Raw genomic sequence first — 56,371 nt, forward strand, 5'->3', positions numbered from 1 at the left:
TCGGCTGGCTTGATCGGCCGGGCAAAGCGAAGGTCGCTCTTGCCCATCTTTTTCGCGACATACATCGCACGGTCGGCGTGCAGCAGCAACTGTTCTGCATTGTCGGCATCGTCGGGATAGAGGCTAATGCCGATGCTCGCCGTCACGCCGACGGTATCGCCGTGGATCACGATCGGCCTGCCGACCACATCGAGCAGCGCTCGCGCGACCGGCTCGACCTGCTGCACGTTGCGCATGTCTTCCAGAATCACGACGAACTCGTCGCCGCCCAGACGCGCGACCGTATCGCTTTCGCGCACACCGTGCGCAAGCCGCTCGGAGACGGCTTTCAGCACGTCGTCGCCGACAGAGTGGCCGAGCGTGTCGTTGATTGCCTTGAAGCCGTCGAGATCGACGAACATCACGGCGATATGTGTACCCGTGCGCCTCGCGCGCGAGATCGCATGTTTGAGGCGCTCGTCGAGCAGCACGCGATTGGGAAGACCGGTCAGCACGTCGTGCGTAGCGAGATTGCGCAGATGTTCTTCATGCCGATGGCGCTGCGTGATGTCGCTGAGAATCGCGACGTAATGCGTATAGCGGCCATTGCGTCCCTGCACGCCGGCAATGGACAGCGACTCCAGATAGATGTCGCCGCTCTTCTTGCGGTTCCATACTTCGCCATGCCAGTGGCCCGCATCTTTCAGGCTTTGCCAGAACGCGCGATAGAACTCCGCCGACTGGCGGCCTGAACTCAGCAGCCTCGGATTGCGTCCCTGCACATCCTCCTGCGTGTAACCCGTGACGCGCGTAAAAGCAGGATTGACCCGTTCGATGTTGCCGGCCGAGTCGGTGATCATCACGCCATCCAGCGTCAGATCGAACACGCGATTGGCCAGCCACGAGTGGTAGCGCGATTCGCTCAACGCACCGTTACGCTGATGCAGGACCCAGATCGATACGCCGACCGCGCCCATCACACAGAGCGCGATGCACGCGAATGTCGCCAGAAACATGAGGCGAAAAGTGGATTCGCTGCTATGAGTCAGTTCGGTTGCCTGCCTCGTGTTGGTATCGATGCATTGGCTAAGCAACGAATCGAAACGGTTCAGATAGTCGATGTTGTCGTCGACCCATCGTGCGGCTGCTGCGTAGTCGCCATGTTCGAGAAGCGTGATCGCCCTGGTGAGAATCGCGTAGAACTTCGGCAGGTTGTTTGCCAGTTCGTCTGCGAGGCGCGCTTCATCGGTGCCGCTTACGCCGGTCGGGTAATACTCGCTCCATGCCTTGTCGATTCGCACGGTGTCTGCCTTGACGACTTTCAGCGAGGCGGCCGTCCTTGCGGGATCGCGGAAATGAGTGGCCTTCCAGAATTCACGGCGTGCATCGAGTGCTGCAGCGCGCAGTTCGTTCAGCCGCGCGATGGGCAGCATGTTTCCCCAGTACAGCGCATTCATATATCCGTCGAGCCTTGAAAGACCCGCCATGCCACAGCTTGCGAGCACAGTCAGCACAGCAACGCTGGCGAACAGGACGCCAGCGATCCGGAAGCGGTAGAGACGCGTAATGGTTTTCATGCAAATCGAAAAGCTAAGCAGCGCGAGCAGCATCGCGCGAACGTGAGATTGACGATAAAACAGGCTGCCTACAATGATTTTTGTCAGCGGCGTTTCGGGACTGCGCGAGCATCGAATCGGAATGGACGTGCTGGCGCGAGCGGGCAGTCCATCAGCAGCCGCGAGAATCCGCTGCCTATAATCACTCGACGATTCCTGCGCGACATGCGCAACAGGACTACGGAGGCAAACGATGAAACAGAGCAGCGCATTGGTGATCGGCGTAGGTGCCGAACAGGGTCTGGGTGCGGCGTTGTGCAGGAAGATCGCCGCGAATGGGTATCACGTTTATGTCGCGGGACGCACGCAGGCAAAGCTCGACCGTGTGACGAACGATATCGTCAGCCGAGGTGGATCAGCTGAGTCGTTCGTGATGGACGGTGCGTCGGAAGCGGACATCATGCGTCTTTACGACAAGGCGATGGCGCCGCCTGACGCGATCGACGTGCCGTCTCTTGTCGTCTACAACGTCGGCAACAACCTCCAGGTGCCGTTTCGCGACCTGACGGAAGCGCAGATGCTGGACTTTCTGCGCTCGGGGCCCGTCGGTGGCTTCCTGGTCGGACGTGAAGCCGCACGGCGTCTCGCACCGCTAGGACGCGGCACGGTGATCTTCACGGGTGCGTCGGCGAGTCTGCGTGGCAAGCCCGGCTTCGCGCATTTCTCCGCAGCGAAAGCAGGCCTTCGGATGGTCGCGCAAAGCATGGCGCGGGAATTCGGCCCGCTTGGGCTGCATGTGGCGCACGTGGTGATCGATGGTGGCATCGACGGTGAGCGCGTGCACAGCCGGCGTCCGCAAGCCGCCGCCGAGCGCGGCGAAAACGGTCTGCTGAATATCGACGCGATCGCTGAAGCGTACTGGCAGCTTCATATGCAGCATCCATCGGCATGGACGCACGAACTCGATCTGCGACCATTCAAGGAATCGTTCTGAACCAACTCCGAAGAAGCGTCCCGCGCGTTATCGGCCCGCTCCCATGCGGCTCTCGTCGACGAACGTTTCGGTGGCATCGTCGATCTTGCGGCCCTTGCGCCCTGTCGGGCCATGCACGTACAGCACCTTGACGTTGCTCTGTTCTGGCCGCTGCGCGGGCGGCGGCGTCATCTCGTAGCGTACTTCGCGCGCGTGATCGCTGAGTTGCAGATTCGGATTGAACACCGAGTTGAAACGCCACAGCATGCGCACGAAGTTGGTTTGCCCGCGCATCAGCAGCGAAGCGGCTTCGCCCGCCGCGCGATACAGCGCGCCCCAGCCGAGATGCTTGCGGTTGAGCACCTGCTGCGTGCGCACCAGTTCGCCGTAGAACTCGGGTAAGGGCAGCTTCGTCGGCAGCACGGCGTGCTGGATGTCGTAGAGCCGGTAATCGAGGCTCGTCAGCGGCCGCTCCTCACGCAGCCAGATTTCCGTGCCCGGATACGGCGTGTTCACGCTGATGTTCACGATCTCGGGAATGTCCAGGCACCATTGCCGGATCGTCTCGAAGCGTTCGTGATCCCAGTCCGGATCGGCAATCAGATTGACGGCCACCGTGATGCCGAGCGAGCGCGCGAACGCGAGCGCCTCGAAATTCTTGTCCACGTTGATGCGCTTGCGGAACGCCTTCAGCCCTTCTGCATCGACGGCCTCGAGGCCGATGAACATGTATTGAAGGCCAAGCGTGCGCCAGTATTCGAACACTTCCTTGTTGCGCAGGAGCACGTCGCCGCGCGTTTCGAGGTAGTACTTCTTGTGAATGCCGCGCCGCTCCACTTCGCGTCCGATTGCCATGCCGTGATCGGCATGCACGAACGCGACATCATCGACGATAAACACGCCCGGCTCGCGGATCGACGCCAGTTCGTCGGCGACCACTTCGGGGCTGCGCGAGCGGTAGCTGCGTCCGTAGAACGTCCACGCGCTGCAGAACGTGCAATCCCATGGACAGCCGCGCGCAAATTCAATCGACGCACAGGGATCGAGCACGCCGATGAAGTATTTACGGCGGTGCCGCAGCAGATCGCGGGCGGGGCGGATCTGGTCGAGGCTTTCGGTGAAGCCGGGCGGCGGCCCTTCGCCGTCGCGGGTGGTCACGCCCGGAATCCGCAGCAGGTTGTCCTTGTTTGCGACAGCCGCGAGCAGCTCGACCACTTTCGCTTCGCCTTCGCCCTTGAGCACGCAATCGATCGCGCCGTCCGCATGCCGCAACATGTCTTTCGCCGTGAACGACGCGCTGTGTCCGCCGACGAACACGAAACAGCCCGGCAACAATGCCTTGATCGATTTCGACAAATCGATGATTTCGGGAATGTTGGCGAGATAGTTGCCCGAGAAACAGACCACGTCGGGTCGCCACGTGCGGACCAGTTTGTGCAGTGCGTGATGGGATTCGACCTGCAGGTCGATCAGGCGGATATCGTGGCCGGCTTCGCGTATCACGGCGGCGACCGTTTCGAGTCCGAGCGGCTCGAGCCGCAGATACACACGCGTGTACATCAGGCCACTGGGGTGAACAGCGAGCACCTTCATGAGATCTCCTTGCGGCGGAAAGGGCGCGCGCTGGGAGGCTGCGTGCCGGACTTTCGTGCTGGTATCCCTGGTACGGGTCGACTGCTGAGCCTGTGCGTCCTGCCGGACCTCACCGCAGTGGGCTCTATCTGATTCTACTTGTCATCGGTTGGACTTGCTCGGTGGCGGGCGTGCAGGCAAAGGTGAGGGTTTTCGGGAGCGGAGAGGTGGCCTGCAGCGCCCGGTTATGCAATGCGTGGCTTGATCGTCTGTTGAGCGTGGATCGGGCTTTCCGTTATGGCCGCCGAGATCACTGCCCAGGATGCCGCCAATCCTCCCACCAGTCGCGCACGCGCAGCGCAATGCGTTTCCACGGTGGATCGGCGAACAGGATCAGCGAGCCGAGCGCGAGGCATCCACACACCAGAAACGTCCCGCGATAGCCAAGGCCCGCCACCAGCACACCCGACAACACGCCCGACAGGATCGACCCAACCCGCGACGCGTTGAAGAACAGCGCCGTCGCCGCGCCAGGCGAACGCGGCATCAGATCCTGCATGTACGTCATGCCGAGACACGACGTGACGGCCACCACGAACGCATTGAATGCCTGCATGGGGATCAGCACGTTGATCGTGCCCGCCGCCGCGACGGCAATGAAATACACGACGTGTACCGCCGCACACGCAGCCAGCCAGCGCAGTTTGTTGAGCGTCGAGCCGCGCGCGCCGAGCGCAAGCATCATCGGGATTTCGAGGAAGGCGCCGAGGCCGAGCATGATCGACACGTCGAGCCGCGTGCCTTTCAGGCCATGCACGACATAGAGCGGCAACACGATCATCGTCGCGTTTGCGGCGAGACCGATCAGCGTCAGCGCGACGACTGAGCGCCAGATTTGCCGCTGCGTGCCGGGCGCATGAGTTGGCGAAGGCGGCGGCGCCTTGGCAGGTTCGGCGGCTTCTGCAGATTCCGCGGGTTCGGCAGGTTCGGTGACGGTCGTCACTTCGAGCGACGAAGCAGGATCGCCTGCATAGTGCTTCGGCGCGCTGTGTGGGTCGCCGGCAGGCGATTCGCGCATGCGCCACACGATCACACCGCATGCCGCGAAGCACGCAGCCGCAAACAGGAACAGCCCGTAAAAGCCCGCGCCCGCCAGCACTAGCGCGCCGACGGAAGGCCCGAACACCCACGCCATCGATAGCACCGTGCGCAGTGTCGCAAGCGCAAACGAGCGCTCTGCTTCGTCATGCACGGGCAGCGCCGCGCGGCCAAACGAAAACACCAGCGACATCGCCGAGCCGCCCGCACCGAGAAACGCGACGCCGATGGCAAGCAGCGTCGGATAGTTGCGCACGAAACAAAGCAGCAGAAAACCAAGCGATGCCGCGATCAGTGCCGCCAGCAGCAATCCGCGATGATGCCCGTGTTTATCGGACCATTTGCCCGCCCATGCGCTCGCAATCACGCCGCTCGCCGCGATCAAGGTCATGAACAGACCGAGCTTCAGGGGCGTCATGCCCGCCTGCTCGACGCCGAACAGCGACAGATACGGCGCGGTGAACGACATCGCGATGCCTAGCATCAGCGTCGCACCGGCAAGCGGCATGAAAGAGGGGATGCGCGTGAGACTGGCGAAGCGGGAGTTCATCGAGGGCGCGTGTTCGAACTGTGGGATGCGCACGCTGGCGGTGACGCGCGTACGAACAGGCATTGTCGGACGCAATGCGCATCGTGCGCAACGCCGTTTCGTTACGAAGTGCAAAGAATGCGCGTCGCATGCGTGAAAACGTCAGAAGCCCGCCCGCGATCAAGGGCAAGCGAAGCGTAATCACGCGCAGCGCTTAGACTGTTCGGCTCATGACATGAGCGCGCAAAAAATGGCCGAACTCAAAGACTCGATCGAATCCTACATATTGGCGAAGGACGGCAATCGTCCACACCTGTTGGCCGATGCGTTCGCGCCAGATGCATCTTTGGCAATGACGGTGAAAACGGATGCCATCACGTTTCCGCAGGAAACGCACGGGCGCGATGCCATTGCGTCGGTGCTGGTCAGCGACTTCGCGCTGAAGTACGAGAACATCTACACGTTCTGCGTCGGCGCGGTGCCTGCCGAAGGCGAGCGCATGTTTTCATGCGACTGGCTGGTTTGCATGACGGAGAAGGCGACGGGTGCAGCGCGCGTCGGCTATGGCCGTTACGACTGGGCGGGCGATGCGCAATCGTCGCGCGTGACGCGGCTGCACATCACGATCGAAGCGATGACGACGCTGCCGGCGACGCAAGCCGACAGCCTGTTGCGCTGGGCCAGCCGCTTGCCGTATCCCTGGTGCGCACGCGACGCGCTGCAAATCGACGTGCCCGACATCGACACGATCCAGCGCATCATCGCGCAACTGGCGCGCTAACGTACCAGCTGATCGCCTTCGAGCGCTGCAGGCGCACCGTACGTCCACGCATGATTCTGCGTGCCGTGGCCGATCGGGAAGCCTGCATAAATCGGTACGTTATAGGGTTTCAGCAGATCGACGAGCATGTCGTGGAGCGTGAAGTCTGCGTTTTGCGGCAACGGGCAGCGGATAAAATCGCCGAGCACGAATGCACGCGCGCCGTCGAACACGCCTGCTTCACGCAACTGCATGATGCTGCGGTCGATCCGGTAAGCCAGCTCGGTGACGTCTTCGAGCAGCACGATGGCGCCGTCGCAGCGCGCCTGCCATTGCGTGCCCGCGAGACTCGCCATCACGGTGATATTGCCGCCCGCCAGATGTCCTTCTACGCGGCGTGTATCCGAAGAATCATGTAGACGCTGCAGTGCCACGGGCGCCGCGCGCTCTCCGCGCAACTCGGCGAGCACGCTGGCGCGCGAAGCATCGTCATGTTTGATCGCGAGTCCGTTCAAGGTCGGACCGTGGATCACGCGCACATCCGGCATGCCGTGCAGCGCGCCGAACAATGCCGTCGCGTCCGAAAAGCCCACCAGTGTTTTCTCGCACGGCACGGCTTCGGGTACGGCGCGCAGCGTGTAAATGCTGCCGTAGCCGCCGCGCGCGACCCACACGATATCGACATCAGGATCGGTCAGCGCGCGATGCAGATCGGCGGCGCGGTCTTCATGCTTGCCCGCGTGATAGCGGAAGCGATCGCGCACATGCGCGCCGACCTGCACGCGCAGCCCCCAGCTTTCGAGCAGCGCGATGCTCTGCTCGACATGCTCCATATCGGGCACGCCCGCCGGCGCAACGACAGCAACTGTCTTGCCTTCCAGCGTCATGCGCCCGCCTTCTTCGCGAGCAGCGCAGCGGTTTCAGGGGCACCCATGCGCGCCGCTGCGTCGGCAGCCGACACACCGTTCGCATCGCGCGCATCGGGATTCGCACCATGCGCGAGCAGCAGTTCGACCATTTCCGTGCGATTGAACATCGCGGCGACCATCAACGCAGTGCGTCCATCCGGCGATGCACCTTCGACGTCCGCGCCATGCGCGAGCAAGGTCTCCACGACCTCCTTGAAACCTTTGAAGGCGGCGCCTGCAAGCGGTGTCTGTCCGTTGTCGTTGCGCAGGTTCGCGTCGGCGCCGCGTTCGAGCAGCACGCGCACAGCGTCGGCATGACCGTGATAGGCGGCGAGCATCACGAGGCTGTCGCCTTTCTCGTTGCGCAGATTCGGCGGTGCGCCTTTCTCGATGACGGCTGCGAGCATGTTCGCTTCGCCACGCCGGGCTGCGTCGAAAATTTCGCGCGCCACTTCGAGCAGCTCGGGATCGATGTCCTCGGGGCTGCGCTTGTCGTCTGTCATGAAGGCTCTCCACTGTCGGGCAACGTCCACCGCTGAGGCGGTGCGTCGGGTACAGCAGAGGATACAGGCAATGCCTGTTTGATGCTGTGCTTGCCCGGAGCCCGCTTCGCGTTGCGAAGCGATGTGTGCCGGCACAGGCAGACGCGCAATATCACGCGCGTCGACAACGGTGAGGACTTTCGGGAGCCGATGTCCCCTGGCCGTTACGCCTGCTTGCGCAGGGTCGGCTGGGCGTCGCCGTTCGCCATGATGCGGTCGAGGCGGGCGCTCGCGTCCGTCAGCGAACTGAGCGGCGCACGCTGCAGCTGCGCGTCGTACGTGCTGACGATGTGCGAGAACAGCTCGACATGCGCGTCGTCGAGACACCACACGTCGCTTGCCCGGCCGCGCTCGAAGGTGACGGCGAGCGCCTGATCAGCGGTGCGCAGCTGTTCGTAGGTCATCTCACCGTAACCGAGGTCGCACAGGAAGCCTGTCAGCAACATTGTCTGGGTGAGCGTCTGTGCGGCGCTCATGCTGCCTGCACCGCGGCGCAGCGCGTCTAGCGCGATGTGCACGGGCAGAATCAGCTCGACGGCCATGCTGCGCGGGATGGGCAGCAGCAATGCCTTTGCCTGCCGCGCGCGCGCTGCCTGGTTGCTGCCGGGAAAAGGAATGGTTTTGGCCATGTCGCCTGCTCGAAATTGGGAATGCTCTAGCGATAACGGCGTGTTGCGGAAAAGGTTGAGGGCTGATTTCCCTAAACCGCAAACGTTTGTCGAAAGTCATCTCTTTCTGGCAGGGGCGACGGCGGGGGCGAAGCCGCCTCAAAGATGCTTGAAATAGAACGTCGTGCCGCAAAACGATCCATCGGGCATCAGGGCATAGTCGGGCACTTCGCCAACCCGCTGCCAGCCGGCGCGTTCGTACACGCGCTCGGCGTCGCCGCCCGTCACGGTGTCGAGCACCAGCACGCGCTTGCCTTCTTCGCGCGCCACGGTGTCGGCGGCGGCCATGAGCTGGTGCGCGACGCCGCGCCGGCGCGCGCGGCGATGCACCAGCATTTTCGCGATGTCCGCGCGATGCGGCTGGTTGTCGGGCTGCGCGAGCACGAGCTGAACCGTGCCGGCGATGTTCCCGTCCGCGTCTTCCGCGATCAGCAACGCGCGCTCGCCCCGTTCGACGCCCGCCGCCACGCCTTGCCAGAACGCGATGGCCTTATCGCGCGGCAATGGCCACATGAAGCTGACGGAAGCGCCGCCCGCGACGCAGTCGATCAGCACATCGGCGAGACCGTCGACACACTGCGCGGCCTCGTGCGCCGCGACGCGCCGCACGCGGATCGCTGCGTCGATCATGGGTTTCTCCTGAGGGGTGAAAACGGCACGGTGGACAACGCCACCAGATAGCGCGCCGCTTTGCGCGCCGGATTGTGGAACACGGTCTGGCAATCGAGACGCATCGCCACGCAATCGCCCGCTTCCAGCCGCCAGTGCTGATAGCCCGCGGTGATCTCCATGACGCCTTCGATCAACCAGATCTGCTGATGGATTTCGGCATCCCGTTCACCTGTTTCATAAGCCACACGCTGTCCAGCGGGGAAGTGAACCTCCACTAACTGAATCGGCGATGGCAGCGCCGGCGACAGATTGCGCCGCACATAGCCGGACGCGGGATCGGTCCAGACCGCCTGATCGGCGGTGCGCGCAAGCGGTGACGGCGCCTCCTCGGATTCAGCCGGCGCTTCGAACAGCGACGCCAGCGCGACACCGAGCGCAGTGGCGAGCTTGTCGAGCACGGCCGCCGTCGGGCTGCTCTGCGCACGCTCGATCAGCGAAATGTTGGAGCGGCTTACGCCGCTGCGCTCGGCGAGCGCTTCCAGCGACAGACCATGATGGTCGCGCAGTTCGCGCACACGGCGCGCAATCAGAGTGTTGATGTCCATGGCATCTAGCATACTGGATTAATATTCCAGAATGTTGGATGTGAGCGATTTTCTTCACATTCGAATGTGAGCGTGTAAACGGCTTCGTGCACAATGCCCGGACGTCCCGATTCCCTGACCAACCTCGAATCCCGAACGATGAGCCGTCGTCCTGCCGTCTCAAGTCAGTCGTCAACCAGATCGATCGGTCGAACCGTCGGCCTTGCCGTGCTCGTGCTGGCGGGCCTCGCCGTGGCGCTGCTGTGCGCGGCGCTGCTCGGCGGCTGGCTGCTGTTGCGCGGCAGCCTCGCGCAACTCGACGGCACGCATAGTGCGCCGTCGCTGTCGGCGCCGGTGACCATCGAGCGCGATGCGCTTGGCGTGCCGACCATCCACGGCGCGACCCGCGACGATGTCGCCTACGCGACGGGTTTCCTGCACGCGCAGGAGCGCTTCCTGCAGATGGACTTGCTGAGGCGTGTCGCCGCGGGAGAGATGTCGGCGCTGGTCGGCCCGAACGCACTCGATCTCGACCGCCGTAACCGGCTGTACCGGTTTCGCGCCCGCGCGCACGCGGTCGCCGAGAGCATGCCTGCCGATCAGCGGCAGCGGCTCGAACGCTACACGGCGGGCGTCAACGACGGGCTGGCGGCGCTGTCGTCGCGGCCTTTCGAATACTGGATGCTGCGCACCAAGCCCGAGCCGTGGCGAGCCGAAGATTCGCTGCTGATCGTCTACGCGATGTATCTGGATCTGCAATCGTCCGAGACGCGCCGCATCCTGTCGCGCGCCGTGTTGCGCGACCGCGTAAGCGCCGATTTGTACGCGTTCCTGTTGCCGTCGGCGAGCCATTGGGACGCGCCTTTCGATCACGCGTCGACGCCGCCCGCCGAAGCGGCGCGCCTGCCCGCCACGCGCCCCGACTGGCTCTCCGCGCCGAAGCCCGTGAGCGTCGCCGGCGATTCAACCGACGATGCGCGCGAAGCCGCAGTGGGCAGCAACGGCTGGGTGGTCGATGGCGCGCATAGCGCGCACGGCGGCGCGATTCTCGCGAGCGACATGCATCTCGGGCTGTCGTTGCCGAACATCTGGTATCGCGTGTCGCTGATGTGGCCTGCGGGCGACGGACTGCCGATGCACGCGATGACGGGCGTGAGCCTGCCCGGCACGCCACTACTGATCGCGGGTAGCAACGGCAAGATCGCGTGGGGCTTCACGAACAGCTATGGGCGCTTCATCGACCTGATCGAACTGCATCGCAAGGCGGATGATCCGTTGCAGTACCGCACGCCCGATGGCAAGTGGGCGCGCGCGGAAGTTCAGCACGAGCGCATCGACGTGAAGGGTGGCGCGAGCGTCGATTTCCCGGTGACCGAGACGCGCTGGGGACCGGAGTTGATCATCGGTGCGCGCGCGTATGCGCTGCGCTGGGTCGCGTACGACCGCGAGGCCGTCAACGTGAATCTGCAGAAGGTGGAAGAGGCGAAGACGGTCGAAGAGGCGCTGCACATCGCGCAGACCAGCGGCCTGCCGACGCAGAACATTATGGTGGCCGATTCGCGCGGCAAAATCGGCTGGACGCTGGCGGGACCGCTGCCGCAGCGCGATCCCGCCGACGCGCAAAGCGGCCCGGACAGCGACACGCCCTACGATTCCACCACCTACAAAGGCTGGCAACGCTACTTGCCACCCGAAGCGTATCCGAAGCGGATCGATCCGCCGCTCGGCAGGCTGTGGACGGCAAACAACCGCGTGATCACGTCGCGCGAAGCGGCGCTGATCGGCGATGCAGGCGCGGACCTCGGTGCGCGTGCCTCGCAGATTCGCGACGATCTGCTTGCCGCACCGAGTCCCGACGAACACGCGATGCTGTCGATCCAGACCGATGACCGCGCGCAATGGATCGAAGTGTGGCGGCGTGCGGCGCTGGATGCACTCGATGCCAACGCGCTAGAGGATCATCCGAAGCGAGCCGCGTTCCGGCAGCAACTGGTCGCGTGGAATGGGCGCGCAGATGCCGATGCCGTGGGTTATCGCCTGACGCGCGGCTTTTTCAACGGCTTGTACGACGCGTGGTTTGGCCGGCTCGACGCCGATCTCGCCAGCGCGATTCCAGGCGGTGGCAATAGCAATCTGCAGCTTGGGTTGCGCGCCGCCAATTCGCGCTACGTGGCGCTGATGGAAACGCTCGCCGAGCATCACGCTTGGGTGCCTGACGGCTACACGGACTGGCGCGCGTTCATGCTCGACCGCATCGATCACACCATCGCGCAGTTGCCCGCCAATACGCCCATCGACGCAGCGCGCTGGGGCGACCGCAATCGCGCGGCGATCGAGCATCCGTTTGCGCGCATCGTGCCGGCGTGGCTGCCGTGGGCGCGGGCTTCACTCAGTGCGCCGCATGATCCGCTGCCGGGCGACATGAACATGCCGCGCGTGCAGACACCGAACTTTGGCGCATCGGAGCGCATGGTCGTATCGCCGGGACGCGAGCAGAGCGGTGTGTTCGAAATGCCGGGCGGACAGTCGGGGCATCCGTTGTCGCCGTATTTTCTTGCCGGTCATGAAGCGTGGGTTCATGGCGAGAAGACCTCGTTCCTGCCGGGCGCGCCTGTGCATCGACTGATACTTGGGCGGTCTGCTCAATAAAGTGTGTGGTTATCTGGAGTGTCGTATGGAGAAGGAACGCAGCAGCGATCTGCTGGTGGTGCGTGATCTGTTGCGGCAGTTCGTCGCCGAGCGCGACTGGTCGCAGTTTCATTCGCCGAAGAATCTCGCTACGGCCTTGAGCGTCGAAGCCAGCGAACTACTGGAGCCGTTTCAATGGCTGCAGTCGGGCGAAAAGAGTGAACTCGCTGACGGGAAGCTCACGGCCGTTCGCCATGAAATGGCCGATGTACTCGCCTATCTGGTGATACTTGCCGATCGGCTCGATGTCGATCTTTATGCAGCCGTGCTCGAGAAGATCGAGTTGAATCGGGCCAAGTATCCCGTGGATAAGGTGCGCGGGAATTCGCGCAAGTATTCCGAGTACGGGGAGTAGCGGTGAACAGATCAGAGTGATGTTCGCTCACCCAGTGCAGCTAAAGGATGCGATAGGTGAGGGTTTTCGGGACCTGAATTTCAGCGCAAAGAAAAAAGGCCGCCCGAAGGCGGCCCCGATCCGAAAGGCTTACTGCTTCACGCCTTCAGCCTGGATATGCAACACCGTCTTGGTGTTGAAGCCATACGACTTGCCCCAGTCCATGCCGAAATCAGCGCGGTCGAACGTTGCCGTCGATTCCGTGCCGCACACTTCGCGCTTCAGCATCGGGTTGATAAAGCACTTGAACGAATCGATCTTCAGGTTCACCGGCTTCGTCACGCCATGCAGCGTCAGCGTGCCGATCACTTCAACCGGCGTGTCGCCGTCGAAACGGATCTGCGTGCCCTTGTAGGTCGCCGTCGGGTACTTCGCTGCGTCGAAGAACTCAGGCGTTTGCAGATGCTTGTCGAGCTTGTCGTTACCCGTGTCGATCGACGTCGTATCGATCGTCACGTCGACCGTGCCCGTCTTCGCTGCGCGATCGAGCGTCACCGTGCCGCTCGACTTCTTGAACTTGCCGCGCCACACCGAGATGCCGCCGAAGTGATCGGCTTCGAAGCTCGGGTACGTATGGTTCGGATCGAGCTGGTACGTGTCGGCTGCCATTGCATTGAACGACATGCCCGCGATCAGTGCGCCCGCTGCGATCAACAGTTGCTTCTTCAAGTTATTCTCCTGGATGGATGAGTGTGCCCCGCGCGCTCAATGCTTCGCGGCGACGATGTGAAACTTGATGACGACATCGTCAGCCACGACCGACGTGTCTTTCCATTCGCCCGTGCCGATGTCGTAGGCCGTGCGCTTGATCGGCAGCGACCCGTCGAAGGTCTGCGTCGCGCCCTGCTGCGTGATCGAAACGGGCACTGTGACAATCTGCGATTTGCCCTTGATGGTCAGCTTGCCCGTCACCTTGTACTGGCTGCCGCCCGCGGGCGCGATGGCCGATGAAACGAACGTCGCGTTCGGGAACGTCGCGCTGTCGAACCATTCCTTGCCGCGTACCTGCTTGTTGTATTCGGGGTCGCCGAGATCGTAGCTGCCCGTGTCGATGGACAGGTTCGCGCTGCCTGCCGTCGGCTTGGCGGGATCGAACGTCAGTTGCGCAGTGAACTTCTTGAAGGTGCCGTCGACGGGCACATTCATCTGCTTCGAGGTCGCGACGACCGTGCTCTTGCTCGCATCGACCTGTGCGAACGCGGGCAGCGCGAAGGCAAACATAACGGCGGCTGCACCTGTCAGCACGCGGCGATAAGAAACGTTCTTCATGTTCATTCGATGATCCTGCGTAGGTTCAACGTGTGAGCGCCCGGCATGCGCGCTCATTTGAGGAAGGGAATCATGCGTGCCAGCAGCCCGTCGCGTTCGACGAAGTGATGCTTGAGCGCGGCCAGCACATGCATCGCGACGAGCACGAGCAGCGTGTAGTTCAGCGCGATATGCGTGGTGCGCAAGACCGCCTTCAGCGCCTGATCGGGACCGATGACCGTAGGCAGCGGCAGCACGCCGAGATAGACGACCTGCACGCCCGCCGCCGAGCTGAAGAAGTAGCCGGTCAGCGGAATGGCGAACATCAGCATGTAGAGCAGATCATGCGTCGCGCGTGCGGCGGCTTTTTGCCATACGGGCATCTCAGCGGGCATCGACGGTGCGGCGTGCGTGGCACGCCAGATCACGCGCAGCACCGCGAGCACGAAGACCGTGACGCCGATCCATTTGTGCCACGACACGTACTTGAGCTTGGTCGGCGTGAAGCCCGGAATGTCCGTCATGATCCAGCCGAGATAGAAGCCGCAGATGATCAGCAGCGCAATCAGCCAGTGCAGTGCAATGGCCGTACGGCTGTAGCGCAGCGGCTTGCTGGCGCCTTGGGATGGAGCGTGGGACGTCATAGGCAATCGATGACCTTCGCGTAATCGTTTCGCTAGAGAGTGCGACGCAATGACGCCGCCTCTGATTGAACGCGAATGGTAGTGGGCGAATATGTCTATGAATAGCTATGTCGGGAAGAACAGATTGTTGCGGTGGTGCACGAAATGCACTTAACAATTAGGCCGATTAGTCACACCGGGCTGCACGATACGCCTTTTCGGCCTGCTGTCGCTGAAAATAATTTTGCAATGTGGTTTCCGGCTCGCCGTTGTTGCCGAGAAGTCTCGGTGCGACCGCGTTTTTCCGATCCTGCTCTGGAGGCCTGAACGATTCGACATACTCGTGCATGAGTTCTCTGCAACGCCTGTCGAGATCCGAGGTGTCTTTGGGTGGCGCAGCTTTGTAATTATCGAAGTTCTGCTGAAGGGGACTGCGATACGTCATGGCAGGCGCGTCGGTTGCAACCGGACGCTCGACGGCCTGCGCGATGACATGGTACGTGAGCGTGACGACGCACAACGGTGTGAGCAAGACTCGGGCGTTCATGGTCGTGAGAGTGGGCCAGTAACGGAGCCGAGTATAGGCGCCGAATGCCCCACTTCTGCATTGCGAAAAGTCAACGCACGGTGACGCGTGATTCAGTTCGAACGCGAAGCCCAGAATGCGTGCTGTACCTGCATGATTTCTTCTTCGACTTCTTCAATGGGTCCGATCAGTTCGACGCGCTTCTGACAATGATCGAACACATAGCGTGACGACACGCTCATGGTCGGATTTTCCGCATGATTGCCTGTAGCCTGCAACAGGCGCTCCTCAGTCATGCCGAACACCACGCGGCCGATGTTTGCCCAATACGCTGTGCCTGCACACATGCAGCACGGCTCGACGGTCGTATAGAGTGTGCAGCTCCACAGATACTGCGGCGTGAAGTTGAGCGCCGCGATGCGCGCCAGCACCGACTCCGCGTGATTGACGGTATCGACGTTGCCTTGCTCGATCAGCACGGTCTCCTGATCCGGGCCGACGAGTATCGCGCCGAACGGATGATGGCCCATCAGCGTCGCGCGTTCCGCGACGAGGCTCGCGCGGCGCAGATGGCGCACGATCTGTTCGCGCGTCGGCGCGAGCCCCTGTTCGGGGAACGCCGACGCGTCGTGTTGCGGTGAAGTGGTCAGGCTCAAACTGTGTCTCCTCCTTTTGCGTTTGCGTTTTCGCTTACTTTGGCAGCGATCCGTCCACGCCCTGCACGAACCAGTTCAGGCGCAGCAGATCCGCATCCGACAGCGACTTGCCAGCCGCCACCTTGATGACGCCGCCCTGATCCATGATCGGCCCGGCAAACGGATCGAACTTGCCCGCGATGATGGCGTCACGCTTTTGCGCGACCGCTTTTTGCGCGGTCGGCGAGACGGCTTGCGTGTTGATGCTCGCGAGATCGATGGCCTTTTCCTTGAGGCCCCACCATGTCGGCGCGTTGGTCCACTTGCCCGACTGCTCCTGATCGATCAGATGCGAATAGTAGACGCCCCAGTAGCTCACGCATGCACCCAGTTGTGCATTCGGGCCGAACTGCTTCATGTCGGAATCCCAGCCGAATGCGTGCACTTTCTTCTGTTCGGCGGTTTGCATCGTCGCGGTCGAATCGGTGTTCTGGATCAGCACGTCGGCGCCCTGACCGATCAGCGTTTCGGCCGCCTGCTTCTCCTTGCCCGGATCGAACCAGCTGTTGATCCACACCACCTTCACCTTCGCATTCGGATTCACCGAGCGCGCGCCCATCGTGAACGCGTTGATGTTGCGCACCACTTCCGGCACGGGCACGGACGCGACGAAGCCCAGCGTGTTCGTCTTTGTCGTGTAGCCTCCCACCAGTCCCGCGAGATACGCGCTCTGATACGTGCGCACGTCGTAGGTGGCGAAGTTCGCGGCCTTCTTGTAGCCCGTCGCGTGCTCGAACACGACATCGGGATAATCCTTCGCCGTCTTCAGCTCGAAGTCCTGGAAGCCAAAGCTCGAGCCGACGATGATCTTGTTGCCCTTGCTGGCGAGATCGCGAAACACGCGCTCCGAATCCGCCGATTCCGGCACGTTCTCGACACGCGTGACCTTGATCTTGTCGCCGTACTTGGCTTCGATCGCCTTCACGCCCTGTTCATGCGCGTAGGTCCAGCCGGCATCGCCGGGATTGCCGAGATAGACGAACGCGACGCCCAGCGGTTCAGCAGCCGTGGCAGCCGTGCTCAGCACCGCCGCAGCGCCGAGCGTGGCGAGAAGCGTGGCCGGGACGCGCAGCGAGCGCATGACTACGCGAGCCATTGTTGTTTTCATGAAATCTCCGGAGACAGAGGAAAGGTTAAACGCGGGAAAGACGCGCGAATGCTGCGCCGCGTCACGTCAGCGAAGATATTCGTAAGCCAATAACGAGGTCGAAATTGAAATCCGTTATGCGCCCCATAACGAAATTGATATGAAGGATGGCGTTTGCTGGTTGTCTGGCGACATACCGCTGACTTCACCGCCGGGAAAGGGGCTGCAGGTTTTCGGGAATGGTGAGCTCGCTGGTCGCAAATCGACTCACGCATGCGCTTGAGGTGAGACGATTCGGGAGCCGCGCAACGGTGAGTTGCCTCGCAACCCGCGCGGCATTGTAGCCAAAGGTGAGGCTATTCGGGAGCCATTGCGACAGTTACAGGAGGCTAGCCGGTGACGATCAGCAGCACACCCGTCACGGTGAGCGCGCCGCACCACAGCCAGTCGAAATTGATCCAGCCACGGCGCAGCATGCCAAGCCCGAGATACTGATAGGCGGCGAGGGAGATCGCGCCGGCCGTCACGAGCGTCACGACGGTGTGCACGGCCGTCACCTGGCCAACCGATTCGAGCGAACTGCCGAGCGGCACGCCGGCGCCACACAGCGGCAGCAGCGCGGGCAGCAGCATCAGCCCGGCGCCGTGCATGGTCGACATGGCCGCCGACCACAGCGCGAGTCCGACGAAGCCCGCTGTCATGCCGACCCGCACGTGCCGCCGATGTCCGTAGAAATGGTGATACGCCGCCCACGCGATCAGCAGAACGCCCATGTACAGGCGCAGATGCTCGGCGTGCGTGAATAGGCCGAGTGCGACGGCGGAGGTCGCCACGAACATCACGGCGACGGCGTGCCCGAGCGCGAGCGGCGGCAGCGCCATCAGCACGGCCTTGCGGCTGCGATGCTGAAGCCCGAGTGCGGCTGCGAACAGCCAGCCCATCGCGGGATTCACGCCATGAAAAATCCCGCTGCCGATCACCGTTGCCCACACGCCGTTCATTGCATGCTCACGGATAGCAATACGAATCCGACGACGCATCACCGCCTTCGAGCCGTATCTGATGCGGCCGATGCGATTTCGGCCAGTCGACGAAGAAATCCTTCGCCACGTTCAGCCCGCCGTTTTTGCCGGCATCGAGCTTGACCATCCAGCCGTCGAGACCATCGGTGTAGAACTGCTCGTCGATGACGCCGTACAGCGAGTTCGTGAAGTACACGCGGCTGCCGTCGCGGCTCACCTCGACCATCTGCGGGCCGCCGTTCAGCGGACGCTCGCCCGCGGCCGGATGCGTCGCGCGCGAGACAATCCCGCCGATGCGCACCGTGCCCGTCAATTCCGGCTTCATCGGATCGGACACGTCGTATTGCCGGAGATCGCCTGTGCCCCAGCACGATACGTACAGGAAGCGATCGTCGAGCGACAGCGCGATATCCGTGACGAGCGGCGGCACGGCACCGAAGCCTTGCAGCATGGGTGGAAGCAGCGAGGCATCGGCGGGTTCGGCGGGAATCTCGATGATCTTGCGCGCCGCCCACTGATCGCCGTCGCGATACCACGTCCAGATCGATGCAGAGAGGTCCTTGAGGCTGATCACCGAATTGACGAAGCCGTAGGCTTTGGTTGGATCGTGTGCGGGACGCAGTTCGAACACAAGCTGGTTCTCTGCGCCGAAATCGACCACCTGTTTGTGCTTGCGCGTGTTCATGTCCCAGAAGTGCAGCCGGTGCCCGTATTTCCCGCCGAGCAGCACTTCGGGCACGAGGCCGTTTTCGAACGTTGCGGGCAAGCCCCATTCGCTGGTCACGACCGTGTCGTAACCGAGATGCCACCAGCCGTCGTACGCGAGTTCCTGCGGGCCGCGATCGATTTCCCACTGGCCGCGAATATCGAAGGTCTCGTGATCCATCAGGAAGATGCCGCCGGGCGCTTCGCCCTGCGCATTCGCTAACGACACCACATAGATGCCCGCCGGCCCGCAGTGCACGGTATGCGGCCGCGTATAGCCGGCTTTCTCGGCGACTTCCGCCGGTTCGAGCACGCGCACGATCTGCGGATTACGTTTGTCGGGCTTCGTATCGAGGATATGGATGCGCGACGAGCGCAGTCCCGGCACGACGAGATAGCGGCGCTCCGTATGCGGATGCGGCGCATTCGGACACAGACAGGAACTGCAGGCGTTCCAGCCGAAATGATGCAGTTCGTCGCCCGTGTTCGGCATCGGCACGCGGCCAACGATGCGCCCATATTCCGCCGAGCCAGGATCGACATCGACGACTGCGAGTTCGTCGGGTGTTTCGCGCGACGGATCGAAGCTTGCCACGTACGCGACGGTTTCCTTCGGCGCGCTGCCGGCCATGCGCGCGGACGGATAAAAGGTCGGATCGGGTTTCCATGTCGCCATATCTCAGTCTCCACAGGATGTTGCGATGCGGCACGCGAGTCGCGCGCGTCATGAATGAAGACGGCACGAACGCTGGAGCTTTTCACTGTAGGCAATTTCGCCTGGGCTTGCGGGACTGTTCGCCAAGGTGTGCGATGTTTTCGCGTGAGTCGCAAAAATGACCGATGCATGGGCATCGTTACCGATGCCGCAGCGTCAGCGAATATGCTCAATCGCTGCGCAGATTAGAATGATGCGGTTCTTCACTTTCGCGCTTCGAAGCCGCAAAGCCGCACTTCCATCATGCGTTCATGGCGTCTCGACCGTCCCGTTTCGCAAGGGCAGCTGGATCTCAGCCGCGCGACGGGACTCGTGTCGTCGATTGGCAGCGACGATTCGAACGCGCTGGCCGCCGAAGTGCTGAAACTGCTCGGCGACATCGCCGCGATCTCTCAGTGCACGATCTTCGCGTACGAATTCGGCAACCGGCCGCGTACCGTTTCAGTCGCCGATCATCGCGGCGGGCGTTTTCTGCGCGATGTCGCGGATACGTATGCGCGACATTTCTATGCGCTCGATGGCAACCAGAAGATCGTTTCGTCGGCGCGTAACGACAAGCCCGGCGCGACCCTCGTGCTGCATCAGCAGACCAGCGACGACATCCTCAACGAAGCGTATCGCGCTGCGTGCTACCAGCAGCCGAACGTGTCGGACCGCGTGTCGCTGCTCGTGCAGCCCACGGCCGATATCTGGCTTTCAGTGAATCTGTACCGCGACCGGCGCTTCGGCAACTACCATCCACGCGAGATTGCGTTGATCGAAGCGATGGCGCCGCTGATCGCACACGCGGCCAGGCATCACTACGCGATCTGCGGACAGCGCGACATGGCGATCTCGCATTTGATGCTCGCACGCGTGCGCGGCCTCTGTCCCGAACTGTCGAAGCGCGAGCTCGACGTGCTCACGGGCGTGCTCGAAGGACTCAGCGCGCAGGAAATCGGCGACACGATGGGCATCAAGGCGACGAGTGTCGTCACGTATCAGAAGCGCGCATTCCGAAGGCTCGGCATTTCGAGCCAGCGACAACTGTTCGCACTGTGCATCGGGCCGGGCAAGGTCTGACTTATCCGCGTTTTCCCCAGGCCGCGAGCGGCCCCAAGTTGTACCCAAATTGAGGACAGGCGGCCGAGAGCCGCGCTCCATACTGCGACGCATCGCCACCCGTCCGTCAAGGCGCTTGCATCGGGCTGTTGGCGCATGAGAAAGCGACAACATCGGAGACAACGGTATGGACACCTCTTCGCGAGCCACGGCGCTGCATGCGACGCCCGCCACCGCCGCGCCCCAGACGCACGATCAGCCTGTGATCGCCAAGGTTTCGCGGCATCTGCTGTGGTTCCTGTTTGTGCTGTTCTTCTTTTCGTTCCTCGATCGCATCAACATCGGCTTCGCCGGCCTGACGATGATGAAGGATCTCGGACTCACCAGCACGCAATTCGGTCTCGCTACCACGCTCTTCTACGTCGCTTACATTGCGTTCGGGATTCCGGGCAACATCGTGCTGGCGCGCATCGGCGCACGCAGATGGATCGGCACGATCATGATCGCGTGGGGACTCGCGTCGACGGCGACGATGTTCGCGACCAGCCCCGGCACGCTGTATGTGCTGCGTCTGCTGGTCGGTGTGACGGAAGCGGGCTTCCTGCCGGGCATTTTGCTGTATCTGACCTACTGGTTTCCGGCTGCATACCGGGCGCGTGCGAATGCGTTGTTCATGATCGCGATGCCCGTGACGGCGGCTGTCGGCTCGGCGTTGTCGGGCTTCATTCTCGGACTCGACGGCACGCTTGGATTGAAGGGCTGGCAATGGCTGTTTCTGCTCGAAGGCTTGCCGTCCGCGATTCTCGGTCTTGTCGTCTACGCGTATCTCGACGACAGCCCGCAGCATGCGCGCTGGCTCGACGATGCGGACAAGCACGCGCTGGCGGCAGCGCTTGCCGCCGACCATAAGCAGGGCGCTACCGTGAATGCGCAAACCAGTGCTGCAAAAAGCATCGTTAGCGAACTGCTGTCGCCGGTTGTCGTGAAGTTTGCGATTGCGTACTTCTGCCTCGTGAACACGCTGGCGATGGTGGCCGTGTGGACGCCGCTGATCGTGAAGAGCTTCAGCGCCGACGCGAGCAATCGCACGATTGGCCTGCTCGCCGCGATTCCGCAGATCTGCACGATCGTCGCGATGATCTGGTGGGGACGCCGCTCGGATCGCAAGCAGGAACGCAAGTGGCATCTGATGATTCCGATGCTGTTCTCCGCTGCGGGCTGGCTGTGCACGGCATACTCGTCGAACCCTGCGCTGCGCATGCTTGGCGTGTGCCTGGCGTCGGCGGGATCGTACACGGCGATGTCGATTTTCTGGACCACGCCCGCCCACGCACTGAGTTTCCGCGCCCGCGCCATCGGCATTGCCGTGATCAACGCGACGGGCAACATCAGTTCGGCGCTCAATCCGCTGATCGTCGGCTGGCTGAAGGACGCGACGCATAGTTTCTCTGCAGGGCTGCTGTATTCGGCGGTGCTGATGGTGGTGGGCGTCGTCATCGTGACGCTGCTGCCGATGGATAAACGCGAGACGCCGAACGCGCGGCTTGCCTGAAGGTATCGATCTGAAGTTCTGGAGCATTGGATGAACAAGCAATTCAAACCGTATCCGTTCACGGCGAAGCATTACGCCGCACGTGTGCCGCAACTCGCAAACGGCGTGGAGACGCAGCGCCATGCGGTGACGATCGTCGGCGGCGGGCCCGTTGGGCTGGCCGTGGCGCTCGGTCTTGCGAATCATGGCGTGCGTTGCGTGCTGATCGAAGCGGACGACTCCGTCTGTTACGGCAGCCGCGCAATCTGCATTTCGCGCCGCAGCCTGGAAATCATCGAGCGGCTCGGCGCCGTGGATGGCTTTCTGAAGACGGGCTTGCCGTGGACGGGCGGACGCAGTTTCTATCGCGAGACGGAAGTGTTGCACTTCACGATGCCGCAGGACGAAAACCAGAAGCTGCCGCCGATGGTCAACCTCGCGCAGTATCACATCGAACAGTTCCTGCTCGACGCGGCTGAGAAGCGTGCTGATCTGATCGATATACGCTGGCAGACGCGGGTGAAGTCGATCGATTCGCGCGCCGATGGCGCCACGTTGCAACTGTCCACGCCGGATGGCGATTACGCGCTCGAAACCGATTGGGTCGTTGCCGCCGATGGTGGCCGCAGTACGATCCGCGAAGCGCTCGGCTTGCAGTTGCAGGGCACGAGTTACGAAGGGCGTTACGTGATCGTCGATATCGAACTGCAAAGCGACCGGCCGACGGAGCGGCTCGCGTATTTCGATCCTTCGTCGAATCCGGGATCGACGGTGCTGGTGCACAAGCAGCCGGACAACGTGTGGCGCATCGACTATCAGTTGCGCGACGGCGAAGACGCCGAGCAGGCCGTGAAGCCTGAAAACGTGATGCCGCGCGTGCAGAGCCTGCTCGACATGATGGGCGAGAAGGGCGACTGGTCGCCGATCTGGATCACGATCTACAAGGCCAATGCGTTGACGCTCGAACGCTATCGTCATCGGCGTGTGATGTTCGCGGGCGATGCCGCACATCTGGTGCCGATCTTCGGCGTGCGTGGCGCGAATTCGGGTATCGACGATGCCGACAATATCGCGTGGAAGCTGGCGTTTGTGGTGAAGGGACTGGCTTCTCACGCGTTGCTGGACAGTTACTCGGATGAGCGCGTGGCGGCGACGCACGAGAACCTGAGCTACGGCACGAAGAGCACCGAGTTCATGGCGCCGCCGTCGTTCGCTTTCGATCTGATGCGCAAGGCGGTGTTGAGCCTTGCGGTGAAGCATCCGGGTGTGCGCTCGTTGATCAATCCGCGGCAGACGTCGGCGATTACTTATCTGCAGTCGCCGCTCAATGTTGCAGACCGCGATGCGTTTGCGGCGGGGCCGGTGCCGGGCGCTGTGCTGTCGGAGTATCCCGTGACGATTGCAGAGGGCGGCCATGCGCGAGAGGCGCATCTGACGGATCTGGTCGGTGGGCGTTTTACGGCGCTGTGTTTCAGTGATGAAGGCGAGGTGTCGGGTGATTTCGCGGCGCTGGCGCAAGCGATGCGCGAGCGTGGCGTGCCGTTCAGGATCGTGCCTTTGAGTGCAAGATTGAATCCGCGGGCGCAAGGCGTGCATGCATGGGACCACACTGGGCGCATCTTCGAGCGCTACGACGCGAAGCCGGGAACAGTGTATCTGGTGCGTCCGGATGGACATGTGCTCGGACGCTGGCGCGATGCACGCGCAGACGATGTCGATGCAGCGATCGCGCGTGCGCTTGCCTGATGAACGGCTTCAAAGGAACGGAGAACGTGATGACTGATGCAGAACTCGATGCGGTTTATACGAAACTGTGCAAGACGATGACGCAGGTGGGTGAAGCGAATGCGCCGATGTTTCTGGCGCGGTTTGCGATGCTGGCGATTGAAAAGATCGGGGATGCGGATGTGTCGCTGGCGTTGATTGAGGCGGCAGGGGAGGGCGCGTAAGCGCGCTTTTTGGTCGTAGGCGGGCGGGCAAGGGTGGTCGTCGTTCGTACTGGCGCTCAGAACCGGGGGAAACCCTCCGAGGTCAATTTCGGGGCCAGTTCAACCACGATATTTTTGTTTTCCACCCTTGCCGGCGCCGTGCGGTGGCGAGTGACTTACGATCATTCGTATTGACAACAGATATACGTTTGCGTAGAATGTGTATCTGTTGTGTACACGATATGGAGGAAATATGCGTGACGCTCCTATCAATCTCCGCGCTCTCCCCGAGCAACGCGATTTGATCGACTACGCCGCGAGCCTGCTTGGAAAGAATCGCTCTGACTTCATGCTTGAAGTCGCGTGCGAACGCGCACAGGCGGTAGTTCTGGATCGAACGTTCTTCGGGCTGGACACGGAGAAATTCAAGCAGTTCTCCGAGCTTTTGGACGCACCCAAGTCGACGAACGTTGGTCTTGCACGCCTGATGGACGTAAAAACGCCTTGGGATGAGAGCAGCCAATGACGTTGAAGCTTTCTGCTCCGCAACCGCTGATGGCGGAGCACGACGTTGCCAGTTTTTCGTGCGGCAAAGCTGAACTGGATCACTGGCTGCAGCGACGCGCGCTGTCCAATCATGAGAGCGGCGCAAGCCGCGTGTTCGTGACGATCGATCGCGAGGGTCGCGTGTATGGATACTACGCTCTCGCTGCCGGGGCGGTCGCACACACCGAGGCGACAGGCAACGTGCGAAGAAATATGCCCGATCCGATACCTGTCGTCGTCCTCGGTCGGCTCGCCCGGGACACAAACGCGAAGGGTATTCAGCTTGGTGCTGCGTTGCTGAAGGACGCCGTCAACCGGACTAGTGCGGTTGCGAAGGATCTTGGCGTGCGGGCGATGCTCGTCCATGCTATTGATTCCCAGGCCGCAGCGTTTTACGAGTCCTATGGTTTCAGGCCCTCGCCGATTCATCCACTCACGTTGATGCTTCGTCTAGGTTGACCTCGTTAGCAACTGGTCCATTGAACTGACGATGCCTATTCAAAGAGAAGCCGCCTTAAGGCGGCTTCTCTATTTGCGCATCCACTCGGTGCCGATGATTTTCATTGATGGATTCGGTAGTTGATCGTTACCTCATGGCGGCTCTTCTTTCGAGTGCTGATTGGTCCCAGTATTCGCGATACGACTCGGGCCTTATGTGCCGAGACATCGACTGCGGTATCACATGTGCTTGTACTGCATGTTGGGTCAGTTATAGACGGTGGCAATTTGCCTGACTACATGCTCAAGATCGGCTCCCACGTCGTCCGGCATGCCAGGCCCATAGTCGTGTCGATGCGTTTTACCGTCGAACAGATAGATATCCCACACAACGTCGGTAATGCTTTTCGATCGCACGCCGTGCGGTAACGCCCACACCTTGTTGGCGGCCTGCTGAATTTCATTCATTTGCGCCTGCGTTAAGAGCACATCTCTGCGTTGGCTCACCTTCATACGTGGCCCCGTTTCGTTTTTTGCAGCGATTCTGGTTGTCAACTGCGTAAATCTGTTCGCGTCGTAGTCAACGACAAACCAATCGGCGAATGGAGTAAAAAAGCTTCCATGACCAATCACCAATCCTCGGTCGGGGAGAGCAAATGTTTCGCCAAGGAGATCGGGAGAGCAGTGAGATTTGCATTCGTACGACGCGGGCAATAGCGCAGCACCAGTGTGTGGTTGCGCGCATGAACTGAGTAACAAGCTTGCAGCAAGGGCAATTCGTCTAAATCGCATGTGTTGGACGCGAAGATCGCGCGAAATTAGGAGTACAGGTCGCAGCCCGATTCGCCGATCACCATTTTAGAAAGCGTGCGCCCTCAGCGCTGCGCAATAGTCCACTCATTCGGCCCAAATCGCGTCTCGAACCGCGACAGAAACGATTGCCCTAGCAATCCATCAATTCCTGCGCCAAAACCCCGCGCATCTTTCTCATCGACAGTCACCGGAACGCTCCACGCCGTGACGCCGTTCAGGTTCACGCTGCCCGCTTGCGCGAGCTTTGCATCGCGCAGGCCATTGGCAGTTTGAAGGTGAATGATCTGAGCGTGATCGACGGCAATGTGGGCGCGTTGCGCGAACGCAGAAGTCAATGAAACGTACGACGCTCCCGTATCAACGATAAACGTCCCTTCCGTTCCGTTGATGCTGGCACGAACCCGAATGGTGTTTCCGTTGCGACGTGGGAAAGTCGCATGGCCTGACGCATAGCCAGACGGACAACTCTGCTTCGACGCATACCGGGTGATCATCGATTTCGCCTGTGCATTGTCCGCACGGTCCGGGCTGGCGGATATCCACATGCGGATCATGCCAATGGCGTTGCAGTATTGGCTTTTCTTTGCGTATATGTCGGCGGCGCGGATAAACAGATTGCTGGTAATGACCGCGTGGTCTGCTTCCAGATTGATGACCTGCATATAGTCGCCAAGCGCGGCATCGTAGCGTTCGGCGCCTTCGTTCGCGCGTCCGCGGTCAAAGTATTACTGCGGATTGAGCGGATTGGCGGCCACCAGCCTGTCCAGCACGGACGTTGCCCGTGCGAAGTCCCCCGTGGCGATGAGATCGTTCGCTGCGGCGCTCAGGAAACCGTCGGCCTTGCCGCAGCGATCGACAAACTGAACGAGAATCCGGCCGACTTCAGCGTGATAACCCAGCGCGTCCAGATTCCCACTGAGCACGCCCATTGCGTCGCGATTACAGACCTGCTCGCTCAACTGGAGAAGCGAGCGATAGATATCAGGCTTCTGAAGATCAGCCCCAGCGATCCTGGACAGATGGTACGTATCGACAGCAGGCTTGATTTCGGCAGGAATGGTCAATGCCGAAACGGCGCCGTCACAACCGGCCATAGCACTCAACGTCAGCACCATGATCAGGCGCATCAAAAGCAACATTTTCATTATTACGGATTGCAAAGCATGTGCAAATCCGCTGAATCTAGCCGAAGGCGCTCGATGTTGCTGTCAATCTTTGTCAACGCCCTCTACGGGTGTCTCGGCATCGTCATCGAGTTCCCTTATCAACGCATCCACGGCGACATAGAGATCGCCGACAACCTTCGCCCCGACCTGCTTTTCCAGCGCCCGATACTCCGCCTCCAGCATCGGCGCCATCTTCTCGACGATCTCCGCGCTCTGCGCCGTCAACGACACGCGCACGCGCCGCTGATCGTCTTCGAAGCGTTCCTTCGTCACGTGCCCGAGATCCTCCATGCGCGCAAGCACGCCCGCGAGGCTTGGACTGGAAATCGTGCACAGCGCGCATATCTGTCGCGGCTCCAGCGGTCCGTTCTCGTGCAGCGCGCGAATGATGCGCCATTGCTGCTCGGTCAGACCTTGCGCCGTCAGCAGCGGACGAAAGCGCGCCATCATCAGTTCGCGCGCGCGCAGCAGCAGCATCGGCAGATTGCGATGCATCGCGAGCGGCGCGCCGGCGCCAGTTCGGGTTCGGGTCGTTGCCATGAGTATCCAGCGAGAAACAAACGATTCGCTAGGATATAAGTAAATCTGCCGCCGCGACAATCGGCCTAAGGTTTTTCTTTAGTGCACCTGGTGTTCTGGAAGGCTTCGACGGATTTTTGACGCTGGCTAGAATGGCGTCGTCCGTGTTCCAACCGCGAGCAGCCGCAAAGGGCGAATTGTCGCGTTCAACCGACAAAACGCCCAGGACAAACCCTCGGACATATTTCCCCGACCGCTTGGTCGGTTTATTCTACGAGCCTTCGCGGATTTTTTGAGATTGTGGGAGCGCTGTGTACGTCCATCACCAGTTCTTCAACGATGCCGATGACCACGCGGCCGCGCTGCGGGGCTGGGACCAGCATTACGACCAGATCGGCTCGGGCGCGTTTCGCAGCGCGGTGAAGCAGATCGAGCTGGAAGGCGTGCAGGTGTTCCACGAGTCGGCGAATCTGCGTGTCGTGCAGCGTGGGCAACTGCCGGACAATCATATGACGTTTGGCATCCCGCTGGCGGGCGCGGGCGCGTTCTCGTTCGGCGGCGTGCGCATCGATCGTGGCGCCTTCGTGATGGCGCAGGGCGGCATGCCCTTCGAGTTTCATTCGCCCGACGAGATGGCGCTGATCGGCGTCGTGGTCGATTCCGACATGCTGCAAGGCGTGGCCGATTGCGCGGGCGTCGAACTCGACGACTCCCTGTTCCGCCGCACGGTGCTCGATATTCCGAATGCCGCGTGCACGCGCGCGGGCTTGCAGCTCGCCACGCTGATCGAACGCGTGCTGGCGCAGCCCGACGCCTTCGACGAACTGCACGCGCAGCGCGCGGTGCGCAGCCAGGTTAGCGAAGCACTCGTCGATCTGCTCGCGTACCACGTGCCCGCATCGTCGAACCGCCTGACCTACGCGTGTCAGGCCGACATCGTGCGACGCATTCATGACTTCGTGATCCATCATCCCGAAGAGCCCATCGATATCGAGAGCCTTTGCAAGCAGTTGCGCGTGAGCCGGCGCACGGTGCAGAACAGTTTTCAGGCTGTCGTGCAGACCAATCCGCTCGCGTACGTGCGCTCGCTGCGGCTCGCGCAGGTGCGACGTCTGCTGCTCGATACGCGGCAGGCCGATCTTTCCGTCAGCGATGCCGCTGCGCAGTGGGGCTTCGTGCACCTCGGACATTTCGCGAACGCATACAAGGCGCAGTTCGGCGAGTTGCCTTCGCATACGGTGCGCAGGACGTCGCGTGTCGTTGTGGCGCGCTAACGTCAAGGCGTTGATGTGCCGCGCGCAATCGAATTCAGCTTGACCTCTCACCGCAAAGAAAAAAATCCGCGCTCGCAAGAACGCGGATCCAAAGGCACGCTTGAGCGGAGACTGCAAGCGGCTTGATCGTCAACAGACCTTGACGAGGAGAGATCGATTCACCGCGCTCAGCCGTGGTTATGCGCAGGATTGCGGCACACGCCGGCCTGCACGTTCGAGTCGTTCCATGCCGAGCCGAGAATGATGCTGCAGAAATTCAGGCGCTTGTATTCCGGGTCTTTCAACGCGAGCACATCGGCTTTGACGTTGCCGAAGGTCGTGAGCGGCTTGTGCTTCGTGCCGTTCGCGAATGCGTCGATGATGTTTTCCTTGAAGTTCTCGCCACGCGGATGTGCCGCGACGACCAGCTTGCGGTCTTCCGTCGCGAACTCGTCGTAGGCGAGACCGAGCACATCCATTTCGACGCCTGCCGTCACCAGCGCGACCACGGGCTTCTTGTACTGCGGAATGCCCGGCGTCGTGTGCAGCGCGATCGAATCCCACACCATTTCGATCTCGTTCTCACCGATGCCATAGCCAAGCAGAAAATCGCGCGCGGCATTGGCACCATCGACTTCGAAGCGATCGTGCGCGCTGCTGTACTTTTCCATCAGGCCCATGTCATGGAACATCGCGCCGATGTAGAGCAACTCAGGGTCGTACTTCATCTGCTTGCGCTGTCCCGTCAGCGCGCCGAACAGGAACACGCGACGCGAGTGGTGAAAGAGCAGATCGGTTTCCGTGTCGCGCACGAGTTGCGTCGCTTCACGCGCCATCTTGCTGTCGGGGATCTTGATGCCTGCGATGATTTCGCTCATTTTCGGTTCTCCAGAACGTGATCGGTGGTGGCCGTTCGCTGTGTCGAAATGTGCGATCGGCGTGTGATCAAAGTGTAGGGAGAGCCCTTCTGCGGGGCAAAAGCATTGATACGCGCGATCCTGCCAACCGCGCGCGGTTTCCTGCCAACTGGGCCGAAACGGGCGTGAGGTGAGGGTTTTCGGGAGCCTGCGCAGCGCGCGATGGTTGCTGGTTCAACCAGATTGATGGTTGCGCGCGCGCACGGTGCGCGTGTACGACGCGATCATCGTCGCGAGTTCCTGGGCGGCGGGCGTGAGCGGTGCAGCGGCGCGCTGCAGCACGCAGACGTCCTGTGCGGCGACGCGTTCGCGCACGTCGATGGTTGTCAGCACGCGCGCGAAGGGGCCGCGCTTCGTCACGACGGCGGCCTCCAGCGACAGGCAATCCGTCTCGCTCACCAGATGCAGCGACTCGAACAACCCTTCGACGGTCGAGACGATTCGCGGCGGATCGAGCCGATAGCGTGCGAACAGATCGTTGAGGCGATGTGCTTGTGGATCGTCGGTGAGGTTGGGCGAGCGGGTTGCGATCCACGAGCAGTCCGCGAGTTCGGCCAGCGATGTCGCGTGCGCCAGCGGATGCCCGCGCCTGCACACGACGACAGGATCGGACGGATACAGCTTGGTGACGGAGAGATCGGTCGTATCCGTATGCTTCGACACGAGCGCCACCGCGAAGTCGAGCGTGCCCTCACGAATCCACTGGATCATCATTCGCGACGTGCCCGTGCGCATGTGCGCCGCCACGCGCGGAAAGCGCTCGCGGAACTCGGTCAGCACGGGCGCGCCCGCGTCGATCAGTGGCTCGGTCGTCAGGCCGAACGTGACCTGTCCGGTGTATTCGCCGCGCAACTGCTGCGCTTCATGCTCGGCGCGCGCGCATTCACCGAGGATCGTCGCCGCGCGCTGCAGCATGCGTTGCCCGATCGCCGTCAGCGCGATGCCGCGATTGGTGCGCGTGAACAGCGTCGCGCCGAGCATCGCTTCGAGGTTCTGCAACTGCTGCGTGACGCCGCTCTGCGCGATGCCGAGCGCGCGCGACGCGGCGCGAATGCTGCCGTGCTCGGCAACGGCTGTGAACACGCGGAGTTGGGAAATGGTGAGCGCCATCGGCAGCGGAGCAGACTGTGTGATCAGCAAAAGTGATCATGATAGACAGATTTGCACTTTTTTGTATCACTATGGCGTCGTAGGATCGGCTCGGAAACCATCCCATTAAAGCCGACTACAGGCCGTTCGCCATGAAGATCTCGCTGGTACTTCTCCTCGCCGCATTGGGTTTTGCAAGCCAGGGCGCGTTCGCGCGCGACAACGACACGGTGCGTCTAGGCATCGACCCGACTTATCCGCCGATGGATGCGAAAGCGCCCGACGGCAGTCTCAAGGGCTTCGACGTCGATCTCGGCAACGAAATCTGCAAGCGCATTCACGCGCGCTGCGAGTGGGTCGAACTGGAGTTCTCCGGCATGATTCCGGCGCTGCAGGCGCGCAAGATCGACGCGATCATGTCGTCGATGGCGATTACCGCGAAGCGCGAGCAACAGATTCTTTTCTCGTCGAAGTTGTTCCAGTTCAAATCGCGTCTGGTCGCGAAGCAGGGCACGGCACTCAACGGCAGCGCGCCCGCTACGCTCGCCGGCAAGCAGATCGGCGTGCAAACGGGCACGCAGTTCGAGTCCTACGCGCAATCGCACTGGGCGACGGCGGGCGTGCATGTGGTCGCGTACAAAGGCCAGGACGAAGTGTTCAGCGACCTGATCAACGGCCGCCTGGATGGCGCGCTTCTGGGCACTGTCGAGGCCGACTATGGTTTCCTGCGCACGCCGCAGGGCAAGGGTTTCGCATTCGTCGGCGAGCCGCTCGATATGGGCGATCGCGGCGTTGGTATCGGCATGCGCAAGGACGAAACTGCGCTGCAGACATCCATCAATTCGGCGATCGCGTCGATGCGCAAAGACGGCACCTACGCGCAGATCGCGCACAAGTATTTCGACTTCGATCCGTACGGCAACTGATCGGATCGCACGCGAACGATTTTTAGAAGAGTCACATGAACAGGCAATCCATTCCGCTTCTTTCGCCCGCAGTCGGCACTTCGCGCGAAGTCGTTTCGTTTCATTTCGGTCCGCAAAACAGCGGACAAAAATTCTATATCCAGGCGTCGCTGCATGCAGACGAAACGCCCGCGATGCTGACGACGGTGTTGCTCAAGCGGCGCCTCGTCGAACTCGAAGCGCAAGGTTTGCTGAAAGCCGAAGTCGTGCTGGTGCCGGTGGCGAATCCTGTCGGTCTTAGCCAGCATGTGCTCGGCCAGTTCATCGGGCGTTTTGAAACGGGCAGCGGCAAGAACTTCAACCGGCATTTCATGCAGTTCGCGACGTTGCTGGATCGCGCGAAAGATCGTCTCGGCTCCGATGCAAACGAGAACCGCGACCTGATTCGTCAACTGGTGCGCGAGCAACTCGACGCGCAAAAGCCGCTGACCGAATATGAATCGCTGCAACTCGCGTTGCTGAAGCTGTCGCACGATGCCGACGTCGTGATTGACCTGCATTGCTCGCTCGAAGCCGTGATGCATGTCTACACGAGCGAAGCGGGTTGGCCGGACATCGAGCCGCTCGCGCGTTATCTGCGTTCGGAAGCGTCGCTGCTCGCGACGGATTCAGGCGGTCAGGCATTCGACGAAGCGCACAGCCTCTTGTGGTGGCATCTGCAGCAACAGTTGCCGGCGGGCAAGCCGATTGCGACGGGCACGGTCGCGGTGACCATCGAATGTCGCGGACAGCGCGACGTTTCCTACGAAATCGCGCAGCAGGACGCTGACGCGCTGGTCGACTATCTGATCCATCGCAAGGCGATTGAAGGCGTCGCGAAGCCGATGCCGGAGCTGCCGACGCCCGCGCCGCCGCTTGCAGGCAGCGAGCAGTTTTACGCGCCTGTTAGCGGGATCCTCGTGCATCGCGTGAAGATTGGCGACTGGATTCGTGCCGGCGATGCGTTGTTCGATATCGTCGATCCGCTGACGGACGAGACCACGACCATCACCAGCAATACGGAGGGCGTGCTTTACATGCGGCGCGCGATCCGTTTCGTGACGGCGGGTGCGCCGCTGGGTCGCGTGACAGGTACGCGCGCGTTTCGTACGGGTGTGCTGCTCGGCGCGTGACGCGTTCGGGCGGCGAGGGCAGAGTTTAGGCGCATAAACTCTGCCCGTTCCCATTCCTCAAGCCACGTTAAACCGCTCAGCCGGCGCGCTGCGCGACAGATTCGGTCCAAGCGCAGCACGCGCCGATTCGAACTTTTGCCAGTCGGCGTAATCGGGCAGCGAAGGAATGGTCGCCAGTTCGCCCTGATCGAAGCCGACCAGCGACGCGTCCACCATCTGTTCCGCCGACATCACAATCCCGCGCTCTTCGACCATTTCGATCGGCACGCCTGCGACATCCCAGAACTCGGTACGGGTCGCGCCCGGCAATACCGCTTGCACCTTGATGCCCTTGCTTGCCAGTTCGTGATGCAGCGATTGCGTCAGCGCGAGCACGAATGCCTTCGTGCCGCCGTAGACGCCGTTCAGGATTTCAGGCGCGACCGCCACGATAGACGCAATGTTGATGATGTTGCCGCTGCCGCGCGCGACAAAGCCAGGCACGATCGCGTACGTCAGCCGCGTCAGCGCGATGACGTTCAGCTTGATCATCGCTTCCATTTTCTCGACGTCGGAATCCACCAGCGGTGCGGCTGCACCGACGCCCGCGTTGTTCACCAGCATCGTGATGCTCGCATCCGTGCGCAATACGTTTTCGACTCGGCGAACGTCGGCATCGTCGTTCAGATCGGCGGCGACGATTTCAACCGAACGGCCCGTTTCATTCGAAATACGCGTCGCCAGTTGTTCGAGACGCGAGCGGTTGCGGGCGACGAGGATCAGGTCGTAGCCGCGGCGCGCAAGCCGGTCCGCGTAAATCGCACCGATGCCCGACGAGGCACCCGTCACGACGGCCGTGCCGAGATTCGCAGCGATATGGGAAGAAGTCGACATGTTCATGCTCCTGAGTGAGTGGGCGCAGGCGACGCCGCGTCGTCTGCATGGCCACAAGATTAGGTGCATACTCACATGACCTCAACGTCATAGATCCCTCCTTTTAGGACATCGCTGGAGTCAAGCCATGCTGCGCGTCGGAATCGTTCTGTACCCCGGTTTTCAGGTAATGAATCTGGGCATGACAAGCGTGCTGGAGTTCGCGAACCGCGAAATGAGCGAGCCGCTGTATGACTTCGTGCTGCTATCCGAGCGCGGCGGCCCGGTGGCGTGCTCGTCGGGTTTCGAGGTATCGACTCAGCCTTTCGACGACAGCCGCTTCGACACGATTCTCGTGGTCGGCGACAACGACTTGCAGCCATCGCGGCCTTCGCTGATCGAATTTCTCCAACGCGCGGCACCTGCGGCGCGGCGTGTTGCTGCTGCGTGCACGGGCGCGTTTCATCTGGCCGAGGCGGGTCTGCTCGACGGCAAGCGAGCGACGACGCACTGGTATTACGCCGACGACATGCGCAAACGTTATCCGCACGTCAAAGTGGAAGAGGATCGCATTTTCATCATCGATAGCGATATGTGGACGTCGGCGGGCATGACGGCGTGCATCGACCTGGCGCTTGCGTTCGTCGAGAAGGATGCAGGCGTCGAACTCGCGCGTCATGTCGCTCGCAAGCTGGTCGTGTATCACCGGCGTGCGGGCGGCCAGTCGCAATTCTCGGCGCTGCTCGAACTCGCGCCGAAGTCTGATCGGATCCAGACGGCCTTGTCTTACGCGAGGCGCAATCTGAGTGCGCCGCTTTCCGTCGAACAGCTTGCGGACGCCGCGCATCTGAGTCCGCGCCAGTTCACGCGTGCATTCCGGGAGGAAACGGGACAGACGCCTGCGAAGGCAGTGGAACGTTTGCGCGTCGAGGCGGCGCGGCTGATGCTCGAAACTGGGCGGCACGGCGTCGACGTGGTGGCGCGCGATGTGGGCTTCGGCGATGGCGAACGCATGCGGCGTGCGTTCCTGCGCGCGTTCGGCCAGCCGCCGCAGGCCATCCAGCGTATGGCGCGCGGCATTGAATGACGGAGTTGGAATCCGGTAAGGATGTGTAATTTACCGATTCGCACGCGAGAGTGCGTCTTTTAAAGGGCTTAAAACAGGCATGCAAAGAACGTTTTAAATATTCATTAAAGATTTTCTGTGAGTGGTCCGTAATAAGACGGGTCTGGGACGCCGCCGCAACGCAAGCACTTTGCGTGTGACGGGCAATTATTCCCGATACACGCGGCGTCAAGGTCAGGCGCCCTCCAGAACCCCGAAGGAAATCTCACAGATGAACAGGCTGTTGGTCACGCTTGCGGCAGGCTTCGCGCTGTCCGCACCTCTCGCGCACGCTCACGAAATCTACGGTCAGGTCGGCACAGAAGGTCTCGGCATTGGCTTCTCCGAACCGATCGGCACGCGCGACAACATCCGCGCCGAATTCAACGGCTTCGCGCTGTCGCACAACTTCAGCGCCGGCGGCCTGAACTACGACGGCAAGGCCAAGATCTATCACGGCGGCCTGTACCTCGACTTCTTCCCGGCGCCCGCCACCGTGCCGTTCCGCATCACGGCGGGCATGATCATCGGCGGCGACAACGTGTCGGGCGACGCGACCAGCCCGAGCGGCACCGTGCGCATCAACGGCACCGACTACGCGACGAATGGCGAGACCGTCCACGCGAAGGCGAAGTATCCGACAGTGCGTCCGTACATCGGCATCGGCTTCGGCCATACGCCCATTGCGCAGAAGGGCTTCTCCGCGTTCTTCGATGCCGGCGTGACCTACGGCCGTCCGGATGTGACGCTCGACGTGCCTGCCGACATCGTCGCCGAAGCCGGTCAGGCGAACGTCGACCAGGAGCGCCAGGATCTTCAGAACAAGGCTGACAAGTGGCGCTGGTATCCGATCGTGAAGGTCGGCGTCACGTACCGCTTCTGATCGCTGCGAAGCACATAAGCAAAACGGCTCGCCATCGGCAATGGCGAGCCGTTTGTCTTTCTGCGCGTGACGCGCAGGATTACCGCGTTGCGCAGCGCTCAGATGTTCAGCTTCGACACCTTGGTACCTGCCAGCGACACGTCGGCCATGAGGCCCGAGTTCGTCATCACGATGGCTTCGACGGGCGCGGTGGCCGTGGTGGTATCGAGTGCGCCGTTCGCGCCGACTTTCAGCAATGCCACCGACGCATCGGCACCCGCCGACCAGCCGCTGGCGTTGCGGAATTTGTCGAGTGCGTCTTGCGTCATGAAGAGGAAGATGATCGCTTTCGATTGCGCGCCCAACTGCAGGCCGAACGAGCCGGAAATCGTGCTGTAGTAGCCCGCAGTGCTGCCGCCCACACGCAGCGCGCCCTCGCCGTACTGCCCGCCCACTACGAAGCCGACCTGCAGCACGGAAGGAAACACGAGCACGCCGCGAGCCTTGGCGACCAGTTCGCGCGAGCCTTGCACCGTGGTGTAGAGCTTCGAGAGCGTGCCGTCGACGCTGGCATCGATCGACTGGCGCTTGGACATGTCGGTGGCGGCCGACTCACCGCTGCTCTTGGTAGTGGTGCAGCCCGACATCAACAGGCCGCCGTAGGCGAGTGCAGCAACACTTGCTGTCACGAAGTGTCTTCTTTGCATTGTCGTTCTCCATCTCCTATCAGGCATTGAAGGGAAAATGCACGTTTGCACGCGTGATTTCGCGCAAGCGCAACTGCGGTGCTTCCTCCACCAATATCAGAAACGTGTTGCGGTTGTGAAGGTGTGGATGGAAATTGATTTGCGGCGGAAGCGGGTGTGTCGTGCGCGGTGGCACCGGGGGACGGGATTGTGTCGATGGGTGAAACGGTGCGAGGCGATGTTTCGGGTTGTGGGCCTGTTTATGTAGTCGGATTCAGGCATGTCGCTGGCATGCCCGATATGACTTGCCCTTTCAGGCGTCGCGCCACACGACGCGATGCCTGAAACACGAGGGTAAAACACGAATGCCAGCGAAAGCGCGAGGCAATCCGCTCAATACGTGGTGCGAACACTCACCTTCATCTTCGACACAACGCCCGGAATCGCCTCACTGGCCGGCAAAGCCTGATCGATCGATGTCCGCCCGCCGTCACTGAAAAACGCCTGTTCGGCAGCCTTGTTCAGCACCAGAACGCTAATCCGTCGATTGGTCGGCTCGTCAGCAACGTTCGCATTGAGCGGCAGAACATCGGCGAGACCGCGCACCTGCAGCAGCTTGTCTTCCCGCATCCCGCCCGCGACCAGTGCGCGCCGCGCCGCATTCGCGCGCTCCGACGACAACTCCCAGTTCGAATAGCCGGCAGGCCCGTTCGCATAGGTCGTAGCGTCCGTGTGGCCTGCAATCGAAATGCGATTGTCGACATCGTTCAATGCCGCGCCGATCTGCGTAAGAATCGTTGCCGCGTAGTCTTGCAGCTTCGAACTTCCCGTCGCGAACATCGGGCGCTTCAGCGAATCGACGATCTCGATGCGCAAGCCCTCGTTCGTAATCGAAATGCGGATCTGATCCTTGAACGCCTTCAACGCGGGCGTCTGCTCGATCAGCGCCGAGAGCTTCGACTTCAACTGTTCGAGACGCGCGGAGTCGTTCGGCACCATTGCGGCCTGCGTGAGTGTCGGTTTCGCCGGTTCCTGCTGCGTCTTCTTGCCATCGCCGGGGCGCGTGTCCGACATGTCGCGGCCGCCGCCCTGAATCACGTTCGGACGTGCCGCCGCCGTCCCTTCGTTGCCGCCGAGCAGGCTCGACAGCGGCGTGTTGAAGTAATCCTCGATACCCTGCTTGTCATACTTCGACGTCGAACCAAGCAGCCACATCAACAGGAAGAAGGCCATCATCGCGGTCACGAAGTCCGCGTAGGCGATCTTCCATGCGCCGCCGTGATGTCCGCCGTGTCCGTCGCCCTTCTTCGAGCGGCGCACGATCACGGGCGCGGCTTTCTCGCTCGCTTCCTCGCCGCGGGGTTTTCTTTCGGCCATGCCGTTCTCCCTTTCCGCAAGCGTCAGGCCGACTTCGGCATCTTGGTGGCGCGCACGGCGTCGTCGAGCTCCTGGAAGCTCGGACGGTCTGCCGTGAACAGCACCTTGCGGCCGAATTCGACCGCGACGGGCGGCGCGTAGCCGGACAGCGACGCGAGCAGCACGGCCTTCACGCACTGATATGGCTTCGCTTCCGCGCGGCCCTTCGCGTTGAGCAGATCGGCCACGGGGCCGATGAAGCCATACGCGAGCAGAATGCCGAGGAACGTGCCGACCAGCGCGCCCGCGATCATTTCGCCGAGCACGGCGGGCGGCGCGCCGACGGAACCCATCGTGTGCACCACGCCCATCACGGCCGCGACGATGCCGAACGCGGGCAGGCCGTCCGCCATCTTCTGGATCGCATTGGCGGGCACCGACGATTCGGCGTGATGCGTTTCCAGTTCTTCGTCCATCAGATCCTGCATTTCGAGCACGTTGACGTTGCCCGTCGCCATCATCCGCAGATAATCGACGATGAAATCGAGCAGATGATGGTCTTTCAGCACATGCGAATATTTCTGGAACAGTGCGCTTTCTTCCGGCGCGTTGACGTCGGCTTCGAGCGCCATCATGCCTTCCTTACGCGCTTTCTGAAGCAGCTCATAAAGCAGCGCAATCAGTTCGAGATAAACCTCTTTCGAATAACCGCCGCCCTTGAAACAGCTAGGCAAAGCCTTGATGGTTTTCTTCAATACCGAAACGGGATTGCTGACGACGAACGCGCCAATTGCCGCGCCGAAAATGCACAGCAATTCGAACGGCTGAACCAGCGCGGGCAAATGGCCGCCCACGCCCAGAAAGCTCCCGATCACCGATCCGAGAACCAGCACCCAACCAATAGCGACAAACATGGACCCTCTCCAATTTTGAGCACCAGCGGCACGCGAATATCGGCAGGTTTGACTGCACCGAAATTGCGTACCGTTTTGTTAATTCCGTGAAGGTGGTAACGGCTGGATTGGCGTCATGCTGAAGTGCGGGCAAAGCCCAATCGGGAAAATATTTTCGACGATTTGATTTATATCGATGCTTCGGTCGTTTTTACTGGCGACGTTTTTACCGATCACGAATTTAAAACAGATAATCGGCTCGCGATCGGCAAAATGGGTGAAATCTTGAGTGTGGAGGGGAAAATAAATACGTTGAATATCGCCTGATGCGACGCGCGATTCCACGGGTCTGTGCTTCGCCCCGTTCAAGGTCGGGCGACTCGGCGAGCATCCCGTGAGTCGAATACGCAGCTAATCGACTCAAAGAATGAGTCGATTAGCTGCGTATTCGACTCAAACCTGGCTATACTGCTATTCGACTCGCCATATGAGTCGATTGTCGAACGTAATCGACTCAACCCGATCCAGCACCATGTCACCGACCCGATCTCTCATCTGGCAGGCGCCCACGTGGCCCGGCATGCACTACGACGCCGTTCGCGTCGGCGCTGAGCTGTCGCGCGCGCGCCGAGCGCAGGGCGTCGTGGAAGGCAAACTGGCGGGCCTTGGCTTCGAGCAGCGGCTGGAGCTTGCCGCCGAGGCGTGGAGCCAGGACGCGGTGGCGACGGCCGCCATCGAGGGTGAGCGCATCGATCTCACGGCGGTGCGTTCGTCCGTTGCACGGCGGCTCGGTGTCGGAAATCAGGATGGTCCGAACGCGCCCAGGAGCGTCGAAGGTCTGCTCGACATCATGGATGACGCAGTACGGCAACGGGAGGCGCCGCTAACGCATGAGCGCCTGTATGCATGGCAGGCGGCGCTCTTCCCGACTGGCTACTCAGGCATGGTGAAAATCCTCGTAGGAGCATATCGCGAGCATGCCGAGCCGATGCAGATCATCAGCGGGCGCGTGGGGCACGAAAGGGTTCACTACGAAGCACCGTCGTCGGCTGACGTCCCGGCAGAGATGCAGAAGTTGCTGGACTGGTTCAACGCGACCACGGAGCACGACAGTCTGGTCAAGGCGGCGCTCGCTCATCTCTGGTTCGAGACGATTCACCCCTTTGAGGACGGCAACGGCCGGATTGGCCGCGTGCTCATCGATCTTGTGCTGGCGCGCGATAGCGGTGACGTAAGCCGTTTGATCCGCACATCACAGCGCCTGCTGGACAGGCGGCGTGACTACTACGAACAGCTGGAGCGTGCGCAGCACGGCGGACTGGACGTGACCGAATGGGTCGTGTGGTTCGTGGAACAGGTGCGTGTGTCTTGCGAGGAAGCGTCGCGAGTCGTGGACGCATCACTCGAGAAAGCCGTGTTCTGGATGAACCACCAGGACAAGGTGCTGACGGCGCGGCAGCGCAAAGTCGTCAACCTTCTGATCGACGCCGGACCCAACGGTTTCGAAGGCGGTATGAGTACCCGGAAATACGAAGGCATAGGCGGCACTTCGCGGGCCACCGCGTCGCGCGAACTGATTGAACTCGAGGAACTGGGATTCCTGCGCAAGGTTGGCGCTGGTCGCTCGACCCGCTATTACCTGAGCATCCAGGAATGGGGCCCGGCGGACGCGATTCATGACGGAGAACCGGCTGAAGGCAACTGAGGTGCCGGAGTCAGCATTTCGCCGACAACCTCACTGCACCGCAGCCGCTCCCGAAGCAGGCGTATCCGCAACCGCTGGCGCGCCGTCGAGCAGTGCTGCCGCCGCGGCCGCCGCCGCGGCTTCATGCGCCGTGGTCGCCACCGAAGCAGGCGTTGACGAAGCAACCGGCGTTGCCGCAGCAACAGCCGCCGCCGTGGACAAAGGCGCCGACACGATGACGGGCGCGGGCGTACCACCGGGCGTCGTCTGTGTCGGCGTGACGACCAGTGCAGGTGCAGGCGCGGGCGCGGGCAACGGCGTCGCTTCGACGGAATTGCCCGGCACGGGCATGCTGCGCACCACGTTAGCCAGATAGTGGCTGATCAGATTGAAGAAGCCGTCGTAGAACTTGCCCGACTGGATCGTCTCGCTGGAAATTTTCACCATCGCGTCGCTGTTCTGGCGGATCGGCAGCGACAGCGAGCCGAGCACGCTCAAGCCCACGCTGGCCGACGTATCGCTTTTCTTCAGCGCATAGCCGCTCTGCACCGCGTTCGCGTAGACGATGCTGCTGTTGGTCGCGTCATCGCCCGCCGTGCAGACGATATGGAATTCGACCGTGAAGTGCGAATCGCTGGCGGGCTGGAAGTTCTTGCTGGCATCGACGGTATCGGGACGCACCAGCGTCGTCATGTAGCCCTGGCTCAGGAGCGCGCGGCGCGCGCCTTCACAGGCTTCCGTGCTGGTCACCTGAAACGTACGCGTATAAGGACTCGCGCCGCTGCTGACGAAGTCTTCCTGCAGTTTCGCCTTGGGCGGTGTCGAGCAGGCGCCGAGCACGGCAAGAACGGGCAGGCTCAACGCGAGAGCAAGGCGAGAAGCGCGACGGGAAAGGCGGCTGGACATGATGACGAAGCGGACAACGGGACCGGACGGCATGCATTGTAGTGTGGTTTGATGGCAAGCCGTTATTACATCGGCTGACAGCGCGACGCGCCGCCGCCACACACGAAACGGGGCGCGGACGCCGGCCCGCGCAGGCCAAGGCGCCTGCACCGCAGCCGTATCTCTTACGAAGTATTTCCAAAGCGGCCCGCAGGCCGCGGCAATTCAACTCACCCAGCTTTGCGCGGTGCGCGGCAGTTCGACCGTAAAGACGGTGCCGATGACGTCGTCCGATTTGCCCGTCACCTTGCCGCCATGCATGTGCACGATCTTGTGAACGATGTGCAGACCGAGACCCAGCCCTTCGCGCGAGCGCTCGCCCGCGCTGTTCGAGCCGAATGCTTCGAACAGATGCGGCAGCATCGCGGCGGAAATCGCGCCGCGATTGCTGACCGTCAGACGCAGCCATTTCGAATCGTCGGCGTCGATGTCGACGGTGATCGGGCTGCCATGCTCGCCGTGATGCAACGCGTTGCTGATCAGGTTCGAGATGGCCTGCCACAGCAGATCCGTGTCCCACGTGCCGGTCGTATTACCGCGCGACGTGAACGCAATCTGGCCCGCATGCTCGTGCGTCGCGAACTCTTCGATCACGCCACGGCACAGCGTTGCCAGTTCGGCCGCATGAGGTTGCAATTGCATGCGGCCGCCTTGCAGGCGCGCGAGATTCAGCAGCTGATGCACCATCCGCGACATGCGCAGCGAGCTGTTGCGGATACGTCCCGCGACCGTCGCGGATTGCTCGTCGGGTGCATTGCGCACCAGGTATTCCGCCGATGCCAGCACCGTGCCGAGCGGCGTGCGCAGATCGTGGCCGAGCACGGCCATCAGCATTTCATTCGCTTCGAGCAGCTGGCGCGTGGTCAGCAACTGATCGGCGAGTTGCCGCTTGTGTTGTTCGAGTTGCACGAACACGTCGACTTTCGACTGCAGGATGCGCGGATCGAACGGTTTGTGCAGGAAGTCGACGGCGCCCGCTTCGTAGCCACGGAACGTACGCGACGCGTCTTCCGTCGTCGCCGTCAGAAAGATGATCGGCACATGCGACGTGCGCGGACTGCCACGCATCAGCGACGCCAGTTCGAAGCCGTTCATGCCGGGCATGTTGACGTCGAGAATCGCCAGCGCGGCTTCGTGCTTGAGGAGCAGATCGAGTGCCGCCGTGCCCGAATTCGCGACCAGCAATTCGATGCCCGGACGCGCGAGCAACGCCTCCAGCGCCGTGATGTTATGCGCGATGTCGTCGACGATCAGAATGTTGACGGTGGAGTTCCTCATGTCATCGTTCTAGTGTGAGGCGGCAGACCGGCGAGCCGCCGGGCCATCTGGGTTGGAGAAAGCACTTCGTCGGCGGCACCGCGCGCGATGGCCGCGCCCGGCATTGTCGGCGAGACAGCCGTTTGCGGGTCTTGCACCCACGCGACGCCGCCCATCGCGCGGATCACTTCGAGGCCATGCGCGCCGTCGTCGTTGGCACCCGAAAGCAGGATGCCGAGCAGCCGCTCGCGGTACACGTGCGCGGCCGATTCGAACAGCACGTCGATGGACGGACGCGAATAGCGCACCGTCGAATCGATCGACAGCGCAATCGTACGGTCGTCATCGATCAGCATGTGATAACCAGGCGGCGCGAGATGCACGCGGCCCGGCAGCACCGGCTCGCCCGCGTCCGGTTCGACCACGTGGAGCGCACAGCGATAGCCGAGCGTTTCGGCCAGCCGGCTCGGCGGCTCGGCGGGCAGGTGCGAGACGATCAGCACCGCGACACCGAACGATGCCGGCAACGCGGGCAACAGCACGTTCAACGCGTCGATGCCGCCCGCCGATGCACCGATTGCCACGGCCTCGAACGCGCGCGTCTCCACCGACGCGGCAGCGCCCGTTGGAGAAGGTCGGCGAGGTGTGTTCATCGGTTTCGATCGATCGTTCGATGTTGAAATCACGTGCAGTCTAGCGCTTCTGGTAAATGCGCTCGCGTTCGCGGAACTCCTCGAATGCATCGTACTGCGTCGAAAAGCGCAAGCTCTCCTTGCTGCCGAGTCCGAGAAAGCCGCGCCGCACCAGCGTGTCCTTGAAGAGACCGAGCGCACGATCCTGCAAGGCGCGATCGAAATAGATCAGCACATTGCGGCACGACACGAGGTGCGCTTCGAGAAAGACTTCGTCGGTGGACAGGCTGTGATCCGCGAACACGACGCGCTCTTTCAGCGGCCCGGAAAAGCGCGCGCCGCCATACGCTGCGTGATAGTAGTCGGAGAGCGAGCGTTTGCCGCCCGCTGCCAGATAGTTGCGCGTAAAGCCCGCGATGCGGTCGAGCGCATAAATACCCGCATCGGCGCGCGTGAGCGCATCGGGATTGATGTCGGTCGCGTAGAACAGCGTGCGCTCGGTGAGGCCCGCTTCGTCGAACAGGATTTTCAGCGACCACAGTTCTTCGCCCGTGCTGCATCCGGCCACCCACACCTTGATCGACGGATAGGTTTGTAGCACGGGCAGCACGTGATCGCGCAGTGCGAGAAAGTAGGCGGGGTCGCGGAACATGTCGCTGACCTGCACCGTCAGGTAGTGAAACAGCCGCACGAAATCGGCTTCGCTGCGCATGATCCTGTCCTGCAACTGCGACAGCGTGGTGACGCCGAATTCTTCGAGCGCCTGTACGAGACGCCGCCGCAACGACGACATCGAGTAGCGCCGGAAGTCGTGCTGGTACTTCAGATAAATCGCTTCCAGCAGCAGCTTCAGCTCGATGTCGAAATCGTGCATGCGTTGCGGCGAATCGTCGTACGAGAAACGGCTCATGGCTTGCGGCTCCTCGCGCCTAGCGTTGCCGCAGCCACACGCGGCACAGCGAAATCAGCTTGTCGACGTCGATGGGCTTGGAGATGTAGTCGTCGGCACCGGCTTCGAGGCAGCGCATGCGGTCTTGCGCCATTGCTTTCGCCGTCAACGCGATGATGGGCAGATGCGCGAAGTGCGGATCGCGGCGAATGTGCCCGATCGCCGTCAGACCGTCCATCTCCGGCATCATGATGTCCATCAGCACGAGATCCACTTCGCGTCCGCTGTTTAGCGCTTCGAGTGCTTCACGGCCGTTGCGCGCAATTTCGAGCCTCGCACCCAGCGGCTCGATCACGTGCGACAGCGCGAAGATGTTGCGCACGTCGTCTTCTGCGAGCAGGATGGTGCGCCCTTCGAACTGGTTGTCGCGCTGGCGCACGGTGCGCAACATGCGCTGCTGTTCGGGCGCGAGCGACGACTCGACGCTATGCAGGAACAGCGTCACTTCATCGAGCAGACGTTCAGGTGACTTTGCGCCCTTGATGATGATCGATTTCGAGTAGCGGCGTAGCCGGTGCTCTTCATCGCCGGACAGCATGCGGCCCGTGTAGACGATCACGGGCATCGCCTGATGCGTGACGTCGGCGGCGAGCTGTTCGAGCAGATCGTAGCCGGTGCCGTCGGGCAACGCGAGATCGGTCACCACGCAATCGAACAGTTCCGTCGACAGTTGCTCCAGCGCGCCCGCGAGCGTCGCGACGGCGACGATCTCCGTCGTATCGCTTTGCAGCAGCGCGCGAATGCTCTCGCGCATCGCGGCATCGTCTTCGATTACCAGCACGCGTTTCATACGCTGTTGCAGGCGGCTTTCGAGGCGCCGGATCGCCGCTTCCAGCGTGGTGCGCGCGGTCGGCTTGATCGTGTAGCCGACTGCGCCCAGATGCAGCGCTTTTTCGGCGTGATCGGTGGCGGAGACGATGTGAATCGGAATGTGACGCGTGGCGGGATCGTTCTTCAGCCATTCGAGCACCGTCAGCCCCGAGCGGTCGGGCAGGCCGACATCAAGCAGAACGGCCGTCGGCTGCATGTCGCGCACGAGTGTGAGACCCGTGGTTGCATCCATCGCGTGGACGAAATCGAAGTCGAGTTCGTGCGTGAGATCGCGCAGGATCTCGGCGAACACGAGGTCGTCTTCAATAGCGAGGATCAGACGATTTTCGTGGCGGAGGTTGTCGCGGTCGTCATGTACTGATGGCTGCGCGATGGCGGACTGCGTCGACATCAGCGGCGGTTCGGCATGGAGCGTTGCCACGGCAGCCGTGCGTGCGGCCGGCTTCAGCAATTCCGCAGGCTGCGGTGGCGTGTGCGCCTGTACGTTCGCCGGGCCTTGCAGCGGCAGCCACAGCGTGAACACGCTGCCCTTGCCCGGTTCGCTCGCCACACTGACACGGCCGCCCAGCAGCCGCGCGAATTCACGCGAGATCGACAGGCCGAGGCCGCTGCCGCCATAGTGACGGCTGGTCGAGCCGTCTGCCTGCTGGAACGCTTCGAAGATCAGTTCGAGTTTTTCGGCGGCGATGCCGATGCCCGTATCGCGCACGTCGAAACGCAGCGTGTTCGCGTCGCCAGCAGCGACGGTGAGCGCGACTTCGCCCTGCTCGGTGAACTTCAACGCGTTGGATAGCAGGTTGCGCAGGATCTGCGCGACGCGCTGGCCATCGGTGACGATCGTGTCGGGCACGCCGGGCGCACGCTCGGCCGAGAACTGCAGATGCTTCGCAGCCGCCATTGGCTCGAACATTTCGCGCAGCGACTGCAACATCGAATCGAGCGGCACCGTTTCGCTGTCGATGGTGATCTGTCCGGCTTCCACCTTCGACAGATCGAGGATGTCGTTGATCAGCACCAGCAGGTCGCTGTTCGACGCATGAATCGTTTCCGCGTAGCGCACCTGCTCTTCCGTCAGGTTGCCGGTGCGGTTCTCCTGCAACAGGCGCGCGAGTATCAGCGAGCTGTTCAGCGGCGTGCGCAGTTCATGCGACATGTTCGCAAGAAACTCGGACTTGTAGCGGCTCGACTGTTCCAGCCGCGCAGCGTTGGCGGCCAGTTCGTCCTGTGCTTCGAGCAGATCGGACTTCTGGCGCTCCAGACGCTTCGCGTAGTCTTCAAGCTGCACGTTGGTCTGTTCGAGTTCCGCCTGCTGCGCCTCGAGCCGCGATTGCGATTCGACCAGCGCACGGCCGCGTTCTTCGAGACCTTCATTCGATACGCGCAACTCTTCCTGCTGTACCTGAAGCTCTTCATTCAACTGCTGCGTTTCGGCGAGCGCATCCTGCAAGCGTTCGCGATACAGCGCGGCTTCGATGAAATCGCCCATGCTGTTGGCGATCAGCGTCAGAAACTCGTGATCGCGCGGACTGATGTTGCGCATGAAGCCAAGCTCGATCACGCCGTTGACGACGCCATCGTTTTCGATGGGCAGAACGACGAGGTTGCGCGGCGCACTCATGCCCGTGCCGGAGACGACCTTGATGTAATCGTCGGGGACGTCGTGCAGAACCAGCGTACGGCGCGACGCGGCGGCCTGGCCGATCAGGCTTTCGGCTTCGCGGAAGGTGCGGGTTGCCTGCTCGCTTTCCTGGCTGAAGCCGTAAGTTGCGATGCGTTTGAGGCTGCCCGTTGCACGGTCGCGCACGTATAACGCCGCGACCAGCACGTCCAGATATTCGGCGAGAAAGTCGAGAATCGCGCGGCCAACCAGCGGCGGCCCCGACTGGCCGACAACCCGTTCCGCGAGCAGCCGCTGCCCGGAACGCAACCAGACCTGCTGCTGCAATACATCGGTGTGCTCGGCCTGGCGCGCAAGCACGCCGTCATACGATTCGGACAGGTTCAGCAGATCGCGCCGCCCGCGATACGCGATAAAACCGCTCACCGACAGGCTGACGATCAGAAACACGCCGACCAGGATCGACGTGACGTTGCGTGCATCGCCGGAACGCTGCTGACGCAGTGCTTCTTCCACCGCGAGAAACTGGCCGAACAGCCGCCGCGTTTCGTCGAATTCGATCTTGCCGCGACCGCTCTTCACCTGCTCGGTGTAATCCAGGTTGCGCCGGCGCAGATCGATCATCTCCTGCGCGAACTGATCCCAGCGCTGCTGCACGCCGCGAATGCGCTTGAGCTGCTCGACCTGCGACGGGTTATCGGAAACCAGTTGCATCAGCGTGTTGATCTCTGTTTCGAAGCGCGGCTGGCCAAGCTGATACGGCGCGAGGAAATTCTCGTCGCCCGTGATCAGGAAACCGCGCAATGCGGATTCCCTGTCGACCGCCAGGCGCAGCATTTCATTCGCGTTGCCGATCACGCGCTCCGAATGCTCGACCCAGCTCATCGTGTTGACGAGGTACGCAATGAGCGCGACGAACAGCGCCATCGTGATGACGCCGAGTGCGAGTGGCAGCGCGATGTTGCGGCGAATGATGCGACGAAAACTGATCTGATCGACAGCGGCAATGGCGGTCATTTTTGCTGCGTTGCCGCCTGGCTCGTGTGATGGATTCGGCATTTTTGACTGGAGAAAACGTTGGCGTCTGTAGTTGTAGCCGGAATGTGCGACTGCACGGCTATGCCCGGAATGCAGTGATGCAATTCGTTGTATGGACAAGCGTTGGCAGTATCACACAGCGTCAGGCGTTCGTGTAACTGGACGCTGAAGGGGCGCGGCCGGCGAGGCGGACGGCAGGAAGGGAGCGCTTATAGAGCGCGATGTGGAAGAGCGCCTGGCAGCGCGCTTCGAACAGGATGAAGCCAGTCAGCAGAACGAGACCGCACGCATCGATTGTCTGCGTGCGGCCCCACCCAATTTACGATGCAAGCTTATTGGCCCGTACCCTGTCCGATACCGGCTTTTTTCTGCGCGTCCTGCAGATCCTGCGGGTAGTTCTGATCGTTCGCGCGGCCCGGCTGGTAGCCCGCGTCTTCGAGCTTCTTCAGTTCTGCGTTCTTCTTGGCGCGCGCTTCCTTGCGCGCCTGCTTGCGCTGCGCCTTGGTCGGCTTCGCGGCGGACGCGGCCATGCCAGCGGCATCCGTGCCGCCGGACGTGTCGTTCTGCGCGAACGCAGGCGCAGCCGCGCCGATACCCAGCGCGGCCGAGGCGAAGAGGACGATCAGTTTTTGGGTGAGTTGCATGGCTGTTCTCCTGTTGTAAAAGTTATGCGATCGATTCCGCTTGCGCGGCCTGAGTCGGACGAATCCGGCGCGTGCAGCGTGCGCCGGTCAATCCAATGTACTCGACACGCACGTATTGCGCCTGGCAGGGTTGTAGAATCCGCGGGCATGTCTGCCCTATCCGTGCTGTATCCGCAGACCGAACCGAATACGAAAGGAGACCCGCATGTCCGTTGCTGCAACCGTTTATCGCGGCGATGTCGTCGAGAACACGCATATCGCCCATGTGGCCGTCGTCGATACGGACGGCACGCTGCTGGCTTCGTGCGGCGAGCCGTCGCGGCTCACGCTGGCCCGGTCGGCGGCGAAGCCGGCTCAGGCGCTCGCCGTCGTTGAAACGGGCGCGCTGGAACGCTTCCGTTTCGACGATGCCGACCTCGCGCTGATGTGCGGCTCACATAGCAGCGAGGCGCGGCATATCGAACGCGCGCGCAGCATGCTCGAGAAAGCGCAGGCCAGCGAGGCCGATTTGCGTTGCGGCGGCCATCCCCCCATTTCGGATGCCGTGTATCGCGACTGGATCAAGCGCGATTTCATTCCAGGCGCCGTGTGCAGCAACTGCTCGGGCAAACACGCCGGCATGCTCGCAGGTGCGCGCGCGCTGGGCCTGGCGCTCGCTGATTACCATCTGCCTGAGCATCCGTTGCAGGCGCTCGTGAAGCGCACGCTTGCCGAGGCGTGCGATCTGTCCGAAGCGCAAGTGCAATGGGCTACCGACGGCTGCAATCTGCCCACGCCGGCTTTCCCGCTTGACCATCTGGCGCGTCTCTACATGAAGCTCGCACGTGCCGCCGATGGGCATGTATCGTCGGATACGAAACGCGATGCGGCACTCGCGCATATCTATCGCGCGATGACGTCGCATCCGGAAATGGTCGCGGGAGAAGGGCGTTTCTGCACGCTGCTGATGGGCGCAGCCAACGGCGCGCTGGTCGGCAAGCTCGGCGCGGAAGCGAGCTATGCGATTGGCGTGCGTGCATCGGCGCAAACGGCGAAGCTCGGCGCAAAGGGTGCGCTCGGCATCGCGGTGAAGGTGGAAGACGGCAACGTGGCGATGCTCTATGCGATCGTCGCCGATCTGCTGACGAAGCTCGACATCGGCGACGAGGTCACACATCGCGCGCTCGATGGCTTCCGGCTGCGCACCATGCGCAACACGGCCGGTCTGGCAACGGGCCGCGTCGAAGTGGCCGTGCCGCTCGTCAAGGCGCGCTGAGCACGCCTAGCTCGACGACTGGCTGTCGCTGCTGTTGCCGTTGTCGTTATCGTCAGGTGCGTCGAACATTGCCTGACATTTCGGCGACAGCTTGTCGTAGTGTTGCTTCATGCACGCCTCGATCTTCTCCTTGTTCGGGATATGGATCGCGCAGAACTTGATGGCGTCGTGCTTGCAGGCCTTGGTTTGCTCATCGCGCGTGGCGGCCGTTCCGACGTTCGCCGCCGCCACGCACGCAACAAGCAGAAGTAGCGGTTTGAGCTTCATTGCCGTGGTCCATGTCGAAGTGAATGCGCGGTTGTCCAGGCTGCGTTTCGTGTAGCTTCGAGTAAAGCAGCCCATTCAACGGCAATCAAGCAAAAAACGAACCCAACGCGGCGCAACGTACGCATCAGCACATCACGGCAGCGCCATAATGATGGTGCGTGGTGCTTCGTCAAAGCGGAAGGCGGTGCATGCGCCCCATGCTATGCTTGCACAGCCCGCCAAGGGAACGGTACAGCTATCCGCATTCGCACGGCCACAACAAATACATCATGGACTACCGGCATCTTCAGAAACGCAAAAGCCTGCATGCGCGGATCGTGCAGGAACTCGGTATCGAGATCGTCAGCGGCAGGCTGGTGCCGGGCGAACGCCTGCCCGCCGAAGCGACACTTTGTGAGAAGTATGGCGTGAGCCGCCCGGTGCTGCGCGAAGCGACGCGCGTGCTGGTCGCCAAAGGGCTGGTCATTTCGAAGCCGCGCGTGGGCAGCGTAGTGCGGCCGCGCGAGGAATGGCACATGCTCGATCCCGATGTGCTCTACTGGACCCTCAACAGCATTCCCGAAGGTGAATTCTTCCTGTCGCTGATGACGGTGCGCCGCATCATCGAACCGGCTGCGGCAGCGCTCGCTGCCACGGCCGCTACGGACGAAGACCTCGAACGCATCGGCTCGGCCTACGACCGCATGGAGCACGCGCAAAGTGCCGGCGATCTGCTCGAACCTGACCTCGAGTTTCACCGCGCGATCATGGCTGCAACGCACAACGACATGCTCGCGTATATCGGCAACATGATGTCGCTGGCGTTGACGGAATCGATCAAGCTGACGAGCCGCCATCCCGATACCCACGCGCTCTCGCTGCCGCGCCACAAGGCTATCCTCACCGCGATCCAGAATCGCGACGCCTTGGCAGCCCGTCAGGCCAGTCTCGTGCAGCTTGAAAATGCACGCGCCGACGCCGACAGGATTCTCGGCATCGGCGCGCACAGCCTGACCTGATTCGCCACGCGCCGCGTGACGGCGCGTTCTGTCGCCTGATAACTCAGTGCTTCAATGCGAATGCGCGGGCACGTCCGCGCCGCGGCAACCCACCAGAAAGTCGAAATCGCAGCCCTGATCGGCCTGCATCACATGGTCGATGTAGAGGTTGCGGTAGCCGCTCGCATCGGCGGGATTGCGTTGCTGCGACTCCTTCCATTCGGCGAGGCGCGCAGTCATCTCCTTCTCGTCGATATCGACATGCAGGCGGCCTGCATCGCAATCCAGCTCGATCCAGTCGCCGTTGCGCACGACAGCCAGCGGACCACCCGCGCGCGCTTCCGGTGCGACGTGCAGCACGACGGTGCCATATGCCGTGCCGCTCATGCGGGCGTCCGACACCCGCACCATGTCCGTCACGCCTTGCGCGAGCAGCTTGGGCGGCAAGCCCATGTTGCCGACTTCGGCCATGCCCGGATAGCCCTTTGGCCCGCAGTTTTTCATCACCAGCACCGAGTCTGCCGTGACGTCGAGTTCGGGATCGGCGATGCGCTTCTTGTAGTCGTCGAAGTTCTCGAATACCACGGCGCGGCCGCGGTGTTTCAGCAATGCAGGCGTCGCCGCGGATGGCTTGAGCACCGCGCCATTCGGTGCGAGATTGCCGCGCAGCACACACAGGCCGCCGTCTTCGCGCAGCGGCTTGTCGAGCGGACGGATCACTTCGTCGTTATAGAGCGGCGCGTCGATACAGTTCTCCCACAGCGTCTTGCCGTTCGCCGTGAGCGCATCGGGATGCGGCAACAGGTTCGCTTCGCCGAGTCTGCGCAGCACAGCAGGCAGACCGCCTGCGTAATAGAACTCCTCCATTAGAAAGCGCCCTGACGGCTGCAGATCGACAAGCGTCGGCGTGCCGCGTCCGATGCGCGTCCAGTCGTCGAGTTCGAGATTCACGCCGATGCGTCCCGCAATCGCTTTCAGGTGAATCGCCGCATTGGTCGATCCGCCGATTGCCGCATTCGCACGGATTGCGTTTTCGAACGCTTCGCGTGTGAGCAGCTTCGAAAGCCGCACATCCTGCAACGCCATCTCGACGATGCGCATGCCGGACAGATGCGCGAGCACATAGCGGCGCGCATCGACAGCGGGAATCGCCGCGTTGTGCGGCAGCGTGACGCCGAGCGCTTCGGCCATGCAGGCCATCGTCGATGCCGTGCCCATCGTGTTGCAGGTGCCTGCAGAACGCGACATGCCCGCTTCTGCCGACATGAATTCGTGAATCGAAATCTTGCCCGCTTTCACCTGCTCGCTCAGTTGCCACACCACCGTGCCCGAGCCGATGTCGCGTCCTTCATGTTTGCCGTTGAGCATCGGCCCGCCGCTCACGACGATCGCGGGCACGTCGCAACTCGCGGCGCCCATCAGCAGCGCGGGCGTGGTCTTGTCACAACCGGCAAGCAGCACGACGGCATCGATAGGGTTGCCGCGAATCGACTCTTCAACATCCATGCTCGCGAGATTGCGCGTGAACATGGCCGTGGGCCGAAGGTTCGACTCGCCGTTCGAGAACACCGGGAACTCGACGGGAAAGCCGCCCGCTTCATACACGCCACGCTTCACATGTTCCGCGAGCTTGCGAAAGTGCGCGTTGCACGGCGTGAGTTCGGACCACGTATTGCAGATGCCGATGATCGGCTTGCCATCGAATTCGTGATCGGGGATGCCCTGATTTTTCATCCAGCTGCGGTACATGAAGCCGTTCTTGTCGGCGGTGCCGAACCAGGCGGCGGAGCGCAGTTTGCGGGGTTGGTCGCTCATGGTGTCTCGTTCGATATTGTCTAAATATAGTAATACTATATGCGCCGTATGCGCCGATGTCCAATGGGGTTTACAGGCAAACTTTTGAAAAACCCATCTTCAGCAGAATGTCTTAAATAGCGGGTACGTATTGCACTGTAATACGTCTGGCTCGGGACTGATAGAGACAAATAGAATGACTTTTTAGTGGTGTGCATGGGGGAAAGTACTAATCACAAGCCACTCTCGTCACGCATATAGTTTGGCTAATTCGTCGGTAGGGGTATCGGCTTACCAGTTGGCGGCGTGCTGAAAATGAGGAGTCTCAAATAGTGGCAATGTCGGGCAAACGTGACTTCGCTTCACATACTGAGCAGATCGATTCCGTGTCGAACGCCACTTGCATCGATCCATGCGAACTCGTGCGCGCATTGAATGCGCTTGCGTTACGCTGAGGCCGCTAACAATCCGTTAGTCCCTCGAAGCTCACTATATGAACAACAGACTCTCTATCGGCATCGTCGGCGTGGGCAAGATCGCGCGCGACCAGCATCTCCCCGCTATCGCCGCGCTCGACGGCTTCGAGCTTGTTGCGTGTGCGAGCCGCAATGCGAGCGTCGACGGCGTGCGCAACTACAAGACCATCGAAGAGATGCTTGCGGCCGAGCCGCAGCTCGATGCGATCTCGCTGTGCGCGACACCGCAAGTGCGCTTCGATCAGGCGCGCGTGGCGCTCGAAGCGGGCAAGCATGTGATGCTCGAAAAGCCGCCTGGCGCGAGCGTGCACGAAGTGGACGTATTGCGTTCGATGGCGAAGCACGCGGGCCGCACGCTGTTCGCGACATGGCATTCGCGTTATGCACCTGCAGTCGAAACGGCGCGTGCATGGCTCGCGTCGCGCACGTTGCAGGAAGTGCAGGTGCGCTGGAAAGAAGACGTGCGCCGCTGGCATCCGGGTCAGGCGTGGATCTGGACGCCGGGCGGACTCGGTGTGTTCGATCCGGGCATCAACGCGCTGTCGATCATCACGCACATGCTGCCGCGTGAAGTGATCCTGCGTGAAGCGACGCTCTCGGTGCCCGCCAACGTGCAAACGCCTATCGCCGCCGACCTCGATTTCATCGACGAAGCAGGCGTGCCCGTGCGCGCCGAATTCGACTGGCGTCATGGTCCCGTCGAGCAATGGGAAATCGTCGTGAAGACCACGGACGGCGATCTGCATCTGAGCGAAGGCGGCAAGAAGCTGGCGATCGCTGGCAAGCCCGTCGATGTCGGCCCTGAGCGCGAGTATCCGTCGCTGTATGAACGGTTCCACTGGCTGATCACACATGGCGAGCACGACGTGGACGTGCGTCCGCTGCGACTGGTCGCCGATGCTTTCCTGCTTGGCCGTCGTCACGAGGTCGAGCCGTTTCACGACTAGAGCCTGAGAGAACGCGGGCCTGGTCGTCCCTTTAGACCTGTTTAGCGTTGATTCGAACAACCATAAGCAACGACCTGATCCAAGGAGACAAGCATGACCCGCAAGCTTCGACGCCTCACGTTGTCCGCGATGGCGGCCGCATTACTGGCCGCGCCGTTCGCCATGCAGATGACCGCGCACGCGGACGCGCCGCTGAAAATCGGCGTGCTCGTGAAGATGCCCGAACAGGCATGGTTCATCAACGAGCAGAAGGCGGCGACCGCTTTGGGCGCGAAGGAAGGCTTTTCGGTGGTGAACATCGGCGCGCCTGACGGCGAGAAGGTGCTGGCGGCCATCGACAACCTCGGCGCACAGGGCGCGCAAGGCTTCGTGATCTGCCCGCCCGACGTGCGTCTCGGGCCGGCGATTCAGGCGCGTGCAAAGCGCTACAACATGAAGTTCGTGACCGTCGACGATCAACTCGTCGACTCGACGGGCAAGCCGCTCGCGGGCGTGCCGCACCTTGGCATGTCGGCATTCAAGATCGGCAATCAGGTTGGCCAGGCGATCACCGACGAAATGAAGAAGCGCGGCTGGAAGCCGGAAGAAGTCGGCGCGATCCGCATCACCGACTACGAACTGCCGACGGCCAGGCTGCGCACCGACGGCGCAACGGAATCGCTGCTCGCGAACGGCTTCAAGAAGGACAACATCTTCGACGCGCCGCAAAAGACCACCGACGCCGAAGGCGGCTTCAACGCAGCGTCGCCCGTGCTGTCGAAGCATCCGAACATCAAGAAGTGGGTGATCTTCGCGGTGAACGAAGAGACCGTGCTGGGCGGCGTGCGTGCCACCGAGCAGCTTCATATTCCCGGCTCGGATGTGATCGGCGTCGGCATCAACGGTGCAGGCGAAGCGTTCGCTGAGTTCCAGAAGAAGGAACCGACGGGCTTCTACGGCACGATCGCGGTCAGCTCGACGAATCACGGCAAGCAGAGCACGCAGAACCTCGTCGACTGGATCAAGTCGGGCAAGACGCCGCCTGCTGACACGCAGACCACGGGCAAGCTGATGACGCGCGAAAACTGGAAGGACGTGCGTACGGAACTCGGAATCTGAAGCAGCAGAACGGATGCGAAACACGATGAACGCGAATGACGCCGCCAGCGCCACGCAGTCCACCCGCGCAACTTACGTCGCACCTTCGGATCAACCGCTGACGGCGTCCGCCACGCATCTCGAACTCGACGGCATCACCGTCGCGTTTCCGGGCGTGGTGGCGCTCGACAACGTGTCGTTCGAAGTGCGCGGCGGTGAAGTGCACGGCCTGATGGGCGAGAACGGCGCAGGCAAATCGACGCTGCTGAAAGTGCTGTCGGGCGTGAACCAGACGCAGGCGGGCGCATTGCGCCTTGCCGGCGTCGAGCACAGGTTCACGACCACCAAAGCCGCGATCGAGGCGGGCATCGCGATCATCTATCAGGAACTGCATCTCGTGCCCGAGCTGACGGTGGCAGAAAACCTGATGCTCGGGCAGTTGCCGAACCGCTTCGGCGTGCTCGACGAGAAGTCGCTCGTCAAGCGGGCGATGACGGAACTGGAGCGTCTCGGCGAGTCGATCGATCCGCACATGCAGGTGAAGAACCTGTCGATCGGCCAGCGTCAGATGATAGAAATCGGCAAGGCGCTGATGCGCGATGCGCGCGTGATCGCCTTCGACGAACCGACCAGTTCATTGTCCGCACGCGAAACGGAACGGCTCTTCAAGATCATCAATGCACTGCGCGCGCAAGGGCGCGCGGTGATTTACGTCACGCACCGGATGGACGAGGTCTACGAACTGTGCGACCGCGTCACGGTATTCCGCGACGGTCGCCGCATCGAGACGTTTGATTCGGTTGCGGACCTGGATCGTGATCGTCTCATCAGTTGCATGGTGGGCCGCTCGATCCGCGATGTGTATGGATACCGTCCGCGCGAAGCGGGCGACGTGCAGCTTGAAGCGAAACAGTTGATGGGGCCGGGGCTGTCCGCTCCGGTCTCCTTCACTGCGCGCAAGGGTGAGATTGTCGGCTTCTTCGGACTGGTGGGCGCCGGGCGTTCCGAGTTGATGAAGCTGCTCTATGGCGCGACGCAGCCGACGCAAGGACACGTCGAACTCAATGGCAAGCGCGTGTCGTTCGCGACGCCGCGCGATGCCGTGCGCGCAGGCATTGCGCTATGCCCGGAAGATCGCAAGCAGGAAGGCATCGTCGCGATTGCGTCCGTGGCCGACAACCTGAACATCAGCGCGCGGCGGCATTTCAGTCCGTTGAGCTTCCTGTTGAACGGCAAGCGCGAACGCGACCTGACCCGCGAATACATCGACAAGCTGTCGATCAAGACGCGCAACACGGAAACCGTGATCGGCACGTTGTCGGGCGGCAACCAGCAGAAAGTGATTCTGTCGCGCTGGCTCGCGGAGCGCATCGACGTGTTTCTGCTCGACGAGCCGACGCGTGGTATCGACGTCGGCGCACGCG

General features: G+C 61.9%; 56 protein-coding genes (2 of these 56 running past the window's edge). 21 read left to right on the plus strand and 35 right to left on the minus strand.

The features are described 5' to 3' along the window. Nucleotides 1–1,556 carry the 5' portion of a diguanylate cyclase gene (locus tag DK391_RS02920; RefSeq protein ID WP_109476618.1) on the minus strand. The gene continues 34 nt to the left of window position 1, outside the view, so only the first 1,556 of its 1,590 coding nucleotides appear in the window; it begins with the start codon at nt 1,554–1,556; its stop codon lies off the left edge, out of view. Nucleotides 1,557–1,788: 232 nt separating this feature from the next. Between DK391_RS02920 and DK391_RS02925 the strand changes: the two genes are divergently transcribed. Then, the gene (locus DK391_RS02925; RefSeq protein ID WP_109476494.1) at nt 1,789–2,529 is read left to right on the plus strand and encodes an SDR family NAD(P)-dependent oxidoreductase; all 741 of its coding nucleotides are present in this window, start codon (nt 1,789–1,791) and stop codon (nt 2,527–2,529) included. A gap of 27 nt (nt 2,530–2,556) precedes the next feature. Here the strand turns inward: DK391_RS02925 and hpnR are convergent, their stop codons facing one another. Both hpnR and DK391_RS02935 read right to left on the minus strand, forming a co-directional pair. After that, nucleotides 2,557–4,101, minus strand: coding sequence for a hopanoid C-3 methylase HpnR (gene hpnR, locus DK391_RS02930; RefSeq protein ID WP_109476495.1), 1,545 nt, complete (start codon nt 4,099–4,101; stop codon nt 2,557–2,559). Nucleotides 4,102–4,390: 289 nt separating this feature from the next. Beyond that, a complete protein-coding gene (locus DK391_RS02935; protein ID WP_109476496.1) occupies nt 4,391–5,728 on the minus strand; it encodes a sugar efflux transporter in 1,338 nt (445 codons plus the stop codon). 214 nt (nt 5,729–5,942) lie between these two features. On the opposite strand from DK391_RS02935, the gene DK391_RS02940 reads away from it, so the two are divergent. Continuing rightward, the gene (locus DK391_RS02940) at nt 5,943–6,488 is read left to right on the plus strand and encodes a hypothetical protein (RefSeq protein WP_239482684.1); all 546 of its coding nucleotides are present in this window, start codon (nt 5,943–5,945) and stop codon (nt 6,486–6,488) included. Here the strand turns inward: DK391_RS02940 and DK391_RS02945 are convergent. From DK391_RS02945 to DK391_RS02965, 5 genes are all read right to left on the minus strand, one after another. Further along, entirely contained in the window at nt 6,485–7,354 is an 870-nt protein-coding gene (locus tag DK391_RS02945; protein WP_109476498.1) for an LD-carboxypeptidase, read from the minus strand. The two genes, DK391_RS02940 and DK391_RS02945, sit on opposite strands and share 4 nt — an antisense overlap. Then, nucleotides 7,351–7,878, minus strand: a complete 528-nt coding sequence (locus tag DK391_RS02950) for an ankyrin repeat domain-containing protein (protein ID WP_109476499.1) — start codon at nt 7,876–7,878, stop codon at nt 7,351–7,353. Before DK391_RS02950 ends, DK391_RS02945 begins: the two co-directional genes overlap by 4 nt. 203 nt (nt 7,879–8,081) lie before the next feature. Beyond that, on the minus strand, nt 8,082–8,546 hold the full coding sequence (locus DK391_RS02955; RefSeq protein ID WP_109476500.1) for a hypothetical protein: 465 nt from the start codon (nt 8,544–8,546) through the stop codon (nt 8,082–8,084). A gap of 138 nt (nt 8,547–8,684) precedes the next feature. After that, a complete protein-coding gene (locus DK391_RS02960) occupies nt 8,685–9,215 on the minus strand; it encodes a GNAT family N-acetyltransferase (RefSeq protein WP_109476501.1) in 531 nt (176 codons plus the stop codon). Further along, complete coding sequence (locus DK391_RS02965) at nt 9,212–9,802, minus strand: XRE family transcriptional regulator (RefSeq protein ID WP_109476502.1); 591 nt, start codon at nt 9,800–9,802, stop codon at nt 9,212–9,214. Before DK391_RS02965 ends, DK391_RS02960 begins: the two co-directional genes overlap by 4 nt. Nucleotides 9,803–9,940: 138 nt before the next feature. Here DK391_RS02965 and DK391_RS02970 point away from each other — a divergent pair, with 138 nt between their 5' ends. Then, nucleotides 9,941–12,430 (plus strand): penicillin acylase family protein, encoded by a 2,490-nt coding sequence (locus DK391_RS02970; RefSeq protein WP_109476503.1) that lies wholly within the window; start codon nt 9,941–9,943, stop codon nt 12,428–12,430. Between the two features lie 25 nt (nt 12,431–12,455). Continuing rightward, nucleotides 12,456–12,824 (plus strand): nucleotide pyrophosphohydrolase, encoded by a 369-nt coding sequence (locus DK391_RS02975; RefSeq protein WP_109476504.1) that lies wholly within the window; start codon nt 12,456–12,458, stop codon nt 12,822–12,824. A gap of 129 nt (nt 12,825–12,953) precedes the next feature. Here the strand turns inward: DK391_RS02975 and DK391_RS02980 are convergent, their stop codons facing one another. The 8 genes from DK391_RS02980 to DK391_RS03015 all read right to left on the minus strand — a co-directional run bounded on the left by DK391_RS02980 (nt 12,954) and on the right by DK391_RS03015 (nt 19,445). Beyond that, a complete protein-coding gene (locus tag DK391_RS02980; protein ID WP_109476505.1) occupies nt 12,954–13,532 on the minus strand; it encodes a YceI family protein in 579 nt (192 codons plus the stop codon). A 36-nt stretch (nt 13,533–13,568) separates the two neighbouring features. Then, on the minus strand, nt 13,569–14,084 hold the full coding sequence (locus DK391_RS02985) for a YceI family protein (RefSeq protein ID WP_109476619.1): 516 nt from the start codon (nt 14,082–14,084) through the stop codon (nt 13,569–13,571). A gap of 101 nt (nt 14,085–14,185) precedes the next feature. Next, on the minus strand, nt 14,186–14,755 hold the full coding sequence (locus DK391_RS02990; RefSeq protein ID WP_109476506.1) for a cytochrome b: 570 nt from the start codon (nt 14,753–14,755) through the stop codon (nt 14,186–14,188). 166 nt (nt 14,756–14,921) lie between these two features. Next, nucleotides 14,922–15,266 carry a hypothetical protein gene (locus tag DK391_RS02995; protein ID WP_109476507.1) on the minus strand — a complete coding sequence of 115 codons (345 nt, stop codon included), beginning with the start codon at nt 15,264–15,266 and terminating at the stop codon, nt 14,922–14,924. 107 nt (nt 15,267–15,373) lie between these two features. Then, nucleotides 15,374–15,916, minus strand: coding sequence for a nucleoside deaminase (locus DK391_RS03000; protein ID WP_109476508.1), 543 nt, complete (start codon nt 15,914–15,916; stop codon nt 15,374–15,376). A 34-nt stretch (nt 15,917–15,950) separates the two neighbouring features. Then, the gene (locus DK391_RS03005; RefSeq protein ID WP_109476509.1) at nt 15,951–17,063 is read right to left on the minus strand and encodes a BMP family ABC transporter substrate-binding protein; all 1,113 of its coding nucleotides are present in this window, start codon (nt 17,061–17,063) and stop codon (nt 15,951–15,953) included. 368 nt (nt 17,064–17,431) lie between these two features. Then, nucleotides 17,432–18,043, minus strand: coding sequence for a hypothetical protein (locus DK391_RS03010; RefSeq protein ID WP_109476510.1), 612 nt, complete (start codon nt 18,041–18,043; stop codon nt 17,432–17,434). 7 nt (nt 18,044–18,050) lie between these two features. Continuing rightward, nucleotides 18,051–19,445: a selenium-binding family protein gene (locus tag DK391_RS03015; protein ID WP_109476511.1), complete on the minus strand. Its 1,395-nt coding sequence runs from the start codon at nt 19,443–19,445 to the stop codon at nt 18,051–18,053. 282 nt (nt 19,446–19,727) lie between these two features. On the opposite strand from DK391_RS03015, the gene DK391_RS03020 reads away from it, so the two are divergent. From DK391_RS03020 to DK391_RS03045, 6 genes are all read left to right on the plus strand, one after another. Further along, nucleotides 19,728–20,546 (plus strand): helix-turn-helix transcriptional regulator, encoded by an 819-nt coding sequence (locus DK391_RS03020; RefSeq protein WP_109476512.1) that lies wholly within the window; start codon nt 19,728–19,730, stop codon nt 20,544–20,546. Nucleotides 20,547–20,712: 166 nt separating this feature from the next. After that, nucleotides 20,713–22,077 (plus strand): MFS transporter, encoded by a 1,365-nt coding sequence (locus DK391_RS03025; RefSeq protein WP_109476513.1) that lies wholly within the window; start codon nt 20,713–20,715, stop codon nt 22,075–22,077. Between the two features lie 30 nt (nt 22,078–22,107). Next, nucleotides 22,108–23,802, plus strand: coding sequence for an FAD-dependent oxidoreductase (locus DK391_RS03030; RefSeq protein ID WP_109476514.1), 1,695 nt, complete (start codon nt 22,108–22,110; stop codon nt 23,800–23,802). Further along, complete coding sequence (locus DK391_RS03035; RefSeq protein WP_109476515.1) at nt 23,802–24,005, plus strand: hypothetical protein; 204 nt, start codon at nt 23,802–23,804, stop codon at nt 24,003–24,005. Before DK391_RS03030 ends, DK391_RS03035 begins: the two co-directional genes overlap by 1 nt. 232 nt (nt 24,006–24,237) lie before the next feature. Further along, complete coding sequence (locus tag DK391_RS03040; RefSeq protein ID WP_109476516.1) at nt 24,238–24,510, plus strand: DUF1778 domain-containing protein; 273 nt, start codon at nt 24,238–24,240, stop codon at nt 24,508–24,510. After that, nucleotides 24,507–24,989 carry a GNAT family N-acetyltransferase gene (locus DK391_RS03045; protein ID WP_109476517.1) on the plus strand — a complete coding sequence of 161 codons (483 nt, stop codon included), beginning with the start codon at nt 24,507–24,509 and terminating at the stop codon, nt 24,987–24,989. The genes DK391_RS03040 and DK391_RS03045 overlap by 4 nt, the downstream gene beginning before the upstream one ends. A 246-nt stretch (nt 24,990–25,235) precedes the next feature. Here DK391_RS03045 and DK391_RS03050 read toward each other — a convergent pair whose 3' ends face one another. The 4 genes from DK391_RS03050 to hpaR form a co-directional block, all read right to left on the minus strand. Then, nucleotides 25,236–25,601, minus strand: a complete 366-nt coding sequence (locus tag DK391_RS03050) for a hypothetical protein (RefSeq protein WP_162600656.1) — start codon at nt 25,599–25,601, stop codon at nt 25,236–25,238. A gap of 242 nt (nt 25,602–25,843) precedes the next feature. Beyond that, a complete protein-coding gene (locus DK391_RS03055) occupies nt 25,844–26,443 on the minus strand; it encodes a retropepsin-like aspartic protease (protein WP_109476519.1) in 600 nt (199 codons plus the stop codon). A gap of 63 nt (nt 26,444–26,506) precedes the next feature. Beyond that, on the minus strand, nt 26,507–26,911 hold the full coding sequence (locus DK391_RS03060; RefSeq protein ID WP_204117273.1) for a hypothetical protein: 405 nt from the start codon (nt 26,909–26,911) through the stop codon (nt 26,507–26,509). 78 nt (nt 26,912–26,989) lie between these two features. Next, nucleotides 26,990–27,487 carry a homoprotocatechuate degradation operon regulator HpaR gene (gene hpaR, locus DK391_RS03065; protein ID WP_239482685.1) on the minus strand — a complete coding sequence of 166 codons (498 nt, stop codon included), beginning with the start codon at nt 27,485–27,487 and terminating at the stop codon, nt 26,990–26,992. 290 nt (nt 27,488–27,777) lie between these two features. Between hpaR and DK391_RS03070 the strand changes: the two genes are divergently transcribed. Then, nucleotides 27,778–28,740, plus strand: coding sequence for a helix-turn-helix domain-containing protein (locus DK391_RS03070; RefSeq protein WP_109476521.1), 963 nt, complete (start codon nt 27,778–27,780; stop codon nt 28,738–28,740). A gap of 167 nt (nt 28,741–28,907) precedes the next feature. Here the strand turns inward: DK391_RS03070 and DK391_RS03075 are convergent, their stop codons facing one another. After that, on the minus strand, nt 28,908–29,597 hold the full coding sequence (locus DK391_RS03075; RefSeq protein ID WP_109476522.1) for an HD domain-containing protein: 690 nt from the start codon (nt 29,595–29,597) through the stop codon (nt 28,908–28,910). A gap of 213 nt (nt 29,598–29,810) precedes the next feature. Beyond that, nucleotides 29,811–30,746 (minus strand): LysR substrate-binding domain-containing protein, encoded by a 936-nt coding sequence (locus DK391_RS03080; RefSeq protein ID WP_109476621.1) that lies wholly within the window; start codon nt 30,744–30,746, stop codon nt 29,811–29,813. A gap of 131 nt (nt 30,747–30,877) precedes the next feature. On the opposite strand from DK391_RS03080, the gene DK391_RS03085 reads away from it, so the two are divergent. Together DK391_RS03085 and DK391_RS03090 are read left to right on the plus strand one after the other, a co-directional pair. Continuing rightward, on the plus strand, nt 30,878–31,651 hold the full coding sequence (locus DK391_RS03085; protein WP_109476523.1) for a transporter substrate-binding domain-containing protein: 774 nt from the start codon (nt 30,878–30,880) through the stop codon (nt 31,649–31,651). 35 nt (nt 31,652–31,686) lie between these two features. Next, nucleotides 31,687–32,802 (plus strand): succinylglutamate desuccinylase/aspartoacylase family protein, encoded by a 1,116-nt coding sequence (locus tag DK391_RS03090; protein ID WP_109476524.1) that lies wholly within the window; start codon nt 31,687–31,689, stop codon nt 32,800–32,802. A gap of 57 nt (nt 32,803–32,859) precedes the next feature. Here DK391_RS03090 and DK391_RS03095 read toward each other — a convergent pair whose 3' ends face one another. Continuing rightward, complete coding sequence (locus tag DK391_RS03095; protein ID WP_109476525.1) at nt 32,860–33,675, minus strand: SDR family oxidoreductase; 816 nt, start codon at nt 33,673–33,675, stop codon at nt 32,860–32,862. 127 nt (nt 33,676–33,802) lie between these two features. Between DK391_RS03095 and DK391_RS03100 the strand changes: the two genes are divergently transcribed. Beyond that, on the plus strand, nt 33,803–34,741 hold the full coding sequence (locus tag DK391_RS03100; protein WP_109476526.1) for a GlxA family transcriptional regulator: 939 nt from the start codon (nt 33,803–33,805) through the stop codon (nt 34,739–34,741). Between the two features lie 250 nt (nt 34,742–34,991). Beyond that, a complete protein-coding gene (locus DK391_RS03105; RefSeq protein WP_109476527.1) occupies nt 34,992–35,642 on the plus strand; it encodes a hypothetical protein in 651 nt (216 codons plus the stop codon). A 98-nt stretch (nt 35,643–35,740) separates the two neighbouring features. Here the strand turns inward: DK391_RS03105 and DK391_RS03110 are convergent, their stop codons facing one another. The 4 genes from DK391_RS03110 to DK391_RS44085 form a co-directional block, all read right to left on the minus strand. Continuing rightward, the gene (locus DK391_RS03110; protein WP_109476528.1) at nt 35,741–36,328 is read right to left on the minus strand and encodes a YSC84-related protein; all 588 of its coding nucleotides are present in this window, start codon (nt 36,326–36,328) and stop codon (nt 35,741–35,743) included. A gap of 372 nt (nt 36,329–36,700) precedes the next feature. Next, nucleotides 36,701–37,684 carry a flagellar motor protein MotB gene (motB, locus tag DK391_RS03115; RefSeq protein WP_109476529.1) on the minus strand — a complete coding sequence of 328 codons (984 nt, stop codon included), beginning with the start codon at nt 37,682–37,684 and terminating at the stop codon, nt 36,701–36,703. Nucleotides 37,685–37,707: 23 nt separating this feature from the next. Continuing rightward, nucleotides 37,708–38,577, minus strand: coding sequence for a flagellar motor stator protein MotA (gene motA, locus DK391_RS03120; RefSeq protein ID WP_109476530.1), 870 nt, complete (start codon nt 38,575–38,577; stop codon nt 37,708–37,710). A gap of 78 nt (nt 38,578–38,655) precedes the next feature. Then, on the minus strand, nt 38,656–38,901 hold the full coding sequence (locus DK391_RS44085; protein ID WP_162600658.1) for a hypothetical protein: 246 nt from the start codon (nt 38,899–38,901) through the stop codon (nt 38,656–38,658). Nucleotides 38,902–39,088: 187 nt separating this feature from the next. Here DK391_RS44085 and DK391_RS03130 point away from each other — a divergent pair, with 187 nt between their 5' ends. After that, nucleotides 39,089–40,261, plus strand: coding sequence for a Fic family protein (locus tag DK391_RS03130; protein ID WP_162600659.1), 1,173 nt, complete (start codon nt 39,089–39,091; stop codon nt 40,259–40,261). Nucleotides 40,262–40,291: 30 nt separating this feature from the next. On the opposite strand, the gene DK391_RS03135 is transcribed toward DK391_RS03130, so the two are convergent. The 6 genes from DK391_RS03135 to DK391_RS03160 form a co-directional block, all read right to left on the minus strand. Beyond that, nucleotides 40,292–41,146, minus strand: coding sequence for a DUF2242 domain-containing protein (locus DK391_RS03135; RefSeq protein ID WP_109476622.1), 855 nt, complete (start codon nt 41,144–41,146; stop codon nt 40,292–40,294). A gap of 204 nt (nt 41,147–41,350) precedes the next feature. After that, nucleotides 41,351–42,463: a hybrid sensor histidine kinase/response regulator gene (locus DK391_RS03140; protein ID WP_109476533.1), complete on the minus strand. Its 1,113-nt coding sequence runs from the start codon at nt 42,461–42,463 to the stop codon at nt 41,351–41,353. After that, complete coding sequence (locus DK391_RS03145) at nt 42,460–43,095, minus strand: chemotaxis protein CheB (RefSeq protein WP_109476534.1); 636 nt, start codon at nt 43,093–43,095, stop codon at nt 42,460–42,462. The genes DK391_RS03140 and DK391_RS03145 overlap by 4 nt, the downstream gene beginning before the upstream one ends. Nucleotides 43,096–43,135: 40 nt before the next feature. Next, on the minus strand, nt 43,136–43,984 hold the full coding sequence (locus DK391_RS03150) for a CheR family methyltransferase (RefSeq protein WP_109476535.1): 849 nt from the start codon (nt 43,982–43,984) through the stop codon (nt 43,136–43,138). Nucleotides 43,985–44,003: 19 nt separating this feature from the next. Further along, nucleotides 44,004–47,489: a response regulator gene (locus DK391_RS03155; protein ID WP_109476536.1), complete on the minus strand. Its 3,486-nt coding sequence runs from the start codon at nt 47,487–47,489 to the stop codon at nt 44,004–44,006. Nucleotides 47,490–47,842: 353 nt separating this feature from the next. Continuing rightward, nucleotides 47,843–48,154, minus strand: a complete 312-nt coding sequence (locus DK391_RS03160) for a DUF4148 domain-containing protein (RefSeq protein ID WP_109476537.1) — start codon at nt 48,152–48,154, stop codon at nt 47,843–47,845. A 205-nt stretch (nt 48,155–48,359) separates the two neighbouring features. Between DK391_RS03160 and DK391_RS03165 the strand changes: the two genes are divergently transcribed. Further along, nucleotides 48,360–49,409: an asparaginase gene (locus DK391_RS03165; RefSeq protein ID WP_109476538.1), complete on the plus strand. Its 1,050-nt coding sequence runs from the start codon at nt 48,360–48,362 to the stop codon at nt 49,407–49,409. A 6-nt stretch (nt 49,410–49,415) separates the two neighbouring features. On the opposite strand, the gene DK391_RS03170 is transcribed toward DK391_RS03165, so the two are convergent. Beyond that, nucleotides 49,416–49,676, minus strand: coding sequence for a hypothetical protein (locus tag DK391_RS03170; protein ID WP_109476539.1), 261 nt, complete (start codon nt 49,674–49,676; stop codon nt 49,416–49,418). A 269-nt stretch (nt 49,677–49,945) separates the two neighbouring features. Between DK391_RS03170 and DK391_RS03175 the strand changes: the two genes are divergently transcribed. Further along, the gene (locus DK391_RS03175) at nt 49,946–50,674 is read left to right on the plus strand and encodes a FadR/GntR family transcriptional regulator (RefSeq protein WP_109476540.1); all 729 of its coding nucleotides are present in this window, start codon (nt 49,946–49,948) and stop codon (nt 50,672–50,674) included. Between the two features lie 51 nt (nt 50,675–50,725). Here the strand turns inward: DK391_RS03175 and DK391_RS03180 are convergent, their stop codons facing one another. Beyond that, entirely contained in the window at nt 50,726–52,468 is a 1,743-nt protein-coding gene (locus DK391_RS03180; RefSeq protein WP_109476541.1) for an IlvD/Edd family dehydratase, read from the minus strand. Between the two features lie 472 nt (nt 52,469–52,940). Between DK391_RS03180 and DK391_RS03185 the strand changes: the two genes are divergently transcribed. The 3 genes from DK391_RS03185 to araG all read left to right on the plus strand — a co-directional run. Next, complete coding sequence (locus tag DK391_RS03185) at nt 52,941–53,870, plus strand: Gfo/Idh/MocA family oxidoreductase (RefSeq protein ID WP_109476542.1); 930 nt, start codon at nt 52,941–52,943, stop codon at nt 53,868–53,870. A 93-nt stretch (nt 53,871–53,963) separates the two neighbouring features. Beyond that, complete coding sequence (locus DK391_RS03190; RefSeq protein WP_109476543.1) at nt 53,964–54,968, plus strand: arabinose ABC transporter substrate-binding protein; 1,005 nt, start codon at nt 53,964–53,966, stop codon at nt 54,966–54,968. 25 nt (nt 54,969–54,993) lie between these two features. Then, nucleotides 54,994–56,371, plus strand: the 5' portion of a protein-coding gene (gene araG / locus DK391_RS03195) for an L-arabinose ABC transporter ATP-binding protein AraG (protein ID WP_239482686.1). It continues 191 nt past the right edge of the window; the window shows 1,378 of its 1,569 coding nt (coding positions 1–1,378); its start codon is at nt 54,994–54,996; the stop codon falls past the right edge of the window.

Source organism: Paraburkholderia sp. C35 (assembly GCF_003121405.1).
Taxonomy (GTDB): domain Bacteria; phylum Pseudomonadota; class Gammaproteobacteria; order Burkholderiales; family Burkholderiaceae; genus Paraburkholderia.

Bases quoted from the DNA above. Each gene is read 5' to 3' on its own strand.
- DK391_RS02925 (WP_109476494.1), top strand. From the start codon at position 1,789: ATGAAACAGAGCAGCGCATTGGTGATCGGCGTAGGTGCCGAACAGGGT.
- hpnR (WP_109476495.1), bottom strand. From the start codon at position 4,101: ATGAAGGTGCTCGCTGTTCACCCCAGTGGCCTGATGTACACGCGTGTG.
- DK391_RS02935 (WP_109476496.1), bottom strand. From the start codon at position 5,728: ATGAACTCCCGCTTCGCCAGTCTCACGCGCATCCCCTCTTTCATGCCG.
- DK391_RS02940 (WP_239482684.1), top strand. From the start codon at position 5,943: ATGAGCGCGCAAAAAATGGCCGAACTCAAAGACTCGATCGAATCCTAC.
- DK391_RS02945 (WP_109476498.1), bottom strand. From the start codon at position 7,354: ATGACGCTGGAAGGCAAGACAGTTGCTGTCGTTGCGCCGGCGGGCGTG.
- DK391_RS02950 (WP_109476499.1), bottom strand. From the start codon at position 7,878: ATGACAGACGACAAGCGCAGCCCCGAGGACATCGATCCCGAGCTGCTC.
- DK391_RS02955 (WP_109476500.1), bottom strand. From the start codon at position 8,546: ATGGCCAAAACCATTCCTTTTCCCGGCAGCAACCAGGCAGCGCGCGCG.
- DK391_RS02960 (WP_109476501.1), bottom strand. From the start codon at position 9,215: ATGATCGACGCAGCGATCCGCGTGCGGCGCGTCGCGGCGCACGAGGCC.
- DK391_RS02965 (WP_109476502.1), bottom strand. From the start codon at position 9,802: ATGGACATCAACACTCTGATTGCGCGCCGTGTGCGCGAACTGCGCGAC.
- DK391_RS02970 (WP_109476503.1), top strand. From the start codon at position 9,941: ATGAGCCGTCGTCCTGCCGTCTCAAGTCAGTCGTCAACCAGATCGATC.
- DK391_RS02975 (WP_109476504.1), top strand. From the start codon at position 12,456: ATGGAGAAGGAACGCAGCAGCGATCTGCTGGTGGTGCGTGATCTGTTG.
- DK391_RS02985 (WP_109476619.1), bottom strand. From the start codon at position 14,084: ATGTTTGCCTTCGCGCTGCCCGCGTTCGCACAGGTCGATGCGAGCAAG.
- DK391_RS02990 (WP_109476506.1), bottom strand. From the start codon at position 14,755: ATGACGTCCCACGCTCCATCCCAAGGCGCCAGCAAGCCGCTGCGCTAC.
- DK391_RS03005 (WP_109476509.1), bottom strand. From the start codon at position 17,063: ATGAAAACAACAATGGCTCGCGTAGTCATGCGCTCGCTGCGCGTCCCG.
- DK391_RS03010 (WP_109476510.1), bottom strand. From the start codon at position 18,043: ATGAACGGCGTGTGGGCAACGGTGATCGGCAGCGGGATTTTTCATGGC.
- DK391_RS03015 (WP_109476511.1), bottom strand. From the start codon at position 19,445: ATGGCGACATGGAAACCCGATCCGACCTTTTATCCGTCCGCGCGCATG.
- DK391_RS03020 (WP_109476512.1), top strand. From the start codon at position 19,728: ATGCGTTCATGGCGTCTCGACCGTCCCGTTTCGCAAGGGCAGCTGGAT.
- DK391_RS03025 (WP_109476513.1), top strand. From the start codon at position 20,713: ATGGACACCTCTTCGCGAGCCACGGCGCTGCATGCGACGCCCGCCACC.
- DK391_RS03030 (WP_109476514.1), top strand. From the start codon at position 22,108: ATGAACAAGCAATTCAAACCGTATCCGTTCACGGCGAAGCATTACGCC.
- DK391_RS03035 (WP_109476515.1), top strand. From the start codon at position 23,802: ATGAACGGCTTCAAAGGAACGGAGAACGTGATGACTGATGCAGAACTC.
- DK391_RS03040 (WP_109476516.1), top strand. From the start codon at position 24,238: ATGCGTGACGCTCCTATCAATCTCCGCGCTCTCCCCGAGCAACGCGAT.
- DK391_RS03045 (WP_109476517.1), top strand. From the start codon at position 24,507: ATGACGTTGAAGCTTTCTGCTCCGCAACCGCTGATGGCGGAGCACGAC.
- DK391_RS03055 (WP_109476519.1), bottom strand. From the start codon at position 26,443: ATGCAGGTCATCAATCTGGAAGCAGACCACGCGGTCATTACCAGCAAT.
- hpaR (WP_239482685.1), bottom strand. From the start codon at position 27,487: ATGGCAACGACCCGAACCCGAACTGGCGCCGGCGCGCCGCTCGCGATG.
- DK391_RS03075 (WP_109476522.1), bottom strand. From the start codon at position 29,597: ATGAGCGAAATCATCGCAGGCATCAAGATCCCCGACAGCAAGATGGCG.
- DK391_RS03080 (WP_109476621.1), bottom strand. From the start codon at position 30,746: ATGGCGCTCACCATTTCCCAACTCCGCGTGTTCACAGCCGTTGCCGAG.
- DK391_RS03085 (WP_109476523.1), top strand. From the start codon at position 30,878: ATGAAGATCTCGCTGGTACTTCTCCTCGCCGCATTGGGTTTTGCAAGC.
- DK391_RS03090 (WP_109476524.1), top strand. From the start codon at position 31,687: ATGAACAGGCAATCCATTCCGCTTCTTTCGCCCGCAGTCGGCACTTCG.
- DK391_RS03095 (WP_109476525.1), bottom strand. From the start codon at position 33,675: ATGTCGACTTCTTCCCATATCGCTGCGAATCTCGGCACGGCCGTCGTG.
- DK391_RS03100 (WP_109476526.1), top strand. From the start codon at position 33,803: ATGCTGCGCGTCGGAATCGTTCTGTACCCCGGTTTTCAGGTAATGAAT.
- DK391_RS03105 (WP_109476527.1), top strand. From the start codon at position 34,992: ATGAACAGGCTGTTGGTCACGCTTGCGGCAGGCTTCGCGCTGTCCGCA.
- DK391_RS03110 (WP_109476528.1), bottom strand. From the start codon at position 36,328: ATGCAAAGAAGACACTTCGTGACAGCAAGTGTTGCTGCACTCGCCTAC.
- motB (WP_109476529.1), bottom strand. From the start codon at position 37,684: ATGGCCGAAAGAAAACCCCGCGGCGAGGAAGCGAGCGAGAAAGCCGCG.
- motA (WP_109476530.1), bottom strand. From the start codon at position 38,577: ATGTTTGTCGCTATTGGTTGGGTGCTGGTTCTCGGATCGGTGATCGGG.
- DK391_RS03130 (WP_162600659.1), top strand. From the start codon at position 39,089: ATGTCACCGACCCGATCTCTCATCTGGCAGGCGCCCACGTGGCCCGGC.
- DK391_RS03135 (WP_109476622.1), bottom strand. From the start codon at position 41,146: ATGTCCAGCCGCCTTTCCCGTCGCGCTTCTCGCCTTGCTCTCGCGTTG.
- DK391_RS03140 (WP_109476533.1), bottom strand. From the start codon at position 42,463: ATGAGGAACTCCACCGTCAACATTCTGATCGTCGACGACATCGCGCAT.
- DK391_RS03145 (WP_109476534.1), bottom strand. From the start codon at position 43,095: ATGAACACACCTCGCCGACCTTCTCCAACGGGCGCTGCCGCGTCGGTG.
- DK391_RS03150 (WP_109476535.1), bottom strand. From the start codon at position 43,984: ATGAGCCGTTTCTCGTACGACGATTCGCCGCAACGCATGCACGATTTC.
- DK391_RS03155 (WP_109476536.1), bottom strand. From the start codon at position 47,489: ATGACCGCCATTGCCGCTGTCGATCAGATCAGTTTTCGTCGCATCATT.
- DK391_RS03160 (WP_109476537.1), bottom strand. From the start codon at position 48,154: ATGCAACTCACCCAAAAACTGATCGTCCTCTTCGCCTCGGCCGCGCTG.
- DK391_RS03165 (WP_109476538.1), top strand. From the start codon at position 48,360: ATGTCCGTTGCTGCAACCGTTTATCGCGGCGATGTCGTCGAGAACACG.
- DK391_RS03170 (WP_109476539.1), bottom strand. From the start codon at position 49,676: ATGAAGCTCAAACCGCTACTTCTGCTTGTTGCGTGCGTGGCGGCGGCG.
- DK391_RS03175 (WP_109476540.1), top strand. From the start codon at position 49,946: ATGGACTACCGGCATCTTCAGAAACGCAAAAGCCTGCATGCGCGGATC.
- DK391_RS03180 (WP_109476541.1), bottom strand. From the start codon at position 52,468: ATGAGCGACCAACCCCGCAAACTGCGCTCCGCCGCCTGGTTCGGCACC.
- DK391_RS03185 (WP_109476542.1), top strand. From the start codon at position 52,941: ATGAACAACAGACTCTCTATCGGCATCGTCGGCGTGGGCAAGATCGCG.
- DK391_RS03190 (WP_109476543.1), top strand. From the start codon at position 53,964: ATGACCCGCAAGCTTCGACGCCTCACGTTGTCCGCGATGGCGGCCGCA.